This is a genomic window from Oscillatoria salina IIICB1 (genome assembly GCF_020144665.1).
Lineage (GTDB): Bacteria > Cyanobacteriota > Cyanobacteriia > Cyanobacteriales > SIO1D9 > IIICB1.
In genome coordinates, this window is the sequence record NZ_JAAHBQ010000038.1 from 57,672 (window position 1) to 108,216 (window position 50,545).

27 protein-coding genes (1 of these 27 running past the window's edge) are annotated in these 50,545 nt (G+C 42.5%); 10 read left to right on the forward strand and 17 right to left on the reverse strand.

Annotation, left to right across the window (positions count from 1 at the left end):
- From G3T18_RS12915 to G3T18_RS12960, 10 genes are all read right to left on the reverse strand, one after another.
- Window positions 1-186, reverse strand: the beginning of a protein-coding gene (locus G3T18_RS12915; RefSeq protein WP_224410973.1) for a non-ribosomal peptide synthetase. Its footprint begins 3,927 nt before the window's first position; the window shows 186 of its 4,113 coding nt (coding positions 1-186); its start codon is at window positions 184-186; its stop codon lies off the left edge, out of view.
- 86 nt (window positions 187-272) lie between these two features.
- A complete protein-coding gene (locus G3T18_RS12920) occupies window positions 273-4,859 on the reverse strand; it encodes a type I polyketide synthase (RefSeq protein ID WP_318013963.1) in 4,587 nt (1,528 codons plus the stop codon).
- A complete protein-coding gene (locus tag G3T18_RS12925; protein ID WP_224410974.1) occupies window positions 4,852-12,807 on the reverse strand; it encodes a type I polyketide synthase in 7,956 nt (2,651 codons plus the stop codon). Before G3T18_RS12925 ends, G3T18_RS12920 begins: the two co-directional genes overlap by 8 nt.
- Window positions 12,800-18,202, reverse strand: coding sequence for a non-ribosomal peptide synthetase (locus G3T18_RS12930; protein ID WP_224410975.1), 5,403 nt, complete (start codon window positions 18,200-18,202; stop codon window positions 12,800-12,802). The genes G3T18_RS12925 and G3T18_RS12930 overlap by 8 nt, the downstream gene beginning before the upstream one ends.
- 99 nt (window positions 18,203-18,301) lie before the next feature.
- Window positions 18,302-19,273, reverse strand: a complete 972-nt coding sequence (locus tag G3T18_RS12935) for an aromatic ring-hydroxylating dioxygenase subunit alpha (RefSeq protein WP_224410976.1) — start codon at window positions 19,271-19,273, stop codon at window positions 18,302-18,304.
- Window positions 19,274-19,337: 64 nt separating this feature from the next.
- Window positions 19,338-20,717 (reverse strand): cytochrome P450, encoded by a 1,380-nt coding sequence (locus tag G3T18_RS12940; RefSeq protein WP_224410977.1) that lies wholly within the window; start codon window positions 20,715-20,717, stop codon window positions 19,338-19,340.
- A 461-nt stretch (window positions 20,718-21,178) separates the two neighbouring features.
- Window positions 21,179-21,316: a hypothetical protein gene (locus G3T18_RS12945; protein WP_224410978.1), complete on the reverse strand. Its 138-nt coding sequence runs from the start codon at window positions 21,314-21,316 to the stop codon at window positions 21,179-21,181.
- Window positions 21,317-21,763: 447 nt separating this feature from the next.
- Window positions 21,764-25,420 carry a WD40 domain-containing protein gene (locus G3T18_RS12950; RefSeq protein WP_224410979.1) on the reverse strand — a complete coding sequence of 1,219 codons (3,657 nt, stop codon included), beginning with the start codon at window positions 25,418-25,420 and terminating at the stop codon, window positions 21,764-21,766.
- Window positions 25,421-25,904: 484 nt separating this feature from the next.
- Window positions 25,905-26,732 carry an aminotransferase class IV gene (locus tag G3T18_RS12955; protein ID WP_224410980.1) on the reverse strand — a complete coding sequence of 276 codons (828 nt, stop codon included), beginning with the start codon at window positions 26,730-26,732 and terminating at the stop codon, window positions 25,905-25,907.
- 578 nt (window positions 26,733-27,310) lie between these two features.
- Window positions 27,311-28,867 (reverse strand): anthranilate synthase component I, encoded by a 1,557-nt coding sequence (locus G3T18_RS12960; RefSeq protein ID WP_224410981.1) that lies wholly within the window; start codon window positions 28,865-28,867, stop codon window positions 27,311-27,313.
- 82 nt (window positions 28,868-28,949) lie between these two features.
- Here G3T18_RS12960 and hpnA point away from each other — a divergent pair, with 82 nt between their 5' ends.
- The 5 genes from hpnA to G3T18_RS12985 all read left to right on the forward strand — a co-directional run bounded on the left by hpnA (window position 28,950) and on the right by G3T18_RS12985 (window position 38,528).
- Entirely contained in the window at window positions 28,950-29,942 is a 993-nt protein-coding gene (gene hpnA / locus G3T18_RS12965) for a hopanoid-associated sugar epimerase (RefSeq protein ID WP_224410982.1), read from the forward strand.
- A gap of 30 nt (window positions 29,943-29,972) precedes the next feature.
- Window positions 29,973-30,995, forward strand: coding sequence for an adenosyl-hopene transferase HpnH (gene hpnH, locus G3T18_RS12970; protein WP_224410983.1), 1,023 nt, complete (start codon window positions 29,973-29,975; stop codon window positions 30,993-30,995).
- A 199-nt stretch (window positions 30,996-31,194) separates the two neighbouring features.
- Complete coding sequence (locus G3T18_RS12975; RefSeq protein WP_224410984.1) at window positions 31,195-32,322, forward strand: glycosyltransferase; 1,128 nt, start codon at window positions 31,195-31,197, stop codon at window positions 32,320-32,322.
- Window positions 32,323-32,450: 128 nt separating this feature from the next.
- Entirely contained in the window at window positions 32,451-37,325 is a 4,875-nt protein-coding gene (locus G3T18_RS12980) for a CHAT domain-containing tetratricopeptide repeat protein (RefSeq protein WP_224410985.1), read from the forward strand.
- Between the two features lie 210 nt (window positions 37,326-37,535).
- Entirely contained in the window at window positions 37,536-38,528 is a 993-nt protein-coding gene (locus G3T18_RS12985) for an aspartate carbamoyltransferase catalytic subunit (RefSeq protein WP_224410986.1), read from the forward strand.
- A 189-nt stretch (window positions 38,529-38,717) separates the two neighbouring features.
- On the opposite strand, the gene G3T18_RS12990 is transcribed toward G3T18_RS12985, so the two are convergent.
- A complete protein-coding gene (locus tag G3T18_RS12990) occupies window positions 38,718-39,080 on the reverse strand; it encodes a hypothetical protein (protein ID WP_224410987.1) in 363 nt (120 codons plus the stop codon).
- A gap of 306 nt (window positions 39,081-39,386) precedes the next feature.
- Window positions 39,387-40,982 (reverse strand): glycosyltransferase, encoded by a 1,596-nt coding sequence (locus tag G3T18_RS12995; protein ID WP_224410988.1) that lies wholly within the window; start codon window positions 40,980-40,982, stop codon window positions 39,387-39,389.
- A 134-nt stretch (window positions 40,983-41,116) separates the two neighbouring features.
- Here G3T18_RS12995 and shc point away from each other — a divergent pair, with 134 nt between their 5' ends.
- From shc to G3T18_RS13015, 4 genes are all read left to right on the forward strand, one after another.
- Window positions 41,117-43,051 carry a squalene--hopene cyclase gene (gene shc / locus G3T18_RS13000; protein ID WP_224410989.1) on the forward strand — a complete coding sequence of 645 codons (1,935 nt, stop codon included), beginning with the start codon at window positions 41,117-41,119 and terminating at the stop codon, window positions 43,049-43,051.
- A 190-nt stretch (window positions 43,052-43,241) separates the two neighbouring features.
- Window positions 43,242-43,427: a DUF6888 family protein gene (locus G3T18_RS13005; RefSeq protein ID WP_224410990.1), complete on the forward strand. Its 186-nt coding sequence runs from the start codon at window positions 43,242-43,244 to the stop codon at window positions 43,425-43,427.
- Window positions 43,414-43,611 (forward strand): DUF6887 family protein, encoded by a 198-nt coding sequence (locus tag G3T18_RS13010; protein ID WP_224410991.1) that lies wholly within the window; start codon window positions 43,414-43,416, stop codon window positions 43,609-43,611. Before G3T18_RS13005 ends, G3T18_RS13010 begins: the two co-directional genes overlap by 14 nt.
- Before the next feature lie 109 nt (window positions 43,612-43,720).
- Window positions 43,721-44,293, forward strand: a complete 573-nt coding sequence (locus G3T18_RS13015; protein ID WP_224410992.1) for a hypothetical protein — start codon at window positions 43,721-43,723, stop codon at window positions 44,291-44,293.
- Window positions 44,294-45,003: 710 nt separating this feature from the next.
- On the opposite strand, the gene G3T18_RS13020 is transcribed toward G3T18_RS13015, so the two are convergent.
- The 5 genes from G3T18_RS13020 to G3T18_RS13040 form a co-directional block, all read right to left on the reverse strand.
- A complete protein-coding gene (locus G3T18_RS13020; protein WP_224410993.1) occupies window positions 45,004-47,091 on the reverse strand; it encodes a DNA phosphorothioation-associated putative methyltransferase in 2,088 nt (695 codons plus the stop codon).
- An 85-nt stretch (window positions 47,092-47,176) separates the two neighbouring features.
- A complete protein-coding gene (locus G3T18_RS13025) occupies window positions 47,177-47,422 on the reverse strand; it encodes an RpnC/YadD family protein (RefSeq protein WP_224410994.1) in 246 nt (81 codons plus the stop codon).
- A 132-nt stretch (window positions 47,423-47,554) separates the two neighbouring features.
- Complete coding sequence (locus G3T18_RS13030) at window positions 47,555-48,334, reverse strand: Rpn family recombination-promoting nuclease/putative transposase (RefSeq protein WP_224410995.1); 780 nt, start codon at window positions 48,332-48,334, stop codon at window positions 47,555-47,557.
- A 238-nt stretch (window positions 48,335-48,572) separates the two neighbouring features.
- Window positions 48,573-49,145, reverse strand: a complete 573-nt coding sequence (locus G3T18_RS13035) for a Uma2 family endonuclease (RefSeq protein WP_224410999.1) — start codon at window positions 49,143-49,145, stop codon at window positions 48,573-48,575.
- 71 nt (window positions 49,146-49,216) lie between these two features.
- The gene (locus G3T18_RS13040; RefSeq protein WP_224410996.1) at window positions 49,217-49,789 is read right to left on the reverse strand and encodes a Uma2 family endonuclease; all 573 of its coding nucleotides are present in this window, start codon (window positions 49,787-49,789) and stop codon (window positions 49,217-49,219) included.
- 360 nt (window positions 49,790-50,149) lie between these two features.
- Here G3T18_RS13040 and G3T18_RS13045 point away from each other — a divergent pair, with 360 nt between their 5' ends.
- Complete coding sequence (locus G3T18_RS13045) at window positions 50,150-50,443, forward strand: hypothetical protein (RefSeq protein WP_224410997.1); 294 nt, start codon at window positions 50,150-50,152, stop codon at window positions 50,441-50,443.
- Window positions 50,444-50,545 lie beyond the last annotated feature (102 nt).

Here is a 50,545-nt window from a genome sequence, read left to right on the forward strand (position 1 = left end):
AATATTATAGAAGGGACTCCCGTTGTAAAGCTGGTCGATGAACCACAGCCTCTGTTGGGAAGAAGACAAGGGAACAAAGTCGGAGTCTGGACGTTTGGGAATTGTCTGAGCTTTAAATTTACCTCCCTTCCATTTTTCCAGAAGGGCTTTTTTGGCTGGGGATAAATTAGAGGATTTTTTGTTCATGTTTCTTTGATAATTGCTAGTTGTAGATTGCTCTACTTATCCGTAAACCTGTTTGAGTTCGTTTACTTAAATCACTTGACTATTAACTAATTAGCTAAAAAAAGTTCGACTTCCTCCTCAGATAATTCTTCTATTTTTTCCAGGAGAAGTTCGTCAACTATTTCTGCCTGATTTGCTACCGTTGATGCCTGAAGTAAAAGCTCGCGCATTGGTAAATCCACTGGGAAGGTTGCTCGCAACCGGGAAACCATTTGGATGGCGATGACGGAGTCTCCCCCTAACTCAAAAAAGTTGTCATAAATACCAACTTGCTCAATGCCGAGGACTTCTTGCCAAATTTGGGCAATTTGTTTTTCTAGCTCGTTAGTCGGAGCCACATAAGAATTATTGAGATTCGGTCTGGAGTAGCTTGAAGGCGAATCTGTTTGACTGGAAGATTTTGACTTTAGTTTCGGGTCGAGTTTAAAAGCAAGATCCCTTCTTGGTTTTAGCGCCACTGTGGAAACAATAACCTGAGTCATCTCACCCAGAGATAAAATCCGTTTAAATACCTCTATGCTTTCTGTTGGGGCGATCGCGGTTAATTCCGCTCCTGCGGCTTCTTGTTCTTTGGTTATATTTAATTGCAATCTGTCCCAATTTACGGTCAGCCAAGGCGAGGAATGAGTTTGATTGTGTCTGTAAGCCAAAGCATCCATGAACAGGCTGACTGCCGAATAAACAGCTAAGCCAAATCCCCCTAAAACGGAAGATAATGAAGATAGGATGAGATAAAAATCTAACTGCCGCTCTTGCAATACTTTTTCTAAAACAACAATCCCCCGACATTTAGAGTCAAGTATTTGTTCTAACTCAGTTTTGCCGATTTCTTGAATCGAGGAAAACAAATTTTCGCTTTTATTCCCAGGTGAATAGATAACCCCGTGAATTTGACCAATGTTCTCAGGGGCAAGGCTCTGGTGCATTTGTTCGTAATCATTAATATCCGCCGAAACGACCAAAACTTCTGCCCCCAGTTTCTCCAATCCTTGCAAGGTGCAGATCTTACGACTAACCTCATCTTGGCGATCGCTTTTTTCTAGCCATTGGGCGTATTCTTCTTGGTCAGGGAAAGCAGAATCCTCGATGAATATTAGTTTGGCTTGCACGGTTTGGGCAAGATATTCTGCCAAGACAACTCCCATACCTTCTAGTCCGCCAGCGATCAGGTAAACTCCCTGTTTTCTTAGGGGTGTTTTTTCAGCGACTGCGGACTCTAGACGCACTGGCTCAAATGTTTGTACCCAGCGAGAGCGATCGCGGTAAGCTACAACTTCATTAGTTGACAATGTGGTTAATTCGCCCAAAAGTTGGTCTAGGAGTTTTTCTTCTTGCCAAGTCCCCGACTGGGGAAGAACTACATCAATATTCCGGCAGGCGATCTGGGGATATTCTTGGGGAATTACCTTAGACAGTCCTAACACCGTTGCTCGATCTGGATCGAGCGTCTCTTTGCCGTTGACTGCCTGGATTTGATTCGATACCACCCAGAGTTGAAGGCGCTCTGTAATCTTCTGCTTGCCCAGGCTCTGCACTAAAAACAGCAAACTATAGAATTCTCGATACTTATCCATTTGGCGATCGCCTGGAGCGATCGCACTCCATAAATAAGCAATCTTTTGAGGAGTTTTACCTAAAGCAATCAGTTCTTTGAGTAAGGCATCATAGTCATCGCGGTTTTGGGGATTTATGCCATAGACATCCTCACTGAATTTGGTAAATTGTTCTGCTACCTTCACGCTAATGACATCTTGACCCCTATTTTCTAGTCTGTTCGCTAACTGGGAACCCACCCCAAGCCCATCGACGAACACGAGCCATTGCTCGTCCCCAGACTCTTCCTGAGACGAAAAGGTTGCATTAGGTATCAAAGAGCGTTTCCATGAAGGGATGTAGAACCAATCTGCAATATCCTGTTTTTTATCTAATCTTACTGGTTGACTACTTGAAGACAATGATGGCAACTTCGCCTCAACCCAATAACGCTGGCGCTCAAAGGGATAGGTGGGCAAGGGAATGCGATGACGTTGCTCGTTTTGAAAAAATGCCGACCAATCTAGCTTTACTCCCAACAGCCACAGTTGCCCTAATGTTTTCAATAAAAACGCTTCATCCGAGCCTGATTCTTGGGGATGGCGCAGGGAAGTTAACACTACCTGTTCGGGTTTCTTCTCAGGATGAGTTCTGGCTAATTTACTCAACGTCCGACCCGGTCCTACTTCCAGCAGAATTTGAGACGCTTGTTGGCACAACTGTTGCAAGTTGTCCGCAAAGCGCACTGTCCCGCGCAGATGAGAAACCCAATAGCTCGCCGATGTTGCCTCTTCTGCTTTAATCCAGGTGCCCGTGAGATTGGACAAGTAGGGGATTTGTGGCGGCTTGAGCCTGAGTTGTTTGACTTGCTGTGCAAACAACTCCATCATCGGCGCCATCATCTGGGAATGAAAGGCATGGGAGGTATGTAAGCGGCGGCAAGCCACTCCCTCACCAGCCAATTGTTTCTCGAGTAACTCAATCGCATCCGTCGGACCAGAAACTACGCACGAGGATGGACCGTTAATCGCTGCCAGAGACAGTTCCTTGCCCAGTCTGGGTTGTAATTCCCCTTCCCCAAGGGACACTGCCACCATGCTTCCCTGGGGCAATTGCTGCATCAATTGACCTCGTGCTGCCACCAGCGCCAAGGCATCTGCCAACGAGAACACCCCAGCGAGCGTCGCCGCCACATATTCTCCGATACTGTGACCGACCATCGCCGCCGGACGCACCCCCCATGCCATCCACAACTGAGCCAGAGCATACTCAATCACAAACAGTGCTGGTTGAGTAATCGCCGTCTGTTGTAGTTGCTCGCTCGCCTTCGCGATGTCTTCTGAGCCTGGGAAAAGCAGCTCGCGCAGTTCCACTCCCAGGAGAGGTTTGAGCATCAAGGAACACAAATCCACCTGTTCGCGAAATATCTGCTCCACCTCATAGAGTTCTGCTGCCATCTGAACGTACTGCGCCCCCTGTCCGGAAAACAGAAACACCACCGGACGATGACCGGGCGGTTGATAGTTCGTGAAAACCCTTTGTGGCTCTTGGTTTTCCAAGATTTTTCCCACCTCTTCCCCCTCTCGAGAGAGTACGAACCGCCGATAGTCGAAAGCCCGGCGCCCCACCTGAAGCGTGTAAGCCAGATCTGCCAGCTTCAGCTCCGGATGCCGTTGCCAGTGAGCCGCCAAATTAGCCGTTGCCGTCTCCAGAGCCGAGCTAGTTTTGGCTGAGAGCAGCAGTAACTGCCAGGGGCGAGATTGCCCCGAAGGCTGCCTGGTGGGCGCTTCTTCCAGGACGACATGAGCGTTAGTTCCACCAAAACCAAAAGAACTGACGCCAGCACGGCGGGGGATTCCATTAGTTTTCCATTCTTCAAGCTTGGTATTAACGTAGAAGGGACTATTGTCGAAGTCAATTTCTGGATTTGGTTGTTGAAAGTGCAGGCTGGGAGGAATCTTTTGGTGTTTGAGCGCCAAGATTGTTTTGATCAAACCAGTGACACCAGAAGCTGAATTAAGATGACCGACATTAGTTTTCACCGAACCAATCGCGCAAAAGTTCTTCTTCTGGGTACTCGCATCAAATACCTTCTTCAGTGCGCTAATTTCAATCGGATCTCCCAGAGCTGTGCCAGTTCCATGAGCTTCTATGTAGGTAATTGTTTCCGGCTCAACCCCAGCAATAACCTGAGCTTCAGCAATTACTTTTGCTTGACCAACTACACTTGGGGCAGTGAAACCCACTTTTCCTGAGCCATCATTATTGATGGCTGAACCTTTGATCGTTGCGTAAATGCAGTCCCCATCAGCTAAGGCATCCTTTAGTCTCTTGAGTACGACAATGCCTACCCCATTACCCATAATGGTACCCTTTGCTTGAGCATCAAAGGCTCGGCAGTGACCATCGGGAGAAGTAATCCCTTCATTTTGATACCAATAACCTGTCTTATGTGGAACTGTTATCGTAATGCCACCCGCCAAAGCAAGATCGCACTCATAGTTCAGCAATCCTCGGCAAGCCAAGTGAACAGCTACTAATGAAGTAGAGCAAGCTGTATTGACGTTGATGCTCGGACCTTTGAGATTCAACTTGTAGGAGACTCGCGTCCCGACATAGTCCTTGTCATTTCCCACAAAAATTTGCATTTGCGTACTCAGCAAGTCGATCGGGTTATAGCTCGAATTCAGATTGCTATGAAAGTAAGTACTCAGGTTGCTCCCAGCATAAACACCCGTCCAAATTTTGTCCCCTCCTGGGTTATAACCGGCATTTTCCAGTGCTTCCCAGGCACACTCTAGGAAAAGACGGTGTTGCGGGTCCATGATTTCAGCTTCTCTGGGGGAAATATCAAAGAAGGAAGCGTCAAACATCTCGATGTCTGAGAGTACCGACCCCGCTTTGACATAGTTGGGGTCGCGTAGCCAAGCTGGGTCTACACCTGAAGCCGTCATTTCTTCATCGGTGTAGAAAGAAATCGACTCTTGTCCATCGCACAGATTCTGCCAAAACTGATCGACACTTTTGGCTCCTGGAAAGCGACCGACCATACCGATTACAGCTATGCCTTTCACAGAATTGTTTAATTCTCGGTTATTCACGCGCTTTCCTCCTTTTTTCAATCAGTTGTGCTTCTTCTTCCATAGCTTCTTGCAGCCTATTGGCGCGTTCATTGACTTGCTGAAATGCTAGTTCTTCAACCTGTTCTCCACTGAGATATTCTGCCAAAGCACTTATGGTCGGATACTCAAATGCTTCCGCTATGGAGAATTCTTTGTTTAAAGTTTTTTGCAGTTTGCTGCGAACTTGGACTATGAGAAGTGAATCTCCACCTAATTCAAAGAAGTTGTCATGAATACCTACTTCCTTAATTCCGAGAACCTCTTGCCAGACTTTAGCAATCTGTTGCTCAATCTCATTTTTGGGAGCAATATATTCATTATTAAGTTGAGGTCTTGAGTGTGTCGGTTGTATCGTTTGGGAGAGGTTAGCCTTCTCGAAGCTTGACAGTAAATTGGGTTGACTATAAGTTTGGTGATGTTCGCGCCAAGTAAATAAATCACTGGGACAGATCAAAACCTGTGGCATTGTACTCCCCAGTATTCGGCTAAAAACCTCAATGGTTTCTGATGTTGATAACCAATCTTCTCTAAAAGAGTCACTTGGTAATTGGTTGGTGGGTACGGTTTCTTTTTGAAAATTAACTGGGGAAGGGGTGGAAGACACAGAAGGTGAGGAGAGAGGAAAAGTCATCTTCTCTTTTGCTTCTGGAGTTACTATCTCTTCGGAAACCATCAGCTTTCTTAGAGCTTCTGGATCTTGCTGCGATACCACGATCTTACCGATATGCTTCCCTTGAGCCATATATTCAAAGGCATCAGCCACTTCTGTAATTGGAAATACTCGAAGAGGAAGTGGGAAAAAATTTCCTTCTTTGAAGACTTTTACGACTTCGCGAGTCAAGGAAATATGGTTAAAGCGTTCTATATTGGGGTGGATAGCGGAGAAAGTTAAGTTTTTCTCAAATGGTCTTAGATCCAATTTGCTGTTATTGAGGATATCCCTCTGACCAATTTCGAGAAAGCGTCCATAGGGTGCCAAAACTGAAAGGCTTTTAGAGAGGAATTCCCCTCCTAATGAATTCAAAACTACATCCACACCCCTGCCATCGGTGCGTCTCATCACTTCATCGGCAAAATCCAGCGTCCGGGAATTCATGACGTGCTTAATGCCCTTGGAGTGCAAAAATTCCCGTTTTTCAGGGGTACCGGCGGTGGCGAAAATTTCTGCTCCTACCCATTGAGCTATTTGCACCGCAGCCATCCCCACACCACCTGCGGCTGAATGAATCAGAACGCTCTCCCCTTGGGAAAGCCTGCCCACTTTGATCAGGGAATAGTAAGCTGTGGAAAAGGCGATCGGAATTGTTGTTGCTTCCTCTAAACTAAGATGTTCCGGTTTTGGTGCTACGAACTTAGCGGGAGTTGTGATAAATCGGCTAAAGCAGGAAGAACCAAGGGCAATAACTTCATCTCCGAGTTGAAAATCTTCAACGCCTTTCCCTAATGCGACTATTTTGCCAGCACACTCGAAACCAAACTCGAAGGCAGAATCAGTGGGAACCGGAAGCAATCCCATCCCGATCAGCACTTCCATGAAGTTGAGACCAGTCACTGCCACTTCGATTTCTACCTCACCCAGACCAGGTTGCTGGCGTGCGGTCGGTTGAAACTTCAGGGTATCTAAGATGCCGGGGGTGGAGATGCTCAAAGAGAAGTTCTCGCTTTCTTTGACAGCTAGCGTTTTTTCCCTTTGAGGGGCAGATTGTTTAGGGGTGGTGGTGTCGGCTTTTCCTAGATTTACCTTTCTCAGGGTATATTCTTCAATTTCAACCAGTTCAGTTCCCCGCTCATCCAGGATGGTGATGTTGAAGCTCACAGATCCTTGTTCAGACTGATTATTTTCTAGCACTCTGATATAGCTATAGACCTTAGCTGGCAGAGAGCCTTCGATCCTCAGCCTTTTATAAACAAACGGTAGATAAGTACCTTCATCGAGAAATTTGCCAGCCAGGAACCCAGTAGCAGAGTCTAACAAGGCGGGATGTAACTTATACGAGTTGAGGTCATCAGTATATGCTGCTGGCAGTTCTAGAAGTGCTAACCCCTGATTTGTCCCAATTTTTACTTGTTTCAAGTTGTTCCATCTTGCCCCGAACTTGAGGAATTGCGATCGCGTTTGACGCTCTCGTTCGGTAATGATTATTTCTTCTTGATTGCACTGGGCTGCAATTTCGTCAATTTCATATTTTTTAGGCTGTCGTACCTCTATACAGGCTATTTCACCCCGGGCATGTTCAATCCATTGTTCTGACTCCGAATGCGATCGGCTCATAATCAAGAATTCAAAGCTATCTCCCTGCTTTTTCAGGAGGGTGCGAATCTCTTTTTCCTCATCCTCTTCTACTGTCAAGGGAGTCAGGAAAGTTATTTCCCGGATTTCCAGCGTCCCGTTCTGAGTGTGATTTTCACAAGCAGCTCTGACCAATTCCAGGTAAGCTGTCCCCGGAAGTGTCGCTTTACCCATGACTCTGTGTTCGTCTAGAACCCAGTGCTTGCTGGCGTTCAAATTAGAGATATAGATCTCCTGCTTTGAATCCTCGACTAGACATTGCTCGAATAAAGGGTGTGCGACGGATTTCGTTTTTGCTGAGAAAATCTTCGGGATATGCTTGGTACCCTCCACTCCCATGCCACTTTCTTTCCAGCCATACCAGTTAATAGACACGGTAAACCTGCCATCTCTGGATGTTTTGTGGTGAGCAAAGGCATCAAGAAAGTTATTGGCTCCAGCATAGGCTATCTGCCCTGGTAGCGGCATGATTGAAGAACCTGACGAACAGAGAACCAAAAAATCTAAATCAACATCTTTGAAGATGGTATCGAGTACCAGCGTACCTTTGACCTTCGGTGCGAGAACACTTTCTACTTGCTTGATAGTTTTTCGCGCGATCGCACTATCACCAAGAACTCCTGCTGTGTGGATAACGCCATCGATCTGACCAAACCGCTCCTGAGCTTGAGCGATCGCTTCTTGCATTTGTTCGAGGTTAGCTACATCGGCACTAATTACTAAGACTTCAGCTCCCAGTTGTTCGAGTTCCTGAACTTTACGAATCTTGCGGCTGACGTCATCGTTTCGATCGTGAGCGAGCAGCCATTCAGACCACTCATTGCGGCGGGGAAAAGCTGAACGCCCTATCAGGATCAGTTTGGCTCGGACTGTCTTTGCCAGATGTGTGGCGAGCAGGTTAAGTCCGAGAAATCCCAGTCCACCTGTAATTAGGTATACTCCCTCTTCCCTTAATCGTGGTGTTTCTTGGAACTGTCCATCTAAGCGGGCAGGCTCAAAGTCTTGCACCCAACGATGGACGCTACGGTAGGCAACAACTTCGTCAGAGATCTGGGCAGCGAGTTCCGCGAGCAGTTGGTCTACGAGTTTCTCCTCTTGCCAACTTCCGCCAGAGGGAAGAACGACATCAATACTACGACAGGAGATGTTTGGGTATTCTCGCGGGATGACCTTAACGGCTCCGAGTAAAGTCGCCTTCTCTGGTACTACCATTTCTTCCCCGGTTACTGCCTGCATGCTGTTGGAGACGACCGAGATTTCCAACTCATGGGTAAGATTTTGTTTTCCCAGTGCCTGGACGAGAAACAGCAGACTGTACAATCCTTTTTCTTGAGCTTTGTTAATTCCTTCAAGTCCCGATCCCGGATGGGGCGTAACACTCCATAAATGAGCAATCTTTGTTGGGGTCAAACCAAGGGCACGGAGTTCTTTGAGCAGGGCATCGTAATCATCCCCATGTTGCGGGTTGATGGTATACAGGCGTTGACTTCCTCCGTTTGTAGGAGATTCGCTCTCGCTACTAAATTGCTCCCCAATTCTGACAGCGATCGCTTTTTTACCCTCAGCTTCGAGTTGCTTAACTATTTTGCTACCCAAACCCCACTCATCAACAAACACTAACCAGCATCCTAACTGAGTTGCCTCAACCCTTGATTGAGAAGATTTCTGTAGCACCGAGCGTTTCCATGAAGGGATGTAGAACCACTCAGCCATATTCGGGTTTTTGCCTAATGAGACTAGAGGCGTCCGTTCGGCTCCTTTTTGCTCATGCTCAAAGGTCGTGGTGAATGCAGCAGGTGCTAAGTTGCTTGCTGAGGTTGAAGCCTGGGCGACGATAATATGCTGCCCAAAAGCATTAGTTTCCGAGAAAGTTTCCATCTCTCTAAACCCATGAGCTCGGAGTGCCTCCAGCCATTTTTCCTTAGATAAAAATGGATTGCCCTGGCTGCGTTCCTCATCCTCTAATGGATTCATCAGCAGCCCCCAAGTGAGATCGAAGTCTAACTGTGGTTGAGTGAACTCCCAGAGCAAAAGGAAGCCTCCTGGAGCCAATAAAGAGCGCACGCGATCGAGAGTTTCTCCCATGTTTCGGGTCACATGTAGCACATTGGAAGCTACTACCACATCAAAACTATGGCTGGAGTACCCCTGCTCTTGAGGAGACTTTTCGATGTCTAATAAACGGTATTCAAAGAATGGATAGTCGCTAAACTTCTGTTTAGCTTGGGTTAAGAACCCACCACCTAGGTCGGTAAAAGTGTAGTTGGTTTGTTTGGACGGCAGCACGGGTAGCAATGCGCTCGTGGTGGTACCAGTTCCAGCTCCGATTTCCAAAATTCTCAGGTTAACCGACGGTGGCAATAACTTCACCACCTCTTCTAGGCTTGACCGCATTATCGCTGTATGGTATTCGATCCAGGGAATCTCTATCTCTGAACTTTCTGTTATCTTTTCGTAGATCAGAGCATTGAACAACTCCAGAGGTTCTTGCTCGCCAATAAGTACCGCGACTAGATTTTCACCACAGATCTGGACTAAATCTACCTCTTGAGGCGTATCTGTCCATCTGACTCTGACTTCTTCTAACAGAGCATCCACAGAGTCCTTTGATAAGGGGAGAAGGTTGGTAAACCTCTCTCCATCTTGCTGAAGATGACCTTGCTCTACTAGGTCTTGCAGCCACCGAGACAATAATTGCCGATAGCGAGGAATAATCTGACATTGCTCGAATAACTCCTCAAAAGAATAGTTGTCGTCGGAATTTATAAAAGCACCTAAACCCCTCAAGGCAAGGTTCATGTAGGCAAGACACAAACGCTCCAACCACTTTTTGTTTTCTAGACAAACTTGCTCGTCAAATTCTGAGATTCCAGCACTTGCCTGACGCTGACCAGCTTCTACCAGAGATTCCCAAAGCTTTTCTACTGTTGGTAAGATCCGAACCTGTTCCCTGGAAGGCGATAGTTTTGGTGGCTCAACCCAATAACGCTGGCGCTCAAAGGGATAGGTGGGCAAGGGAATGCGATGACGTTGTTCGTTTTGAGAAAATGCCGACCAATCTAGCTTTACTCCCAACAGCCACAGTTGCCCTAATGTTTTCAATAAAAACGCTTCATCCGAGCCTGATTCTTGGGGATGGCGCAGGGAAGTTAACACTACCTGTTCGGGTTTCTTCTCAGGATGAGTTCTGGCTAATTTACTCAACGTCCGACCCGGTCCTACTTCCAGCAGAATTTGAGACGCTTGTTGGCACAACTGTTGCAAGTTGTCCGCAAAGCGCACTGTCCCGCGCAGATGAGAAACCCAATAGCTCGCCGAAGTTGCCTCTTCTGCTTTAATCCAGGTGCCCGTGAGATTGGACAAGTAGGGGATTTGTGGCGGCTTGAGCCTGAGTTGTTTGACTTGCTGTGCAAACAACTCCATCATCGGCGCCATCATCTGGGAATGAAAGGCATGGGAGGTATGTAAGCGGCGGCAAGCCACTCCCTCACCAGCCAATTGTTTCTCGAGTAACTCAATCGCATCCGTCGGACCAGAAACTACGCACGAGGATGGACCGTTAATCGCTGCCAGAGACAGTTCCTTGCCCAGTCTGGGTTGTAATTCCCCTTCCCCAAGGGACACTGCCACCATGCTTCCCTGGGGCAATTGCTGCATCAATTGACCTCGTGCTGCCACCAGCGCCAAGGCATCTGCCAACGAGAACACCCCAGCGAGCGTCGCCGCCACATATTCTCCGATACTGTGACCGACCATCGCCGCCGGACGCACCCCCCATGCCATCCACAACTGAGCCAGAGCATACTCAATCACAAACAGTGCTGGTTGAGTAATCGCCGTCTGTTGTAGTTGCTCGCTCGCCTTCGCGATGTCTTCTGAGCCTGGGAAAAGCAGCTCGCGCAGTTCCACTCCCAGGAGAGGTTTGAGCATCAAGGAACACAAATCCACCTGTTCGCGAAATATCTGCTCCACCTCATAGAGTTCTGCTGCCATCTGAACGTACTGCGCCCCCTGTCCGGAAAACAGAAACACCACTGGACGATGACCGGGCGGTTGATAGTTCGTGAAAACCCTTTGTGGCTCTTGGTTTTCCAAGATTTTTCCCACCTCTTCCCCCTCTCGAGAGAGTACGAACCGCCGATAGTCGAAAGCCCGGCGCCCCACCTGAAGCGTGTAAGCCAGATCTGCCAGCTTCAGCTCCGGATGCCGTTGCCAGTGAGCCGCCAAATTAGCCGTTGCCGTCTCCAGAGCCGAGCTAGTTTTGGCTGAGAGCAGCAGTAACTGCCAGGGACGAGATTGCCCCGAAGGCTGCCTGGTGGGCGCTTCTTCCAGGACGACATGAGCGTTAGTTCCACCAATGCCAAAAGAACTGACGCCAGCACGGCGGGGGGTTCCATTAGTTTTCCATTCTTCAAGCTTGGTATTAACGTAGAAGGGACTATTGTCGAAGTCAATTTCTGGATTTGGTTGTTGAAAGTGCAGGCTGGGAGGAATCTTTTGGTGTTTGAGCGCCAAGACTGTCTTGATCAAAGCAGTGACACCAGAAGCTGCATCCAGATGACCGACATTAGTTTTCACCGAACCAATCGCGCAGAAGCCCTTCTTCTGAGTATGAGGAGAAAAAGCTTGTTTCAGCGCCGCGATTTCAATCGGATCTCCCAGAGCTGTGCCAGTTCCATGAGCTTCTATGTAGGTTACTGTCTCTGCTTCAATACCAGCTAGGGCTTGAGCTTCTAAAATCACTGCCGCTTGACCATCTATACTGGGGGCTGTATAGCCAATTTTCAAAGAACCGTCGTTATTGATGGCTGAACCTTTGATCGTTGCATGAATGCAGTCCCCATCCGCCAAGGCATCTTCTAATCTCTTGAGTACAACAATTCCTACCCCGCTACCAATAACAGTCCCCTGTGCTTGAGCATCAAAAGCTTTGCAGTGTCCATCAGGAGAAAGAATCATGCCCTCTTCGTACAAATACCCAGCCTTTTGGGGAACGCGGACGGAAACGCCACCAGCCAACACCATATCGCATTGGTAATTCAGCAAGCTTTGGCATGCCATTTGGACAGCTACTAATGAAGTGGAGCAGGCAGTGTTGACATTGACACTCGGTCCGGTCAGATTTAACTTGAAAGATACTCGTGTAGGGACAAAGTCTTTATCGTTGCCAATCTGTAATTGATAAACTTCCGCAGCTCCTGAGAGTTGACGGTTTGAACTCAGGTTTTGCAATAAATAAGCATTCAAACCTGCTCCAGCGTAAACACCAATCCGACCGTCGTAGGTTTCAGAGTTGTAACCAGCACTTTCAAGAGCTTCCCAAGCATATTCTAAGAAGAGACGATGTTGGGGGTCGGTCACTTCAGCTTCATGAGGCGTAAAGTTAAAGAATGAAGCATCAAACATTTCAATGTCTGACAACACACCTCTTGCTCTGACATAGTTAGAGTTATTTAGTAAAGCTGGGTCTATACCTGAAGCTAATAACTCCTCATCGTTGAAAAAGGAAATAGACTCGACGCCGTTGCTTAAATTCTGCCAAAACTCATCAATATTTTTAGCTCCCGGAAACCGACCCGCCATGCCGATTATGGCTATAGTTTCTACGGAATTATTGCCTGTTTTCCATTCATCCATTTGCCTTTCTTCCTTGTTGCTTCATCAGTTGTTTTTGCTTTTTAATCGCTTCTTTTTGCTTTTTAATTGCTTCTTTTTGTTGACTAGCACGACCTTGTATTTGCCGAAAAGCAGGATTTGTACCCTGATGTTTCTGGCTAATATATTCTGCCAAAGTCTCGATCGTTGGATATTTAAAAATGTCAATTACTGATAGCTTTTGCTCAAAGATTTCATTCAGTTTTGCTTGAATTTTGACCAGGAGTAATGAATGTCCACCCAGGCTAAAGAAATTGTCATTAATACCCACCTTTTCTAGTTGAAGAATTTCTTGCCAAACAGCCGCAATGATCTGTTCGGCTTCTGTCTGTGGTTTTACATAAGCCTCCTCTAACTCTGGGCGACCTTCTGGTGCAGGTAAGGCACGACGGTCTACTTTGCCATTTGGCGTTAGCGGCATAGCTTCTAACATCACGAAAGCTGATGGCAGCATATATTCAGGTAGTTTCTCCTTAAGGAAGTTTCGCAGTTCACTAGTTGTAGGAACTTGTTTTTGGTTCGGAATGTCATCTGAGCGCGGATGACTCACAACATACGCCCATAGTCGCTTTTCGCCTGATTTATCTTCCCCAGCTATGACTACAGCATCTTCTATCTCTGGATGAGCGATGAGTGCAGTTTCAATTTCTCCAAGTTCAATGCGAAAGCCGCGAATCTTCACCTGACTATCAATCCGACCGAGAAACTCGATGTTCCCATCCGGCAAATAGCGAGCTAAGTCCCCTGTTTTGTATAGGTGTGACCCTGTGGAAGTTTCAATCTTCTGACTCCACTTCCAAAATGGGTTAGGAATGAATTTCTTTGTAGTTAGATCGGGGCGGTTGAGGTAGCCCCTGGAAAGACTAGCACCACTGATGTGTAGTTCGCCAGGAACTCCGATAGGTACTAATTGGAGATAGCGGTCTAGAATATAAACTTGCACGTTGGCGATCGCACGACCGATACAAGGTGACATTTTGTACTCACCATTGGAGACAACTGGTCCAGAAGTTGTGACAACTACATTCTCAGTGGGTCCGTAATTATTCACTAACTTGAAGGGGATTGAAGATGGTGGATACTGATGAAGCTTATCCCCACCAGTCAGCATAATTCGCAAAGCTAGATTTCCCGACCATTCCAGTGACAACAAAACCTCTGCCAGTGGTGTTGGCACGAAAGTGATGGTTATTTTCTTGGACACTAGCCAATCCCGCAAAATTACTGGTGAGCTAAGCATCTCCAGTTCAACCAGGTAGATCGTTGCTCCAGTAGCAAGGTACGGCCACAGTTCCCATACAGAAGCATCAAATGCCGTTCCTGCAAGCTGAGTAGCTCGATCCGATCGGGTGACTTCAAAGGCGGATTGGTGCCAGAAAACTAAATTCAGCAGTCCTCGGTGGAGAGCCATAACCCCCTTCGGCTTTCCTGTAGACCCTGAAGTATAAATCACATAGGCTAAGTTTTCGGACTTAACCCCACTGAGCAAATTTTCCTCACTCTCTTTCGTGATAGTCTCCCAGTCAGTATCGAGACAGACTACACGCGCTCTATACTCATCAGGAAGTTCTGCCACTAACTTCTCCTGAGTCAACAGCACTGGTACCTGTGAATCTGACAACATGAAGGTCAAGCGCTCAGAGGGATAGGCGGGGTCTAGCGGCACATAAGCACCACCTGCCTTGAGGATGCCCAAAAGTCCTACGATCATTTCGAGCGATCGCTCGACGCAGATGCCAACAAGAACTTCTGGTTTCACCCCCAGCTTGTTCAGGTAGTGTGCCAGTTGATTAGCTCGTTGATTTAGCTCCCGATAAGTTAACTGTTCATTTCCAAATACTATAGCTACAGCATCGGGTGTTTGTTCCACCTGCGCCTCAAACAACTGATGGATACATCGATCAAGCGGATAGTCTGTTTTAGTGTCATTCCACTCGACGAGTAATTGATGCTGCTCGGCTGGTGTCAATAGGGGTAAGTCCGAGAGGCTAGCTTGAGGATTAGCCACTATACCCTCTAGCAAGTTCTGAAAATGACCAAGCATTCGCGCGATCGTAGCAGCATCAAACAGGTCTGTATTGTACTCGAATGAGGCACTCAGTCCTCGTTCGGTCATTTCAATAGACAAGCTTAAATCAAACTGCGCGGTCTGATTATCCACTTTAAATGGACTCAGAACCAGATCCGGAATCTCTTCGATCTGAGGGGCATTTCGGAGAGTAAACATTACCTGGAACAGTGGCGAATAGCTGGCATCCCGCTTTGGTTGTAATGCCTCTACTAGTTGCTCGAAGGGGAAATCCTGGTGAGCATAGGCTTCCAATGCCACCTGACGCAACCGACCCAGCAGATCCACAAAACTGGGGTTCCCTCTCAAGTCGGCACGCAGCACTATGGTGTTGACGAAAAAGCCAATCAGTCTTTTGATTTCGTCTCTGTTACGGTAGGCAATGGGGGAACCTACAGGGATATCTTCCTGTCCTGTGTAGCGGTAGAGTAAAGTCTGGAAAGCCGCCAGCAGCAACATAAATAAAGTGACACCTTCTTGACGAGAGAGATTCTCAATCGCCTCGCTTAAGGGTCTTGGGAGAGTCAAAGATTGGTGTGCTCCCCGATAAGTCTGTACTGGGGGTCGCGGACGGTCTGTGGGTAGTTGCAAAACTGCTGGGGAACCGTCGAGTTGTTTTTTCCAGTAGGAAAGCTGATTTTCCAGTCGCTCTCCCTGAAGCGATTGCCTCTGCCAGTAGGCAAAGTCACTATACTGGATGGGCAGTTCGGGTAAAGGAGAGGGATTGCCAGCCAAGAATGCTTTGTATAGCGCTGCCATCTCCCGAATCAAAACCTCCACTGACCATTCATCAGAAATAATGTGGTGCATAGTCAGAAGAAGGATGTGTTCCTGTTGACCTAGGCGCACGAGTTTAGCGCGGAACAAGGGTTCCTGAGTCAGATCGAAAGGCTGCTGGCTCTCTCGAACCATCAGGGAACGCACTTCAGACTCCCGTTCCAATTCGGGAAGTTTTTGGCAATCTACCACTGGTAAAGGTATTGTCAAAGAAGGAGCGATTCTCTGAATTGGTTGACCCTCAACTGTGCTAAAGGTAGTTCGCAAAGCTTCGTGTCGCCGCACAATTTCATTGAGGCTTTGTTCCAGTGCCGTCACCTGAAGCAGACCTTGTAGGCGAATGCCAAAGGAAATGTTATAGGCAGGATTGCCCTTTTCCAACTGGTCAAGGAACCACAGTCTCGCTTGAGCAAAGGAGAGAGGATGAACGTCTGTGACTTTCTCGACTTTGGCAAGGGGAACGAATGGGATAGAACCTTCTTTTTTTAGTTGAGGGATGATTTTGGTCGCTAGCTGAACAATGCTCGAATCTTCAAAGAAATCTGCTATGGATACGGCTATTCCTAGATCGACCTCAATCTGGTTTTTCAACTCAAAGACTTTTAAGGAATCTAACCCCAAAGTGGTTAAGGGTTGCTGAGTGTTGACTTGGGACATTGCTATTGACAGCACCTGCGCCACCAGATTCTGAAGATAAGACTCTAAAAGCGGCTGGCACTCCCTTCGAGGGAGTGCCAGTAGAGCTTCGCGATTAAGATGATTAGCTGTTCCGACAAAATCAGTGCTTTCTAGGATATTACTGCCGATTACATTCAGATTGTCTGCTAGAAACTGCGCTCGACAAGCACGGCGTTGAATCTTGCCACTGGAGGTTTTGGGAATGCTCCCCGGTTTGATTAAAACCACTCCATAGACTTGCACCTCATGTTCTTCTACTACTGCTTGACGAATTGCGGCGGTGACTTCCTCTATATTCGGTTTCTGCCGAAACTCTAACTCTTGTACTACCACCAGCCTTTCTTCATTGTTAACCTCTACCGAAAAGGCAGCAGCACTACTTGGTCGTAACGATGGATGGCTGCGTTCTGCTGTCAGTTCAATATCTTGAGGGTAAAGGTTGCGACCGCGAATGATAATTAGATCCTTCACTCGACCCGTGACAAAGAGTTCCCCATTTTGCAAAAAGCCCAAGTCCCCCGTCCGCAAAAATGGTCCTTTACCCGTATCGGACAGGTAGGCGTGGAAAATCTGCTCTGTCTCTGATGGGCGATTCCAATAGCCGCGACCTACACTAGAACCTGAAACCCAAATTTCTCCGACCCGATCTGGCAGACACTGGGTAAAAGTTTCCGGATCGGCAATAACAATCTGCTGCTCTGGTAAGGTTTGACCGCAGCCTACTATGTTAGTGGTTTCTTCATTCTCTGCACTAGCTTCAAGTATCTGTTTTTTTTCTAGGGCTTCTCTGAAAATAGTTTTGCTCGCTGGTGGGGCTGTTTTTTGACCGCCAGAAACCATCAAAGTTGCTTCTGCCATCCCGTAACAGGGGTAGAAGGCTTGTTTGCGAAAGCCACAGGATTCAAAAGTTGTTCCAAAGCGCTCCAAAGTATCCTGACGGATGGGTTCAGCGCCGTTAAAGGCTACATCCCAACTGCTTAAGTCAAGGGTTTCACGTTGCTCTGGTGTAATTTTGTGAATGCACAACTCATAGGCAAAATTGGGAGCCCCACTTGTTGTACCTTGGTAGCGGGAAATTGCCTGCAACCAGCGATAAGGTCGCTGTAAAAACGATGGGGGAGGCATTAATATACAGGGAAAACCTCCATACAGGGGTTGCAGAATTCCACCGATCAAGCCCATATCATGGTAAATTGGCAGCCACGAAACAAATTTACTGCTGGGTGAATGTTCCATTATTTTGTAAGTCATGGCGGCATTGTGTAGCAGGTTGCCATGACTTAGCATTACACCCTTCGGCGTACCTGTAGAACCCGATGTATATTGCAAAAAAGCTAAGGTATCTGTATTTATAAGCGGCTTTTGCCAACTATCTTCTATTTTATGAGGAAGATTGTCAGTAGTCAGCCACTGTAAATTGCTAAAGTCAGTTTTGTCGTTTAGAAGGGATTGTAAATTAGATAAAATTGCTGTTGTAGTCAAGGCACACGCTACTTGTGCATCTGCCCAAATAGCCTTGATTCTGGGAGTGTTACGTTTGTTACGAGGTGGATAAGCTGTTACCGCAACTATATCTGCATACAAACACCCGAAAAATGCAGCTACATAATCCAGCCCTGAAGGATATAGTAATAAGCAACGTTCCCCGCTTAAACCTAATGCCTGAAGTTGGGCAGCGATCGCTCTAGCCCGCCGCTCCAATTCTGCATACGTTAAGTGTTCTCCTTCTGTTTCTCCATCTGGCAAAAAGGTAAAAGCTAGTTGGTCGGGTTGAGACAATGCTCTGTATCTCAATACATCGACGATTGTTTGCTCTGCACTTGCGAAAAAAACATCTGAAAATTTAGTTGACATCTTATCTGATTCCACTTGTTTTGCCAGCAATTCGCGTTTTAAAATTCCATGAGATCGAATGTGCTCTGTAGCTTTGATAAGTCTTAATATAAATAGTTTCTAAATAGTGCCAAAGGTTACACCCTGTTGTTTTAGCCATTTGCGGTAAGCCATAGAATAGCGATCGCTTGGCAGATGTACTTCTGCTGATAAGTTCAAAGGGAGACGTCTGGGTTTTTGAGCTTCGACAATGGCTATGTCTTGACTTGCAATCTTGTCCTGCAAGGCTTGAAAAGCTTCCTTGGAAACTTTATGGTCATAGTTGACCAACATCCAGTGCCACTCAATACACTCTTCCTCATCGATTGGGGTTACTGCACAAAAAACCTTAAAGTGTCGCTCATCTGTTCCTAGCTGTAAACTTAAAATCAGAGGACGAGAAATCCGAAAATGGTAAGGAATTAAAGCCATCGAGTTTGGCTCTCCCGATTGAAAATCAATTGCGGAGATCGCAAATTTGAAATCAACGCCATCGGGATGCAATTCTAAGTGATAATTAGTTACTTTTGGATGGCTGGAGTTAGCCAATAATTGATTATGAACAAAAGCCGTATGAGCTGGGTCCATAAAATTTTCTAGTGCTCTTAGAGGGCTAGAATTGTAATAATATCCACAGCAGAAAATCTTTTTGTAGCTCGAATCATCCCACTCCGGAAAGGGGACAAGATCGTTTTTTGGTGTTCCCAGACAAACCCAAATCAGATCGTAGCGCTCTCGAGCCTGGTAAGTTTGAATACAAGCTCGTGCAGAAGGCGGTTGGTCTGGAGTGGCTGGAACTAAGACACATTTACCTTCAGTGTTAAAAACTAACCCGTGGTAAGAACAGACAACAGTGTCTTTTTCAATCCATCCCAGGGAAAGAGGTACTCCTCGATGCGGACATAAGTCTTTCCACGCCAAAACTTGTTCGCCATTACGCCAAAGGATTATGTCTTCGCCCAGTAGGCGCTTGGAGAGGATTTTTCCAGGTTGCAAGTCTTGCGAACGTGCAATGACATGCCAATCATCTAACAAAATTGGATCTTTTACCATGAACTTTATTACTAATCAGCTCAAATTTGAAAATTTTCCGTTTTTTTTACTCAAATTGATGTTTTCACATTGCGGTCAAAGTGGTAAAGTCTAAGCGAAAATTTTCCAGAATTTCAAGAAATTTTTTCTGCTTAGGCATTTCAATTTTACGAATTGATTCAATCTCCGAAAGCTCAGGTGTCAACCTCAAATCGTAATGGCGTAATAAATGTGAAAGTAGTATCTTCATCAACATCTGAGCAAATCCAAAACCAAGACAGTTATGAACACCTCCCCCAAAACCCACTAGGGAAAAGGGATATTGTTTGTCTTCCTCGCGAGGTGGCGCAAAACGCTCTGGATCGAAGCTATTGGGCTCGGAATAAATTTCGCTCATACGATGTGTGAGTAGTGGTGAGACAGCAACATACCAGCCTGCTGGAATATGGTATTCTCCATATTCAATATCTTTAACTACACCACGAAAGAAGAAAGGACTTGGAGGATATAAACGTTCTACTTCTTTGAGTACATAGGTCATCTGAGTAAACTGTTTGAGATGTTCTAAAGCGAGCACTTTCTCCCCACAAATTTGCTTTTGTTCCTGGCGCAGGCGTTCGCGCCATGTGGGATTAGCAGACAACTCAAATATGAGTGAAGATATCAACACAGGGGTAGTTGTATAAGCGCCATTTAGCAGTGATAATGCTTCATCAATAACCTCTGATTCGCTTAAAGAATTGCCATCTTCATCAACTGCCACTAGCAAAAAACTTAGAGCATCTCGATACTTTTGCAAATTACCTTGGCTTTTACGTTCGGCAATAATTGTTTTTAACAAAGCTCGCAACTGACGAGAGGCATTCCGAGCGCGACCATAAGCTGTTAGAGGAATATCCAGGCGCAATACTGTCATGAATCCTTCGCTAAGTGTTTTAAAGACCTGACTAATATCCTCAACTTCATTCTCTCTTTCTATTCCCAGAAAAAGCCTGATACTCACGCTTAGGATGAGCTTGCGCAACTCTTCAAGTAGAGGTATTGTACCCCCCTCTGCCCAGTCTTTGAGGAAGGATTGGATGACGTAGTCCATAGTCTTAAAGTAGTATTCGGCTACTACTTGCCCACTGAAAGCGGGAGCCATTAGACGACGTCGGCGACGATGCTCTTGCCCATCATACATAAAGATGGGTCTTCCCACAAAGGGCTCAAGCACAAACTTCCAGCCTAAGTAAGCAGATAGATTATCAGCTTTTTCTTGCATAAAGAGTTTGTTGGCATCGGGACCAACTAAAATAGCGCATTTCTTACCTGTAAGAGATGATTTGAAGACAGGACCATAACGCTGGAAACGTTCCCAAAGAAAACTGTATCCATCTCTCGTAAACAGTTCCAGAGTTTCTCCTAATAAAGGAAGTCCATAGCTACCAGGCATTTCCTCTGCTGATTTCAACTGCTGTATCATTGAAATCCTTCCGCCTCCTCATGAATGTTATACCGATTTGTTGTTTAGCTGAAAGCAAATGAAATTTACATCTCACGCGTAGGGAACTAATCAAACCTCAAAAATTATATCAGTTGCTTGACTCGATCTTTAGAAAATAAATTGCCAATTTTTAGTGAAATATCCGAGATATTTGGGTTCCCTTCCTTCGCGTTATTTTATTTTTTTTTTTTGTTTTGTTGCTTCTATCGCTTGTATTAATTAGGATAATTTCTGTTTTTTGTGCTTTGTTTTGAAGACTTTATCAAAGTGTTTACATCATCTCTCAAACCAGGGAGGCATCACTGTACGAGTTGTCTATAAACTCTAGATAACCTAAGAAGGGAGTCTTCTCAGGAAGACATTCTTTTAGCTGTCGGTTAGTTAATTTGATAACTATATGGCTAAAGAGCTAACTCCATCAACAGTTGAAAGCTTAGAAATCACCTCTGGCTAGGTAACAAAGGATCTGTTAAGGCAAGAGGACTCGCCTCACCATCTGCTAATTCTACTGGACACGACATTTGACTAATGAGGTTGTTATCAATCAGTTGATTAACAACCTTAACCTTTAAAGTCATGATATTAAGCTTAGTTAAGTTTGTCAGTTACTAACTAGTTATAAGTTAACGATGAGGGCGATAAGTCGCCTATAAAGCAGACTGGATAAGGGAAACAATCCTAAGCCCTTAAGAATGATGAACCTTTTTCCGAGATCGAAAAGCTGTAAATTCTTGGACTACTTCCTCGAAAAAGGTTAAATAGTAGAGTTTTTAGCCTGAGTGTCACATCTGAGAATTTTAAAGTTACTAACTTAACAAACTTGAAAAAGTTAGTAACCTTGAATAATTCAGCGTTCTTTACCCATCCTCATACTGGATACATATATGGATGGGGAAGCAACTCTAGTAGCGGATTTTGAGGCGATCGCCCTATTTTCAAAAGTGTCAACGTAGCTACAGGTTCGCTGTACAAGATCGCGTAGAATCAGAAATAGGCGATCGCTAAGACTTTAATCGCTACAACCACTAGGATTTAAAGGGTTCAGCTATTCTCTGAGTGGGGTTATACCCAGTAGCATCTTGGTCATCAATTGCTCCTAAAGCTTTCAATCGCGCGCGCTGCGCCTTAGTTAAACCGAGGGCATTTGTAATCTTCATGCCTTCGTAAGGTCTTTCACTTCTAAGGACTTTGAGACATTCACCCGTGTCGATATCCCAAAACCGAATCGTTCGGTCTTCACTACTACTAGCTAGCACAGGTGTGGACTTTCCAGGTAATACGGTGAAGGCAACACAATAAACCCACTTTGTATGTCCTACTAACAATCTCAGACATTGACCAGTGCGAGCATCCCAAATTCTGAGGGTTGGTTCCATAGCCGCACTGACGAGTTTCTTACTATCCCGACTGTAGGCAACAGAGACAACGGGACTAGTATGTCCCTGTAACTGCTTGAGGCATTGACCCGTCGCGACATCCCAAATGCGAATTGAACAATTTTCTGCACTACTAGCTATGGTTTGACCTTCTGGGCTAAACGCGAGCGACCAGATCCCATCGAACATGAGCGACCAAACCCAATCAGAGTGACTCTGGAGTATCTTCAGACATTTACCTGTATGAACGTCCCATAGGCGTATCCCCTGGTCGATACCATAACTGGCTAAACATTGTCCATCTGGACTATAGGTGACGGCGATCGCTGGACTCGTTTGCTCTAAAACAAATTGACATTGACCTGTTTTGAGGTTCCAAATACGTACACTTTGATCCACGCTACAACTGGCTAAATTTGGTTCGGTGGGACTATAGGCAACTGACCAGACGAAACTGGTATGCCCCTGGAACGTTCGTACACACTCACCCGTACTAACCCGCCACAGTTTGACAAAACCGTCTACCCCAGCACTTGCTACCGTTTGAGCATCAGGACTAAAGGCAACAGCGCGAACCCAGACTTGATGTCCTCTAAGCCTTCTTAAGCAGCAACCCGTGGGCACATCCCACAGTTTTAGAGTTTGGTCTTCACCGCTACTGACGAGGGTTCGACCATCAGGGCTAAAGGCGATAGCCCATACCCCGCTACTATATCCTCGCCGAGTTTTTAGGCACTGTCCTGTATGCAGATCCCATACTTTCAACGTTTGTCCTTCATCACTACTGATCAAGGTTTGGCAGTTACCACTAAACAAAACTACTCGTACCCCATATTCGTGACCCCATAACGTCCTGAGCAGTTGACCCGTGTTGATATCCCATATTTTAACCGTTCGATCGGCACTGCAACTGGCTATTATTGGCTGATTGGGACTGCACGCTACCCACCAGATCCAATCTTGATGCGCTTTAAACTTTCTCAAGCACTGTCCGGATTCTAGATCCCACCAAGCTAAGCTGCAATCCATCCCACCGCTGATGAGCATTCGACCATCCGGACTAAAGCTGATGGAAGACCATACAGTATTTGGATAAGCAGGTAATGTTCTCACTACTTCACCTGTCGCAACCTCCCAAAAATTGATATTTCCCACAACAGCAACGCTACCAGCTAAGATTTGACCGTTAGGACTGAATCTGAGGGAGATCGGCCAACTGGGACGTTCTGATAAGGTTCTCAACACTTGCCCCGTGTTCAGATTCCAGAGTTTGATTGTACAATCGGCACTGCTACTAGCAAGGGTCTGACCATCTGGGCTAACAGCTAAAGACCAAATGACATTTTGATGTGCTTGCAAGGTTTGACAACATTGACCCGTGGCAACATCCCACTGTTTAATCAGGCAGTCATCCCCGCCACTAATCAGGGTTTTCCCATCACAACTAAACTCAATCGAACGAATAGTTCCTGTGTGGGCTGCCCAAGCTAGAAGCGGCTGTCCATCGCTAGCCCGCCACAAACAAATTTCACCATGAGTATCAGATGAGGCAATTAGCTTACCATCGTGACTGATAGCTAGGGAATAAATATGGCTGAAGTTTTCGGTGAAAGTAGATTTGGATAAGTCTGAACTAGAAAAATTACAATTGCGTAAAATTACTCCTTCAAGATCTGCTTGCCAAATAGTTAGATAGGAAAAATCTTGATTGCTCAGATCGCACTTGAGGTAACGTAGTAAATTAATTGTGTTTCCCCCTGCATATCCGGTTTCAATAGCTAGCTTACCTTGTAAGCTTGAGAGGATTTTGAGCAATCGGTCTTTGAGCTTATCTCTAGTCCCAAATGTTTGCAGAAGGTGTTCGGCAATCGGTTTAAGGATGAGCTTAATTTGGGTTTCCTTGATATAGTCTTTGGCTTTTGCTTGGATTAAGGCATAAGTTTTGAAATCAGCAATGGCTTCGTTTTGAATTTCCCAGCCTATGTGTTGAACTAATCGTTTTGTCAGATACTCGATGAGGACAGGTTGCAGCGTAAACAGCGTTTGGCTTTTTTCAATGAGGGAGCGTCGTTCTAAAGTTTCTAAAACTGCTAAGACTCGATCGAGAAAGCAAGGGAATAGCAAATTAGACTGGAGTTGGGCAATGGTGATTGGTTCGCGATCGACCGCTAGCCAATACATTATTTCTTTCTCTAGGTCTGATAAGCGATGGAATTGCTGGTCAAGGAGATCTTGAATATCTCCAAAAACGATAGTACCTTGAGCAAGAAATTGAGCGATATCACCGTTAAATAAATCACGAATCGTCGTAGTGACAATTTTCAAGGCTAGAGGGTTACCTCCATAGGAGTGAACTAACTGCTGCCATTCATTTTCTGTCCCAGAGAAGTTGCCTTTACTACTAAAGATTGCTAGCCCCTCTTTGGCGGTTAAACCTGATAGTTGCCAAGTGCGTACAGGTAATGCTTCTCCTTCAAGAATTGCTACTTCTTTGGGCTTTTCTCGAGTGGTGAGTACCAAGCAACTTTGATGAGGTGAGTCTCCTATTCGTCGAAAGAGTTCACTATAGCCTTGATGACCAGTAAGAGTGTTGCCTCCCATGTGAGTAGCTAAGACAGTCTCTGCATTATCGAGGATAATCAGACAGCGATGCTTTTGGAGGTAGTCTAATAGTCTAGAAATACGATCGCCGATCGCTTCAGGTAAATCGATGTCCTGCTGGTGGGAGAGGAATTGGATTAAAGTTGCTAAGAGGGATTCTAGGGAAGGCGCGTTGTGAAGCGATCGCCAAATCACATAGTCAAATTGTTGCTGTATTTGTTGGGCTAATTTAATTGACAAAGCTGTTTTGCCTATGCCACCCATACCTAGCAAGGCAACTAATCGGCATTGATCTTGAACGATCCACTGCTTGAGTGTCACTAACTCTTCAATACGTCCATAGAAAAGGGAAACGTCAATTGCTTCTCCCCAATCTATTTGATTTTGAATTGGGGATTTTAAGCGAGAAAGAGTTTGTGTTCTGTGGTGTTGATTTGAGGTTGAAGAGTTTTCTCTCAGGGCGAACTGCGTAAGCCTCGAGTGTACGTTACTTTTTGTCACTTTCTCGCCTAGGGTGGCAGAGAGGAGTTTCCAAAGCCGGAAGCCGACATATTTAACATACCCATCATCGTAGCCTGCACTTTGAGCAATTTCGGAATAAGTTTTTTGCTCCCAAACTTGCAGGAAAACAAGTCTTTGAATTTCATTTAAAGACTCTTTTCCCACAATTGTTTCTAGGGTTGCCAGAGCTTCTTCAGCAGTCATAGGTTTTTACTGTCTTTTACTTGAGCCATTTCTCAGGTTAAAGCTTCTTGGCGCAGAGTTGTTTAACTGAACTGTTTAAGCAAGCAATTTTAGGAAGCTCTAACCAATTAGTTCTTCGCTCTGATTTTACAGCATATCGAACCCTGGAACTACGCTACTATCTTTAGTCCGCGCTCTCTTTTTCCCGCGATCGCACCCCCAGACGATTTGGCTTTTTCCTAAGTGTCAGATTTAGATAACTGTGCTGATGGATTTGGAACGCCACCCACCAATCGCCCTCTGAGAAAACTGTAAAGCTACAAATTTAGCCGCCTGGTTGAAGAAGCATTTCGGAGTTTGGAGGGGTTGCTCGCAAACTCTCTTATTTTTTATGCTCAAGGAATGACTTAATTAGCGCCTTGGTTTTTTTCGGCAAAGCTCTTCATTATTTATCTAGAAATAGTCCTTGATTTTTGACAGTTACCTCTCTTCGCCTTGGTTTTTTTTAATAATAAACTCGTCGAAATTCTTCAAGGAGTTTACGTGTTAATTCGCCAACAGAGCCTTTACCAATAACGAAATCGTCTATTTTAGTAACTCCCAGAATGCGCTTGGTTGTACCAGTGGCAAAAACCTCTTGGGCTGAATAAAGTTCTTGAAGTGAAACAGGTCTTACTTCAATGTCAATTCCCAGCGATTCGGAAAGTTCAATTACTTTGTTACGCGTTACCCCAACTAGGATAGAATCCCCTGGTGCGATCAGTTTGCGATCGGCAAAAAGAAAAATGTTCCAAGTTGTTCCTTCCGTGACGTATCCATCGAAATTCACGAAAACCGAATCATCGAAGCCAGCTTTTTTGGCATCTGTATATCCGATTATCGATGGTAGAAAGTTAAGATTCTTAACCTTGGGAAATACCCGAGAATAATTAACAGACTTCAAAGAAAGCCCTTTTGAGTATTTACTTTCTTCGGGAAAATCAAGTGGTGTTACAAAGATAACTAGATTGGGTTTACAAGTTTCTATACTGTAACTAGGCACCTCACCGACACCACGTGTAATGGTAATGCGGATTCGCCCATTTCGTCCCTCGGTTCGGTGAAATGTCTCTTTAGTCAGCTCGATCAGCTCGCTTTTTGACCAAGGATGTTTTAGGGAGATGGAACTACAGCCTTCAATAAGACGATCTAGATGTTCATCAAGCCACCAAATTTTTTCATTAACGGCGGCAATAGTATCAAATACTCCATCGCCGTAAAGAAATCCATGATCGAATATAGAAATTGTCGCTTCATTAGAATTCAGAAATTTTCCGTTGATGCAGACAGTCATGATTAAATACCTAAATAGATCGTTGAGAAAAAATTTCCACCCCGTCAAATAATAGCAGACTGCGTCTTAATTTATTTGTTCGAGATTTTTAAGACGCTTTCTCTCTTAACTAATCGAGATATTCACTGATCTTCAATTCTAGAGCATTTTGGTACTTTGAAAAAACTGGAAAAAAATATTATACAGGATCGGCAAAGTTTTTACATCAACCGAACCGATGATGACATAGACAACTGGGATGTCGATGCTTCCATGTAAATATTTTCGATGAAGTCTTTTGCAAAACCAAAGCTCCAAAAAAGGATTTAGGAAGTATTCAGGGGGATTATTAGGAGAAAGCGAGCGCAAAAATCTCTCTCAAATGACATAAAATGCTGTGGGGTTAATATGCCAGCGATTATACCACTTCTTGGTTTCTGCTTGAGGATCTTGAATTAACGCTCTCAGACTAGGATCGGTAAATCGAAGAAGCGATCGCGTTTCCTTTGGATGGCTGTTTACCCATTCCCAAATCGACTACTCGATATGAATATAGATTTATCAATTTGTAGAGATGTAGCAATACTACGTCTCGATAATTAAATAATTGCTATATTTAAAGCTTTCAGTTGTGCTTGGGCTTTTTGTAAAGATTCTAACCATTCTTTTTGGGGGTCGCTATCGGCAACAATTCCCGCACCAATTTGCCCCCAAATTTTTGCTTGATTACTATTATTAATTTTTGCATAAAGTAAAGTACGAATAAATATATTTAAGTCGAGATTTCCCCGCCAATCTAAATAACCGCAGGAACCATAAAATAAGTTACGTTTTACTGGTTCTAGTTCTTCAATAATTTCTAAACAGCGTACTTTCGGACAGCCAGTAATTGTCCCTCCAGGAAACACGGCACGAATTAAATCGATGGCATCACAATTAGGGTCTAATTTCCCGATTACATTGCTAACTAAGTGCATTACATGACTGTATCTTTCTATCGTTAAAAGTTCATCAACTTTAACAGTTCCCCACTCACAAACTCTGCCAAGATCGTTGCGTTCGAGGTCAACTAACATGATATGTTCGGCTCTTTCTTTGCTGTTAGAAATCAATTCTTGGGCTAATTTTTCGTCTTCAGCTAGAGTAATACCTCGCGATCTCGTTCCTGCAATGGGACGAGTTTCAACTTGGTTTCCTAATAACTTAATTAACCTTTCCGGGGAACAACTAATTACTGCACCCCAAGGAGTTTGCCAATAACTCGCAAAGGGCGAAGGATTAATCTGTTGTAATGCTTGATAAATTGACCAACTATCGACGGAAGTTTCGGTTTCAAAGCGCAAAGATAAGTTGGCTTGAAAAATATCGCCAGCTTGAATATATTTTTGGGCTTTTTTTACCGCATTTTCGTATTTTTGTTGAGACATTTGGAAAATGGGCGAGATAGAAGTTTCTGGTTGGTTTGGCGGATAATTTGGTGTTTTTGGCTCGAGATTTTCCAGTTTATTTTGCATCAAATTGAGTTGAGTAAAATCGGTTGCAGCTAGCCAAAGAATTTGCTGTTCATGTTCGAGAATGGCAAAAGATTCTGGTTCGTACCAATAAGCTATAGGAAAGGGAAGTGAATCGGTGTTTTGTTGGGGTAATTGTTCGATTTCCCATGCTAAATCGTATCCCAACCATCCTAACCAGCCACCTGTAAAAGGTAGATTGGCGATCGCGGATTGGGGATTAGTAGTTATCAGTTTGTCCCCCTTGTCTCCTAATAAGTGACTTAGAAAGGGTAAAATCTCTCCTAGGGGTGGTGTCCATAGCTGAGGTTTACCTTTAATAATGCGGGGAGAACCCGCGCAAAGGGAATATCGGGCTAGTTTGGTATCGGTGGAATTAGCGGGACTTTCGAGAAGAGTAGCAATTTGCTGAATTTTATTGTTGTGATTGTGGTTGGTTCGATCTGGGGGTTGCAGAAAAAGAGTTTGGAAGACTTGCGCCCCAGAAAGCTTGCCCAGTGGGAGTTTGCGCCAATACCAAGGTAGGATAGATTTGTGAGTTGATGAGGTGGGAGGAAATATCTCGTTGGCGATCGCGCTTTTCTCCTCTATTTGCTGGTAAAATTTTTTTCTCTGCTGGGAAAATCGATTTCCGCTTTGAGTCATTTTTCAGTTATCACGTAGCCGCATGAAATAGTTATCAGTTTGTCTCCCTTGTCTTCCCCCTATCCCCTATCCCCTATCCCCTATGATACGAGCATTTGTAACCGGAGGTACAGGATTTATCGGCGCTAATGTGGTGCGATCGCTGTTAGCTTCTGGCTATCATGTACGCTGTTTGGTACGTCCTACTTCTCGTTTAGATAATCTTCGAGGTTTGGATGTAGAACTTGTCCAAGGCGATTTGCGCGATCGCGATTTAGCTGCGAAAATGCAAGGATGTCAGGTACTCTTCCACGTAGCGGCGCTGTATTCCCTCTGGCAAGCCGATCGAGAGGCTCTTTACCAAAATAACGCGATCGCGACCCAAAATGTCCTCGCTGCCGCCCGTGAAGCCAAAATCGAACGCACAGTCTATACCAGTTCCGTTGCTGCGATCGGTGTTGGTGAAGCGGGAACACCTGTAGACGAAACTTATCAAAGTCCTCTGACAAAACTCGTCGGTGATTACAAGAAGTCCAAGTTTCTCGCCGAACAAGAGGCAAAAAAAGCCATTTCCCTAGCACAAGATGTCGTAATTGTCAACCCCAGCACCCCAATTGGCGCGTGGGACATCAAACCCACACCCACCGGAGACATCATTTTGCGCTTTTTGCGTCAACAAATGCCAGCTTACGTGAACACCGGACTAAACTTAATCCACGTCCAAGACGTAGCCCAAGGACATTTACTCGCCTTAGAAAAAGGAAAAACCGGATCGCGCTACATCCTCGGTAATCAAAATCTTACCTTAAAAGAGTTCCTAGAGCTACTCGCCCAAGTCACGGTCAAACCAGCCCCCACCCAAACTTTACCAGTCTGGCTGCCTTTAAGTGTAGCCTGGATCGACGAAAAATTACTCGCCCCCCTAGGAAAAACCCCCTCCGTCCCCCTCGACGGCGTAAAAATGGCGCAGCAAAAGATGTACTATAAAGCTGACAAAGCAGTCAGAGAACTAGGTTTACCCCAAACAAACCTCACCATTGCCGTGCAAGATGCCGTAAATTGGTTTCTAGAGCGAGGTTATGTAGATCAATTCTAATCGCTCATTAACGGTGAGAGGAGAGAAAAAATGGGTATCCATGTCGAACAAGCGATCGCAGTGGGAAAATATTTAATATCCCAACGTCTCCAGGGAAAAAAGCGCTTCCCATTAGTATTAATGTTAGAACCACTATTTCGGTGTAACCTTGCCTGTCCAGGTTGCGGTAAAATACAATATCCCAAAGAAATTCTCAAGCAACATTTAACTCCTCAACAATGTTTTGCTGCCGTAAAAGAATGTGGTGCGCCGATAGTTTCTATTCCCGGTGGCGAACCTTTATTACATCCCCAAATCGACGAAATTGTCCAAGGATTAGTAGCTAGAAAAAAGTTTATCTACTTGTGTTCTAACGGCATTTTATTAGAGAAAAATTTGCATAAGTTTCAGCCTTCAACTTATCTCACTTTCAGCATTCATTTAGACGGTTTGCAACCTTTACACGACAAATGTGTTGACCGTAAAGGCGTTTTTGAAACTGCCATTCAAGCGATTAAAGCTGCCAAAGCAAAAGGGTTTCGGGTTACTACGAATACAACCGTTTTCGATGGAATTAATCCCCAAGAAATGCAGGAATTTTTCGAGTTTCTTACTAATCTTGGTGTAGACGGAATGATGATTTCTCCCGGCTACAGTTACGAAAAAGCACCCGACCAAGAACACTTTTTGCAAAGAGAGCAAACTAAGGCATTATTTAGGGAAATTTTAGCACCTTATAAAGCAGGAAAAAAGAATTGGAACTTTAACCATAATCCCTTATTTTTAGACTTTCTTACTGGTGCAAAAGACTACGAATGTACACCTTGGGGAAGTCCTTCCTACAGCATCTTTGGCTGGCAAAAACCTTGTTATTTACTCGGAGAAGGCTATTATCAAACTTTCCAAGAATTGTTAGACAAAACAGACTGGAGTAACTACGGTCACAAAAGTGGCAATCCTAAATGTGCTGATTGTATGGTACATTGTGGCTACGAACCTACAGCCGCAATGGACGCAATGGAACCAGAAAATATGATCCGTTCTGTTGGTACTTTATTTGGCATAAGTAGATAACAAAATTGGTAGTTGGTGAAAGTGAAATTTGTAGAGATGTTAGAGATAATGTCTCTACAAAATTACGATGCGTAGCCAATTTTGTTTATTTCATCTAATTACCGACTACCTTTGACAAAAAACAGCAATTTTTCTTTCAAAGGTAGATTATCGATAGAAACTATCGGGAAGTAAAAAAGCAACTAATAACTAAGTTTTTATGAACACTTTGCTAGTAGTTTTAATTAGTGGTTCGCTCTTATTTTATCTTGCTTGTACTTTTTGTACCATTAATTTTTTTACAGCCAAAGAAGAGGTTAATAATGAGAAAAAAACACCTATATCAATCATGATTTCTGTATGTGGGCTAGATCCAGATGCGTGGTTGAATTGGTTATCTTTTTGTCAACAAAACTATCCAGATTACGAAATTTTATTTGGCGTAACAAATCCTGAAGATCCGGCGATACCTTTGCTGAAAAAATTGATGGCAACTGCTCCCAATCGAGTACAAGTTTATACCGATTTGCCACCCAAGGGAAGCAACCATAAAGATAGTAATCTTAGTTATTTGTTAGCAAAAGCTCAACATGAAACAATTATTTTTGCGGATAGCGATATTCGCGTTAATTCTGAGTATATTAATACTGTAACAGCACCATTAAAAAATGAATCAGTAGGTATGGTAACTAACGTTTTTGTAGGTAGAAATCCACAATCTTTAGGCGCTGCAATTGCTTCTTTTGGTCGTTGCTTTGATTTCATTCCCAGTTTACTAATTTCCCGTTTTCTTGATGGTGGTTTGCGTTGTGCTGTCGGGGTAACTATTGCTACTCGGAAATCAACTTTAGCTGATTTTGGCGGCTTACATCTAAATCGCATTGGTTCAGATTATAATTTAGGTAAAAGAGCAGCTTTAGCAGGTTATCGAGTCGAATTGTCTCGCGAGGTTTTAGAATCAGATACAGGTAAAGAAACAGTCTGGGAAGTATTCCGACGTGAGTTGCGTTGGGCGAGAACAATTCGCTTTAATCGGGGTGCAATTTACTATACAATGATATTTTGTTACGGTACGGTTTATTGTCTTCCTTTGCTCTGGTTATCGGAGTTTGCAAATTGGGCGATCGCGTTGAGCTTGATTACATTTGTACTTCGCTATGCTCAAGTAATTGTGGCAATTTTCAGCATGAATTGTCCGAAACTATTATTATGGTTGTGGGCGCTACCTCTACGAGATTTACTTAGTTTAGTAATTTGGTTGACGGGAGCTTTCGGACGAAGTGTATACTGGCGAGGAAGAAGACTGCGAATTGAAGGAGATGGCTTAATTAGCGAGTGGGAAAAATAACCTAGATTTGGCAAGTTAGAAAACTGTGTTAAGTTAGTTTAAATTTTAGCTTCACAAACATTTTTACTGAAGATAATAGTAGCATTCTTCAAAAACGCGAGCTGTCTCTAATTATTTTCTCTTATGTAATGCACCTATCAACCCAAAAGCTAATTCAGCTATTATCCCAGTCGAGCTTAATTCTCTCGCTGTCTGTGGTGTTATGCTCCGAGTCGATAGGCGCAATTAAAAATGACCTCCAATTCCAAACTAGCTCTTTAAATGGCAACCAAAGGACAACAGAACAGCTTTTTGCTCAGGGGGTGCAGCCCTCTCAACCAGACGCGATCGCATCACAACTAGATAATCTCGCAAAATTGCAAGCAGAACTTGCTCAATTGCGTAATTCAGGAGATAATTCTCAATTAAGTTTAACCTTAGTAAAAATAGGTGAAGTTTACCACAAATTGGGTGCAACTCAACTCGCTGTAAAACACTACAACGAAGGTTTAAATTTATCTCGTCAAGTGGAAAATCGCACTCAAGAAGCGATGATTCTCGAAAGTCTGGGTGATGTCTATACAGAAGTTGCTAAAGAGCAAACAGTATGGCAATTTTACCGCAGTCATTTCCATATACCCAGTCATTTATCTACTTTATCAAATCAACAATCTACCGCGAAGGAACAAGCAGCAAAATTTTACAATCAATCTTTAAATATAGCTCAAGAAATCGGCTCTCGTTCGCAAGAAGCTCGTGTTTTCAACAAGCTTGGTCAACTTTTATTTGATGTATTAAACTCGAATGAGGAAGCACTTACTTATTTTCAGCAAGCGTTAACAATTTTTCAGGAAATTGACTCTCGTGAAGGAGAAGCAATTGCTTTATATAATCTTGGCAAATTTTATCTAAGTTGGCAAGAAAAACAAAAAGCTACCGCATCTTTTGCTGAATCAATCCAAATTTTAGGCGAGATTAACGCTCGTTACCAATTAGCAGAAATTCTTGACGGTATAGGTGAAATTTATTACCAAATTGACGATCCAGAAAAAGCTTTAGATTTCTATAATCAAGCGTTAAAAATAGCTCAAGAAATTAATTCTTCCTCACAGTCAGCAATTATTTTACAGCATTTGGGTGCGGTTTATCTAGGTGATTTAGGAGATGTGGAAAGCGGCTTAAAATTTTATACGCAATCATTAAATATTTATCAAGAAATTGGTGATTTAGTTGCGCAAGCTTATCTGCTTAATAATCTTGGATTTGCTTATTCTGGTTTAAGAGATACGGAAAAAGCAATTTCCTTGTTTAACCAAGGAGTAGCTACTTTTGAACGAATTAGGCAGTTTTATTCTGAATTAGGAGAGTCAGAAAAAGACTTATATTTTGCTAACCAGCAAGCTAATCTCTTAATTACAATTGGCAAATTATACTATAATTCAGACAATTCAGTTGAGGCGTTGGCAGCTTTTAATCGAGCAGCCAAAGTTGATCGAGAATTGGGAGATTCTGAGGGAGAAGTTGAGACTCTGATTGCGATCGCCGAACTTTACGAAGAATTAGGAGAAACAGAACAAACAATAGCATTTTTTAACCAAGCTGTCAAGGTTTATCAAAACATTGGATCTCGCCAACAGGAAGCAGATTTACTTGTGAAAATTGCTCCTTTATATTTCTACCGACTAGAAGACGAAGAAAAAGCCTTAGCAGCGTTTAATCAAGCTTTAGCAATTTATCAAGAATTAGGATCTCGCGTAGCAGAAGCCAAGACATTTACTAGGATGGGAAGTCTTTACTTTTCTGCATCAGACGCTACTAATTTTAAGTTAAAAAATCCCGAAAAAGCTGTAGATTTTTACAATCGAGCTTTAACTATTTATCAGGAAATTGCTGATAACCAACAACAAGAATTTGTTTTGACACAGTTGGCTAAAATTTACTATAAATTAGGCGAAAAAGACAAGGCATTAGCGGCTTTTAATCGAGCGCAAAAACTTTATCAAACAAGTGGCTCTCGCGAAGAAGAAGTACGGTTACTAATTTATATTGCTCGGGAGTACAAGGGATTTAAAGAGCCAGAAACAGCCTTGTCATTTTACCAGCAAGCAGTTCCCCTTTATCAAGAACTGAAAGATCCTGAAAAAGAAGCATTTACCTTAATTAGTATCGGCGAACTTTACTATCAATTAGACAATCACCAAAAGGCATTAGCAGCATTCGCTCGAGCTAGAAAAGTATACCAAGAAAGCGGCAATCTTTTACGTGAAGCAGGAACTATTTATGCTATTGCTCAACGTTATTCACAACTAGGAGATTTAGCAAAATCTTTAGAATTTTATCAGCAAGCTTTGCTAGTTTATCGACAACTTGATAATCCTCGTCTTGTACTAGAAACGAGAAGCTTAATCGAAATTGGTCAGCTTTATTTATATTTAGAAAATCCCCAAGCAGCTAGTAGATATTGTCAGGAAGCGCTGACAACTGGGAAGAAATTTATCGATCGCGTCAGCGAAGCAAGTTATTTCTTGGAAATTGGCAAGCTTTGCTATCAATTAGGAGATGGAGAAAATAGTTTAGCATCTTTACAGGAATATTTAACTATTTTCCAGAAAATAGGTAATCTTAGTCAAGAAGCAATGGCGCTGATTAGGATTGGCGAATTTTATACAAATTTGGGAGATTTAGATCGGTCGTTAGATTTTTTCAACCAAGCTATAAAAGTTTACCAAAAAAGTAACTTTCCTGAAGGAGAAATAGATACTTTAATCAGAATTGGTCAGCATTATGTCAAATTAGGAAATCAGCAGCAAGCTTTAAAATTCTTCAATCAAGCTCTAACTATTGCCGAAGAAAGTAACGCCCGCGCTCAAAAAGCAACTATTCTGAAAAATATTGGTAAACTTTACACTCAATACCGAGATGAAAAAAACGCTTTAGAAATTTTAGAGCGATCGCGCAACATTTATCAAGAGCTAGGAAATAGTCGAGAACAAGCAACGATACTCAGAACGATCGCCCAATTCTATAATCAATTAGCAGAACGTGAAAAAGCCTTAACTTATTATCAACAAGCTTTAGCTATTGACAAAGAAACTGGCGATCGCGGCTGGATGAACATTACTCTGGTAGATATAGCTGAACTTTACTACCAATTAGGAAACTTAGAACAAGCATTAGCATACTTTGAGCGATCGCGGACAATTTCCCTGGAACTAAATAACGGAAAAGCTACTCCTCTACTCGGACTAGGTAAAGTTTACTCAGAACTAGGCAACTCAGAACAAGCATTAACATACCTTAACCAAGCCTTATCACTTTTTGAGCGTTTTCCCGAACCAAAAGCAGAAACTCTCTTCCAAATTGCCATTGTCGAACGCAAATTAGGTAATCTCGACACCGCCTTAACTAACATTGAAGCAGCCATCTCAATCATTGAAGCACAAAGAGCGCGATCGGATCTCCAAGAGCGTCAAACTTACTTTGCATCGAAACAAAACTACTACGAATTTTACATCGATTTATTGATGGAATTGCACCAAAAGAACCCAGTAAAAGGATACGATGCTCAAGCAATTAACGCCAGCGAACGTACCCGCGCCAGAAGCCTTTTAGAACTTTTAGCAGAAGCGAATACCGACATTCGTAAAGGCGTTGACTTAGAATTAGTCAATCAAGAACGGAAATTACAACAACAACTAGATGCACTAGAAAAACGGCGAGTAGAACTTTATAGTCGTGAGTTGACCAAAGAAGAGCAAACAGCCCTTGAACAAGAACGACAATATTTGTTAAAAAAATATCAAGAAGTCCAAAGTAAAATTAGAGAAAAAAGTCCCAGTTACGCGGCAATTACTCAACCTGAACCTGTCACTCTTCGAGAAATTCAGCAAGAAATCCTCGATGAAGATACCTCGATCTTGCAGTATTCTCTTGGTGAGAAACGTAGTTTTCTCTGGGCGATTACCAAAGATAGTTTGACTAGCTATCAATTACCTCCCAAAAACCAAATTGAACAAGCAGTTAAAGAGTTCCGGAGAACTGTTATTAATAAGCGGGGTTTCCCCAATAATTTATCTCCAGATTCAAAATCTCTGTATGAAATGGTTTTAGCTCCGGTTGCCGCTCAATTACGTCAGCAACGCTTATTAATTGTACCTGATGGAAGTTTACATTATCTGCCCTTTGCTGCCCTTTCTGCCTCGGGAAATGATTATGTCCCGTTAATAACTAAACACGAAATTGTTAACCTACCTTCGGCGTCAATTTTAGCTATTTTGCGCCGAGATCTCCAACAAAGAAAACCCGCACCAAAAACTATTACAATTATTGCCGACCCCGTTTTTAGTTCTGAGGATGGACGCTTAGAAAATTCAACTTCAACCGAGAGAGAAAATTGGGAAAAATATACCCTTGACCGCGCCGGAAAAATAATGGATATTGGAGTTTGGGCGAGGCTTCCTGGAACTCGAACCGAAGCTGAAGCAATTCTTAATTTAGTTCCGGAATCAAAAAGTAGCTATGCTTTTGGTTTTCAGGCTAATCGCGCGACTGCAACTAATCCACAATTAAATCAGTATCAAATTGTCCACTTTGCTACTCACGGACTGATGAATAGCGTTACTCCGGAACTATCAGGAATTGTCTTGTCGATGGTAGATGAAGCGGGAAATTTTCAAAATGGTTTTTTGCGTCTTCATGATATTTTTAATTTGGATTTGTCCGCCGATTTAGTAGTTTTGAGTGCTTGTGAAACTGGATTAGGAAAACAAGTGCGAGGAGAAGGTGTGGTAGGATTAACCAGGGGATTTATGTATGCAGGTGCGCCACGTTTGTTGGTAAGTTTGTGGAATGTAGACGATGCAGCGACGGCAGAAATGATGACTCGATTTTATCGTTTAATGTTGAGAGAAGGAAACTCGCCAAGTGAGGCTTTAAGATTAGCTCAGATAGAAATGCAAACTGAAACTCGCTGGAAATCTCCTTATTATTGGTCGGCTTTTGTTTTGCAGGGAGAATGGCGCTAGTTTCATTGAAAAGTAGTCCAATTTTTCGGATGATTTTGCGCTAAAATTAGTAGTAGAGACGTTGATTGCAACCTCTCTACAAGTTTAGGATTCATAGCAAACAGTTGTATATTTGAGATAAATCGATCGCTAAAATTAAGCTGACCAAAGCGTCACTAACCCAGTAAGCTGTAATTTGGTAGCTAATTCTCCCCAAATTCAAACATTCCGATGACGACAACGACTTGGACTCAGCAACATATTCTTTCGTTAGCAGATTTTTCACCTGCTGAGTATGATACGGTATTACAAACGGCAGCGAGTTTTCGTGAAGTTCTCTCTCGACGCACTAAGAAAGTCCCTGCTTTACAAGGTGTGGTAGTAGCGAATTTATTTTTTGAACCTTCTACTCGGACTCGCAGTAGTTTTGAGTTAGCAGCGAAGCGTTTGTCTGCGGATACACTCAATTTTGCACCGGGAACGTCTTCGTTGACCAAAGGAGAAACAATTTTAGACACAGCGAAGACTTATTTAGCGATGGGAGCGAATATCATGGTTATTCGTCATCAAGAAGCAGGTGTTCCCAGTGCGATCGCGCACGAAATGGATCGACTTGGTACTGGTGCGAGTATACTTAATGCAGGTGACGGACAACATCAACATCCTTCTCAAGCTTTACTGGATTTATTTACGATTTGTTCTCTGCTCGATACAGACAATCCTCGCATCGAACTGTTAAAAGGAAAAAAAGTAGCGATCGTTGGTGATATTTTACATTCTCGAGTCGCTCGCTCGAATATTTATAGCCTGACTGCGGCTGGTGCTGACGTACATTTAGCCGCACCACCGACATTATTACCCAAATTATTCGCGGATACCGTGGAAAGTAAGCAACCAGGAAAATTATCTTTGCATTGGGAAATCGAACCCGCGTTAGCAAATGCTGATTTTGTCATGACATTGCGCTTACAAAAAGAAAGAATGACCCAGCACTTGTTACCGAGTTTGCGAGAATATCATCAACTATACGGGATAACGCGCGATCGCCTCCAATTATGTCAACCTGATGTCAAGATTTTACATCCTGGACCCGTTAACCGAGGTGTAGAAATTAGTTCCGATCTTATGGACGATCCTCAGTTAAGTTTAATTGGCAAACAAGTAACTAGCGGCGTAGCAATTCGTATGGCTTTATTGTATCTCATTGGTAGCGGGAAAACCTAAAATTAACAATACTAAATAAAATTGCTTTAACCTAACCCCCCAACCCCATTCCCTACCAGAGAAGAGCTATTTCATAATCATAAAAATTCTCCCCTCTCCTTGCAAGAGAGGGGTTGGGGGAGAGGTTATTATCAAATGTTTTTTGACTTTGACACAGCCCTGACTAACTCAGTGAAAAAAATACTTTTATTAAACAGTAGCTAACTGAGAAAGAGTAGATTCCCAATACTCGTTATCATCAATAGTTAAGACAATCCTTTGATAAGCATCTGAATTCAACTCAACAGTTAAATAATTTCGCTTGTTAGCTGGTTTAGTCACATACCAAAACTCTTTACCTCTGTCAGTATAATAAGTTCCCGCTTTAATTATACCTGGAAAAAAGGTTCCCGGCGCACGTAGTTGCTTCCAAGTAGTTTCCGGTGCAGAGGTAGTTACTCGTGTAATTTCGGCTAGCGGTATGCGCAAAAATTTATCTAATTTAAACGCTAGCAATTGTTCAACCAAAGTTAGCTCAATTTCTAAGCAAGAATCAACTAAATTCAGCTTCATAAGTTTACTTTCTACGTTCTAATTACTGCTAATTTATACTTAATCTAATAGTTCTGACTTCACCTAGTTGATTTATCCTTCTGGGGGATATACCTTACACCCTTAATTATCGTAGAGACGTAGCATTGCTACGTCTCTACATTCATTATTTAGAGATTATAGTGTTTTCAAACGATCGTAACAATTTTTAGCTTACAGTCCACAGATAGCGAGCGAGACTGTTTACATTTCAAATAAAAATACTATATTCAGGTAAGATAAACAAATACCTAAAGATAGACAAAATTGCCTAATTTTTAGATAAATTTATTCAATCTGAGGATAAATTCTTCCTTTCCAACCACCACCGCGTCCTTGCCAATGACACCGGGCTGAGTCTATAGTCATAATAGTGTAGAGAAAGGCAATTATTGGTAAGGAAAAAGCCCAGAGAGAAGAAAGACGATAAAAGCGAATGGTAGGAAAATAAGCTATACTCATGAGTAACCAAGCTAAGAAAGCTGTAATGGTTACTAGCTCATTTTTGGTTATGATTCCCCAAATTACTCCTAAAGGTGGAACTAAATAAATTAAAGTCATTCCGAAAACTGTTCCTAGTAATAGCCAAATCGAATAATTTAACTGAGTAAATGCTGTTCGAGTTACCATTGACCAGATACTATTTAAAGATGTGTAAGCTCGCAAACTAGCAGTTTTTTCAGTTAATCCTAGCCAAATTCTACCTTGTTGGGGATTAGGGATTGGGGATTGGATATTTTGTAACGTTTGTTGCTCTTTTTCAGGTTGAAAATTAGCTAAATTATTAGGAAAAAATTGTTGATTATTTGGCAAATCATCTAAGTTTAAATCTTGAAAAAAGCCAGAATATTCTAAGTTTTCATTCGATATTAAGCTTTGTTGATTTGGTAAAAAATTTTGCTCATTTTCTTCTTGAAAATTGGTTAAATTATTAGAAAAACATTGTTGATTTTCTGTTGAAATATCTAAATTTTTATTTACAACTTGAGAAAAATTAGAATTGTCAAGCGTGTTATTAGAAATATTTGCTTCGAGATTAGCTACAGAAAAAGCATCATTTTGTAACGAGTGTTGCTCATTTTTGAGTTGCGAATTAGCTAAATTATTAGTAGCGACTTGCCGATTATTTCCAGAATTACCTAGTTTGACAGCTTTAGCTAAAGCGCAATCGTCAATTAACGCATTACGAACTACTTGAATTCCGCCGATGCGAGTTAAACTTTCTTGACGAATTAAAATACAGCCACCAGCCGCAGCCGCAGTTAATTTTTGAGGATTATTTACCCAACGAAAAGGATAAAGTTTCTTGAAGAAAAAGATAAATGCGGGAATTAATAATTTTTCCCAAAAACTCTCGCAACGCAAACGTACCATTAAAGAAACTAAATCTAAACTTTCTGATTCTGCTTGCGCAACTAAACGATGCAAATTATTCGCATCGTGGACAATATCCGCATCAGTTAGCAAGAGATATTTTGACGATGGTTGGAGATTACTAGCATATTCTATTCCTTGTTGCATTGCCCAAAGTTTACCCGTCCAACTTGGAGGTAAAGGTTTTCCAGAAATAACTTGTAATTGTTCAGTTTTGTTTAATTCTTGGGCGATATTTTTGGCAACATTAGCTGTATTGTCTGTACTACCATCATCAACGAGAATAATTTGGAAAGAACCAGGATAATTTTGTGACAATAAAGACTTGAGTGTAACTGGTAATAATTCTGCCTCATTTCGAGCCGGAATTACTGCACAAATTGGCGGAAAATCTTTGATGTCGGTAGTCGAGTCATCGAGAATTTGATCTGACAGCCAAAATTGTCCCCGGAAACCAAGCAAATAAAGCCAAATTACTAAGGAAACTAAAGTTAAAGCGAATTCGATCATTTGTGAAATTTTGCGCTACACCAAAGCAGGATATACTAGATCGAGAGAAGAGACGCTATCAGCGCGATCGCCGACTGATTTATTGCTGGTTGGTGCTATTTTAGACTGATGTGGTTGAGTGTGAACGGTATAAAATGCAAATTGATGAGCGAAAAGCGATTGCATCGGTAAAAGAAGCCATCGCGCGTCACCAAGATTATCTTCTCTCCAAGCAAAATCCGCAAGGCTATTGGTGGGCGGAATTAGAGTCAAATGCGACAATTACAGCCGAAATTGTCTTATTACATAAGATTTGGGGTACAGATAAATCTCGTCCCCTCCACAAAGTAGAAACTTATCTTCGTCAGCAACAACGCGAACATGGCGGTTGGGAGTTATACTATGGCGATGGTGGGGAAATTAGTACATCGGTGGAAGCTTACATGGCTTTGAAGTTACTTGGTGTCACCGAAACAGACCCGGCGATGGTCAAGGCGCGTGAGTTTATTCTCGCACATGGAGGAATCAGCAAAACACGCATTTTTACAAAAATGCACTTGGCGTTAATTGGTTGCTATGACTGGCGGGGTTTACCTGCGATTCCACCTTGGATTATGCTATTACCGGATTCTTTCCCGATTTATGAGATGTCGAGTTGGGCTAGGGGAAGTACCGTACCTTTACTTATTGTCTTCGATCGCCAGCCTGTTTATCAAGTCGATCCAGCAATTAATTTAGATGAGTTGTATGCTGAAGGTGTAGAAAATGTTCGCTACGAGTTACCACGCAACGATGATTGGACGGATATTTTTGTTTTCCTTGACGATGCTTTCAAATTCGCCCAAGATTATAATTTAGTTCCTTTTCGCGAAGAAGGAATTAAAGCGGCGGAAAAATGGGTGTTGGAGAGACAAGAAGCTACAGGTGACTGGGGTGGGATTATTCCCGCGATGGTTAATTCGCTGTTAGGATTAAAAGCATTAGATTACGATCGCGAAGATCCGATTATTGTTCGCGGTATGGAAGCGGTAGATCGTTTTGCAATTGAAGATGAAGATAGTTATCGAGTACAACCTTGTATTTCACCAGTGTGGGATACTGCTTTAGTAGTGCGATCGCTGGTAGATTCTGGTTTATCTCCCGATCATCCGAGTTTAATCAAAGCAGGAGAATGGTTACTATCGAAGCAAATTCTTGACTTTGGCGATTGGGCGGTGAAAAATAAACAAGGTATGCCCGGAGGTTGGGCTTTTGAGTTTGATAACCGCTTTTATCCTGATGTTGACGACTCGGCGGTAGTTGTGATGGCGTTGAATCAGATAAAATTGCCAAATGAGAAACTGAAACAAGAGGCGATCGCGCGGACTGTGGCTTGGATTGCGACAATGCAATGTTATCCTGGAGGCTGGGCTGCTTTTGACATTGATAATGATGCAGAATGGCTAAATTTGCTTCCCTACAGCGATTTGAAAGCAACTATCGACCCCAATACAGCCGATGTCACTGCTAGAGTTTTAGAAATGGTGGGAAATCTCAACCAAAATGGCGATTCTCCAATTATCTCACCGAAACAACTACAACGCGCCCTGGATTATCTCACTCAAGAACAAGAATCCGAAGGCTGTTGGTTTGGTCGTTGGGGGGTAAACTATATTTATGGTACTAGCGGTGTCCTGGTTGCGCTTTCCCTGGTTGCTGACTATACCCATCAAGATAGTATTGCTAAAGGTGCAGCTTGGTTAGTTAGCTGTCAAAATCAAGATGGTGGTTGGGGTGAAACTTGTCGCAGTTATGACGATCCTAGTTTAAAAGGAATTGGCGACAGTACCGCTTCCCAAACCGCTTGGGCTTTAATTGGTTTACTCGCGGCTGGAGAAGCAACCCGAAATTGGGCAACAGCAGCGATCGCACGAGGTGTAGAATACTTATTAGCTACACAGCAAGCTGATGGTAGTTGGAACGAAGATTATTTTACCGGAACCGGATTTCCCAGTCATTTTTACTTGAAATATCATCTCTATCAACAGCATTTTCCCTTAACCGCCTTGGGAAGATATGCCCGTAGCGTACATTTGGGGCAGCTTAGTTAATTATATCAGGTTGTGTATGTAGTGCGAGCGTCTCGCTCGCTACTGCCCCATCGCAAATCTAGCGATCGAAAATTAAAGTTTTCTTAGCCTCTTTTTCACGCGATTAGTTCCTTTTTTTAGTGATTTTTAGCTACTCTATCAACATTTTTTCTCTTTAACAACAAATCATGTCTAGAGAAATTTAAGTATAATGCCCACAGAAGCACAAATGTTGAAATGTATCGTTCTTTGCCAAGTTCTATCTAACTGCTATCGAAGCATTGAACTATTTCGCTATGATTCTGAGAGAAAAGAGATATTTCTCATCGCCGGGAAACAAGGAACAATTGAAATTACAATTTTTGCAAATGGAGAATGGAGGTATGATGTCGCCTAAACCGAACTTCAAACAAATGAGTCTTCAGCAACTAAGGTCTTATATTCTAGACCATAGAAATGACTCAGAAGCCTGGAAAGAGTTTGCTAGTCGTCCACGTCCGAATGCTATTTATTTTGATAGCGATATGTCTATATCTGAACAGAAAGCGAAGCTACAATCCCTACTCGAAAGTGAAACTTAGCCTCGTAGTCGAGTTTTGGTCATCTAGATTACATTTGTTGTCATCACGATCGCGATCGCTAATAATGATTCTGCTACTCGTACTTTCCTCATCACTCAGGTTGTAGTGTATGCAAACAACTAAACTCGGAAACTACCTAACCTTAGAAGACTTTTGTACCTGTACCCAAACTTATCAAAAATACGCCGATAAAATCGATCCTTTTCCTAAAAATAGCGAAACCATTCTCGCCTTAAAAGCCCTAAATCAATTTATAATTGACCCAATCATCGATCATTTTGGTCAAGATAAATTTCAACTTACCTATGGCTTTTGTTCCCCAGACTTACGGAAATATCTAGACAAAAAAGATCCAGAAACTAACATCAAAAATGGTATCATCGATCCCAAGCGCGATCAACACATGGCACACGAAATCAATCGCAATGGTAAATACTATTGTAACCGATTAGGCGCGGCTTGCGACTTTTTAATCATCGGAGAAACTAGCGATACTGTTGTCGAATGGATTCTCACGCAAAAATTACCGTTTGATTCCCTCTATTATTACGGTAAATCAAGACCAATTCACATTAGTTATGGTTCCCAACATAAGCGCGATCTTTGGACTTTCACGAAAACAAGACAACCCACCAAAAAAGGACTTGAATCTTGGTTGAACTTAATTAAAACCAGTTCGTAGTGAGGACTTTAGTCCGATTTAATCAAGTCTAACTACGAACTATCCCATTAAAGAGTAATTTGTTCGTAGTGAGGACTTTAGTCCGATTTAATCAAGTTTAACTAGGAACTTTTTCATTGAAAGTAATTTGTTCGTAGTGAGGACTTTAGTCCGATTTAATCAAGTTTAACTAGGAACTATCCCATTAAAGAGTAATTTGTTCGTAGTGAGGACTTTAGTCCGATTTAATCTAGTCTAACTAGGAACTTTTTCATTGAAAGTAATTTGTTCGTAGTGAGGACTTTAGTCCGATTTAATTAAGAATCGAGTCGCGCTAAAGCGCTAACTAGGAACTTTTTCATTGAAAGTAATTTGTTCGTAGTGAGGACTTTAGTCCGATTTAATTAAGAATCGAGTCGCGCTAAAGCGCTAACTACGAACTATCCCATTAAAGAGTAATTTGTTTGTAGTGAGGACTTTAGTCCGATTTAATCAAGTTTAACTAGGAACTATCCCATTGAAAGTAATTTGTTCGTAGTGAGGACTTTAGTCCGATTTAATTAAGAATCGAGTCGCGCTAAAGCGCTAACTAGGAACTATCCCATTAAAGAGTAATTTGTTCGTAGTGAGGACTTTAGTCCGATTTAATTAAGAATCGAGTCGCGCTAAAGCGCTAACTACGAACTATCCCATTAAAGAGTAATTTGTTTGTCGTGAGGACTTTAGTCTGACTACGAACTATTCTTTCTCCGTCTTCGATCTTGTCGAGTTCTTACCCTAGCACGTAATACTTTAAGTGTATACGGATCTATATCTTTCCGTCGAGAAAGTCGATAATTTTTAATAATTGTATAATTTTCGTCCAAACATTCTAACCATCCTTGTAAATTCCTCACTTTTCCTAAATCTTCTAATAAACCCCAATCTTCTTCTTGCTGTGTCAACTGCGCTAATCGTTCATAGTTAGGATAATCCGGAGTTACTAAAGCATATTTGTAATGTAAAATTGGGGGATTTTCTGGGTCATATTCCTGATAATTGACGCGCAAATTTTGTAAACTAATTTGCATTTTTGAGCGCAATCTAGGATGAATTTCTGTATTAAAATCTGGATAAACTAGATAAGAAATTTTCGGCTTGCGGAAATGAAATTGAATGACGTTCGCATCTTCTAAACGTCCAATTGTGCGACTCGCACAGCCCTCGTAGAGCCGCAAAAGCGGATCGAGTCTTTCTAAAGCGCTAACATGAATTAACAGAGAATTCCGTAGTTTCTTACCAACAGGACTATTGATGCACAGATCGGCAATATTATCAAGATCGCCCAAACTAAAAAGCATCATATCCGCTAACAAACAAGCACGTTTGTAATTACCGAATAAAGCTTTAAAATCTTCTTTTACTTCAGGATTGAGACTTCTGGGTTTCGGACGTTTAGTGAAACTAGCAAGGGCTAAATATAGTTTAAGGTCTTGGCGACGTTTTTCGGCAATTTCTGACCATTCGGCTTCGTCAGTTACTTGTAAAATTACGTCAAAAGCACGACGAAATGAGCGAAACTCGGCTTTAATTTCTGCTTCCTCAGCTAACTCTCCCTTCACGGGAAGTCGTCCGCGTTTGGTAACAAAATTCATCAACGGAGTCAGTAATTCCTGATAATCTGCAAAAGATTTATTAGGAGTTTTAATTCTGGGAGTTGTTGCGCGGGAATGAAAGCGAGAAGCACGAAAAGCTTCAGCTTGATTTTCATCGCGAAAGATAAAATAAATCCCCAAACCAGCAGGAATTGCATCGACATTCAAAACTTGGTCGATATAAATTTTTAACTCTTCTTGTTCGTAATATTTTTGGAAAGTGTTGCGACTGGTAATAACACCATCACCATAAGCTACCACTCCGCGCTGGCGATCGTCAATGAGAACTTGTGCCGCGACAATTAAGAGTTTTTTGGTTAAATTCCAAGCAGAAATTAAAGCTTCGCGACGTTCGGCGGGGTCTTCAATTACATTAATAACATAGCCAATATTAACTATATCTGCCTCAGTGCGCGGTGCATCAGGACGATAATAAGGGTCCCAACCTGAACTAATGTTACCTTTTTCTGCAATGCGTTGAATATCGCCACCATGACCGCAACCATAGTCAAAGAAAGTAGAATCAGGTGGAAACAGATCTGCTTCTAATGCTAATCTTACCGGACGAGAAAGTTGAGTGCGCGCGATCGCCGCTTTATGCCTTTCGATAATAATCTTACCTGGTGCAGCATCAATAGCACAAACCAAACGATGTCCGCACAATTCTAACCTGTAGCGGTACAAACGTTGCTGCCATTCTTCACGAGTCCCAATAAAACGCGAGTCATCCAATAAACCCAGAGCAACTTCTTGACGAGTAAGTTCCGCAAACTCCGCATACAAAGGATATTCTGGAGTTACAAAAGTTTCCTTGCGATGGAGAATTGGCGGATTTTCTGAGGTACGATAATCGCGATAACCTACCTCTAAAGTTTGTAAATTTACTTGGATACTCGCTTGTAAAGCTGGATGAGGGTCAGTATCAAAATCCGGGTAAAATAAATAACTAATTTTCAGTTTATCGGTACTAAATTTAACTAAATTAGCTTCTTCTCTTGCATCAGCAACATTTCTCGCACGAATTTCATAAGCTTGCAATTCTGGATGAAGAGCAGAAATAGCTGAAGTGTGGACATAGAGAGCAGCAGGGAGAAGTTTACCAATTTTACTAGCTTGGCACAACGCGGCGAGATCCTCTAAGTTAAGAGCATCATCAGAGTTTACTGAAGTAGCTGTTGAAGTCATCGCCAGACTCCCAGTGCAATTTTGCCTTATAGGATAGCACGTTGTTCGGTAGGAGGGAAAGTAGCGATCGCGCCTATCTTCTCTGTCACCGATTTTCCGTTGCGACTTGACGCACCTTTTCTACATCTAACTCTAAAGCTTGAGCAATTTCTTCTATACTCAACCCGAAAGCTAATAACCGAGGTACGCATTCTAACTTACCTTCTACTCGACCTTCTGCTTTACCTTCTACTCGACCTTCTGCTTTACCTTCTGCTTTACCTTCTGCTTTACCTTCCTCTCGCGCTTCTTGGTAAATTCTAGTTTGTTTAAGATCGCTATATTCAAACATTTTTTAACTCCTATCAGCTTAATTGTGGTAACTTTTACAGCAAAAATATCTTTATTAATCAGCTATTTTTTTTCTCTCGCTTAAATGAATAAGGTGCTTTAGTAAGCACCCTAAAAAAATCGATAAAAATAGCTAATTTTGGTTATTTCCCGTTGCTGCTTGACGCACCTTTTCTACATCTAACTCTAAAGCTTGAGCAATTTGTTCTATACTCAACCCTAAAGCTAATAACCGAGGTACAGATTCTAACTTACCTTCCTCTCGCGCTTCTTGGTAAACTCTAGTTTGTTTGAGATCGCTAAAGCCAAACATTGTTTCTAACTCCTGAGGGCTTAATTGTGGTAACTTATAAACCAAAATCGTCTCTATTAATTCTACAACTTTTTGCTTGAGAGCTTCATCAGTTAGCTCTTGTCTAGCTTTTGCAAGTAGTTGCGGCACTTCACTGGTAGCAGTTTCCTCAGACTCGATAACTAACTGTACCATACCCCATCCAAGTGAAGGATTAGCTGGCGGCTCTAACTCATTCAAATACACTTTAATCAAAGGAGGATTTTGCGCTAACCAGCGATACTGTCTTGGTACGTCAGCATCAATATTTCGCGACGGAAAAATCGCTACTGCACGCCAATCATTTGTCGGTTGATATTGAGCTAAATAGACAAATATTTCCGCAAACAAACGCCAATAAAAATCTGTTTTCGGTTGAAATTGTACCTCTAGAAAGTAAATTATTTGATTAGGAGACTCAGTGTTTGGTAAAAAGACTCCATCAAAACGTCGAGCAAGTTCTTTGATTTCTCGCGAGGAGAATTGATAATCGTCAGCTTTGTCTGGTGACTCACCGATGAGTTCAAATAATAAGCTGGGAAAGGTTTGAAAAAGTTGATAAAAAATAGAATCAGTTTTCACGCTTAGTTTATCTTTATTGATAAATTAATAATAACATTTAGCTGATAACTTTAAATTTATGCTGATTTTTTTTATAGGTTCTCCATTGAAACCGAAATCGGATTTTATTGTCAGTTAAAATTTCTAATATACCAGGAGCGGATTTAACTGCATAGTCGCAGAAACCGACATCATGAATATAGGCGAGGTCTTCTTTGTACCACTTTTCCATCTTGCTACTTTAGCTCAAAAAATTAGTTTACCAAATTGGTGCTAAATTGAGGACAAAACCAGGTAAAACATCTTCTCCTGATAAACTGGTTGGTGATTCTAAAATCTCCACATTTTCTCCGGGTCGATAAATTTCTACTTGGCGACTTTGGCGATTAATTAACCAACCTAAACGAGTACCATTTTCTTGGTATTCAATCATTTTTTCTTGTAAGCTTTTTAAGGTATCTGTTGGCGAACGTAATTCGATGACAAAATCCGGACATAAAGGGACAAATTTCTGTTGTTGTTCGGGTGTTAAACTTTGCCAACGTTGGTTGGATATCCAAGCTGCATCTGGGGAACGATCTGCATTATTTGGTAGTTTAAATCCTCCCGATGAATCAAAGGCAATTCCAGTTCCGTTTCGATCTGACCAGTTAAAAAGTTGCTGTGTTAATCTACCATTCCGATTTCCAGTTTCTCCCCCAGTAGGTGACATAATAATTAAATCTCCCTTTGCATTGCGTTCAAATCTGAGATCGCGGTTATTAAGACATAGCTGATAAAATTGTTCGTCGGTAAGTTCTACTGATTGGAAGTTGATAGTTAAGTTAGTCATATCTTGATTAATTTCGTCAACTAAATTGAATATATTTTCGGTAAAAATCTGCCTGAAAATGCTTGACATTTTCACCAAATTGGTTCTAAATTGAGGACAAAACCGGGTAAAACATCTTCTCCTGATAAACTGGTTGGTGATTCTAAAATCTCCACATTTTCTCCGGGTCGATAAATTTCTACTTGGCGACTTTGGCGATTAATTAACCAACCTAAACGAGTACCATTTTCTTGGTATTCAATCATTTTTTCTTGTAAGCTTTTTAAGGTATCTGTTGGCGAACGTAATTCGATGACAAAATCCGGACATAAAGGGACAAATTTCTGTTGTTGTTCGGGTGTTAAACTTTGCCAACGTTGGTTGGATATCCAAGCTGCATCTGGGGAACGATCTGCATTATTTGGTAGTTTAAATCCAGTGGAAGAATCAAAAGCAATTCCGAAATTATTTTGGCGACTCCAAGCTTGAAGTTGATAGGCTATTTCGAGGTTACGATTTCCGGTTTCTCCCCCAGTAGGTGACATAATAATCAAATCTCCAGTGGTATTACGTTCAAATTTGAGATCGCGGTTGTTGAGACATAGCTGATAAAATTGTTCGTCGGTAAGTTCTACTGATTGGAAGTTAATTGTTAAGTTGTTCATATCTTTTTCAACTTAGAGAATAAATTGAACAGAGGTTAATAGTTTAAACGATCGCAGAGGTGGAGCGATTTTTGCTTCCAAAAACGATAATTTATTTTCTATTCTAGCTAAATTTAGATGCGAGTATATGCAGCGATCGCGCCAGTCTCAAGGCTACTAATTTAAGCGGCGTTGTCGCGAGAGTCAGAGAAGCGGGGATTAGACTCAGCCTAACGCTATTTACGGCTACGATCGTGCAGTGAGGGAAGCTAAATGGTATATTAAAGAAATCTAACTATCTAAAAGTAAGAGGCTGTTTGACCTGAATTTGCCTATTGGTAGATGCTAATTTGGTCGTTTAACTACAAACTGTAGATATCAATGACTTTTGAGAAAAATGGTAAAATGGTAGACGAAACTAACAATAATTATCAGCCAAATCCTGAACTTGGGAATACTACTGCTGCGGAAGAAGATAATTCTGTCGCTCATGCAGATTCGCCTAATGTTAATACGCCTAGCGTACAAAAAAATATCAAAAATTTTCAACGAATTTATCTCATTCTCGTGGTTACTGGTTTGCTCGTTGGTGTATTTGTGGCTTGGGGAGTTGTTAGTGCTTTAAATCGCTTTGGTTTAACTGATTCACAGCCTCAAATCGAACAAACTCGCTAAAATAACTCGAAGTTAACCGGATCTCGATCGGATTTGAGCTAAGATGATATAATAAGTTTCCTCTACTGATGTAACTGGGGCGAAGATGCCGAATGGCGAATT

Excerpts from the sequence above, each read along its gene's own strand:
- G3T18_RS13045 (WP_224410997.1), top strand. The coding sequence starts at position 50,150 with ATGACTTTTGAGAAAAATGGTAAAATGGTAGACGAAACTAACAATAAT.
- G3T18_RS12940 (WP_224410977.1), bottom strand. The coding sequence starts at position 20,717 with ATGATACAGCAGTTGAAATCAGCAGAGGAAATGCCTGGTAGCTATGGA.
- G3T18_RS12995 (WP_224410988.1), bottom strand. The coding sequence starts at position 40,982 with ATGATCGAATTCGCTTTAACTTTAGTTTCCTTAGTAATTTGGCTTTAT.
- G3T18_RS12935 (WP_224410976.1), bottom strand. The coding sequence starts at position 19,273 with ATGGTAAAAGATCCAATTTTGTTAGATGATTGGCATGTCATTGCACGT.
- G3T18_RS13005 (WP_224410990.1), top strand. The coding sequence starts at position 43,242 with ATGCCCACAGAAGCACAAATGTTGAAATGTATCGTTCTTTGCCAAGTT.
- shc (WP_224410989.1), top strand. The coding sequence starts at position 41,117 with ATGCAAATTGATGAGCGAAAAGCGATTGCATCGGTAAAAGAAGCCATC.
- G3T18_RS13035 (WP_224410999.1), bottom strand. The coding sequence starts at position 49,145 with ATGACTAACTTAACTATCAACTTCCAATCAGTAGAACTTACCGACGAA.
- G3T18_RS13015 (WP_224410992.1), top strand. The coding sequence starts at position 43,721 with ATGCAAACAACTAAACTCGGAAACTACCTAACCTTAGAAGACTTTTGT.
- G3T18_RS13025 (WP_224410994.1), bottom strand. The coding sequence starts at position 47,422 with ATGTTTGAATATAGCGATCTTAAACAAACTAGAATTTACCAAGAAGCG.
- G3T18_RS12980 (WP_224410985.1), top strand. The coding sequence starts at position 32,451 with ATGCACCTATCAACCCAAAAGCTAATTCAGCTATTATCCCAGTCGAGC.
- G3T18_RS12960 (WP_224410981.1), bottom strand. The coding sequence starts at position 28,867 with ATGACTCAAAGCGGAAATCGATTTTCCCAGCAGAGAAAAAAATTTTAC.
- G3T18_RS13040 (WP_224410996.1), bottom strand. The coding sequence starts at position 49,789 with ATGAACAACTTAACAATTAACTTCCAATCAGTAGAACTTACCGACGAA.
- G3T18_RS13020 (WP_224410993.1), bottom strand. The coding sequence starts at position 47,091 with ATGACTTCAACAGCTACTTCAGTAAACTCTGATGATGCTCTTAACTTA.
- G3T18_RS12990 (WP_224410987.1), bottom strand. The coding sequence starts at position 39,080 with ATGAAGCTGAATTTAGTTGATTCTTGCTTAGAAATTGAGCTAACTTTG.
- G3T18_RS12930 (WP_224410975.1), bottom strand. The coding sequence starts at position 18,202 with ATGTCAACTAAATTTTCAGATGTTTTTTTCGCAAGTGCAGAGCAAACA.
- G3T18_RS12925 (WP_224410974.1), bottom strand. The coding sequence starts at position 12,807 with ATGGATGAATGGAAAACAGGCAATAATTCCGTAGAAACTATAGCCATA.
- G3T18_RS12975 (WP_224410984.1), top strand. The coding sequence starts at position 31,195 with ATGAACACTTTGCTAGTAGTTTTAATTAGTGGTTCGCTCTTATTTTAT.
- hpnH (WP_224410983.1), top strand. The coding sequence starts at position 29,973 with ATGGGTATCCATGTCGAACAAGCGATCGCAGTGGGAAAATATTTAATA.
- G3T18_RS12950 (WP_224410979.1), bottom strand. The coding sequence starts at position 25,420 with ATGACTGCTGAAGAAGCTCTGGCAACCCTAGAAACAATTGTGGGAAAA.
- G3T18_RS12945 (WP_224410978.1), bottom strand. The coding sequence starts at position 21,316 with ATGACTTTAAAGGTTAAGGTTGTTAATCAACTGATTGATAACAACCTC.
- G3T18_RS12985 (WP_224410986.1), top strand. The coding sequence starts at position 37,536 with ATGACGACAACGACTTGGACTCAGCAACATATTCTTTCGTTAGCAGAT.
- G3T18_RS13010 (WP_224410991.1), top strand. The coding sequence starts at position 43,414 with ATGATGTCGCCTAAACCGAACTTCAAACAAATGAGTCTTCAGCAACTA.
- G3T18_RS12955 (WP_224410980.1), bottom strand. The coding sequence starts at position 26,732 with ATGACTGTCTGCATCAACGGAAAATTTCTGAATTCTAATGAAGCGACA.
- hpnA (WP_224410982.1), top strand. The coding sequence starts at position 28,950 with ATGATACGAGCATTTGTAACCGGAGGTACAGGATTTATCGGCGCTAAT.